Here is a 54,964-nt window from a genome sequence, read left to right as displayed (position 1 = left end):
AGCGGATGGGCGAAGGCGCCCTGCGCGTCTGGAATGATGACACGATCCAGCCCCATTCCGGCTTCCCGCCGCACGGCCATCACTCGATGGAAATCATCACCTATGTCCGCTCCGGTGCGATCACGCACAAGGATTCCATGGGCAATACCGGCCGCACCGAAGCCGGCGATGTGCAGGTGATGAGTGCCGGTGACGGCATCCAGCACTCCGAATGGAATGCCGAGGACGAAGAGACGACCCTGTTCCAGATCTGGATCCTGCCCCGTACCGCCGGCGGCAAGCCCGGCTGGGGCGCACGGAAATTCCCGAAAGGCGACCGGTCCGGCAAGTGGGCCGTTCTCGCCTCCGGCACTGGCGAGCAGGACAGCCTCGTCATCAATCAGGATGCCCAGGTTCTGGGGGCCACGCTGAAGCAGGGCGAGACGCTGACCTATGAAGTCGAAGCCGGCCGGCATGGCTATCTTGTTCTCGCCGCAGGCGCGGTTGAGCTGAACGGCATCCGGATGGAGGCCCGCGACGGCGCCGCGATCAGCGGCACCGAATCGCTCGAGCTGAAGGGTCTGGAAGACGCCGAGATCGTATTTGTCGACACGGTCTGACCCGGCTTCACGCGGCTGTGACTTCTTCGGGCCAGGGCGGCGTGTTATGCTTGTGCAACAACAGTTCAGGAGATGCTCCGATGAAACGTTTTGCCCCGCTCGCCGCCCTTGCCCTGATGACGGCTCCCGCTGCCATTGCGGGTGATATTCATGTCGGTCTCAGCCCGGAATTTACCGAGGAACTCGAAGATGAGTACGGCATGCGCGAGGCCGATTACCTGGTCGAGGAAGTGCAGGAAGACCTGACACGTGAACTGGCCAAGGCCGGTCTCGACATTGCCCGCATCGATGTAACCATCGTCGACGCAATGCCGAACAAGCCCACCTTCAAGCAATTGGGAGACACGCCCGGTCTCGACTATGGCGGCTCCAAGAGCATTGGCGGCATGAAGCTCTCCGCCACCGCCTATGATGCGGCCGGCAACACGCTGGGTGAGCTGACCTATGACTGGTACGAAACCGACATCCGAAATGCCGGGATCAGCACCTGGCAGGACGCCAAGCGCGCCTCTGACAAATTTGCCCGCAAATTCGTGAAACAGCTGTCCGCCGGTTCGCCCTCCGGCAGCTGACCCCTTCCTTCCCTGCCGCCTCCGGACATGCCGTTCGGGGGCGCCATGGGGGACGACCCCCATGAGCAAGCCTCACCTTCGGGACGACCCGCCAATAGCCGAAAGGTGCGCTTATGGCCTGGGTCTGTCTCCTGCTTGCAGGATTTCTTGAAATCGCGTGGGCCACCGGCCTGAAACTGTCGGACGGGTTCTCCCGTCCGGTGATCACGGCCCTGACGCTGGTCTGCATGGCCGCCTCGTTCGCGCTGCTTGCGATGGCCCTGCGCGCCCTGCCGATCGGCAGCGCCTATGCGGTGTGGACCGGAATCGGCACGATCGGCACGGCAATTGTCGGGATCGTCTGGTTTGCCGAAGCCGCCACGCTGGCGCGCCTGGCTTTCATCGGACTGATTGTCGTAGGCATTGCCGGGCTGAAACTGACCAGCTAGCGGCCGGTTAAAGCACCAGTTCGCAACGCTCGTTCAGGCTGGGCCGGGCAATTGCCACTTTCGACAGACCCGGCAGCTCCGCCGCCAGATCTGCCGCCACCCAGAGGCAGATACGCTCGAGGGTCGGCACTTCGAGACCTTCGATCTCGTTCAGCAGCTTGTGGTCAAGCTTGGCAGCAGTGGCCTGCAGACAGGCCGTCAGATGGGAGAAATCCTCCACCCATTGCTCACCCGGCTTCACGGTGCCTGCCACGGTCGCTTCCAGCAGGAAGGAATGCCCGTGCACATTGCGATAGGGATGCCCTTCCGGCTTGCCACCCATATAGTGGGCCGCCTCGAAATTCACCGATTTCGAGATCGCGAACACGCGGCCTTCCGGGCTCGTGGCCGCGTGTGACAGGCTGGTCTGGTCGGTCTGGGTCGTCATCGGTTCAAGTCAGGTCTGGTATGGGTCCGGCCATATTGGCTTCAAGGGGCCCCCAATACCGGAAAAAGGCCCGAAAAGTCCAGTTGTTATGGCGGTTGCTTGTGCAGCGCCGGGCGCGCCCTCAGCGGGCCGATTTCCATTGCTGCCAGCCTCGCGCCCGCAATTCGCAGGCCGGGCATGTGCCACACCCATACCCCCATTCGTGCCGGTGCTCCCTGTCGCCGAGATAGCAGGTATGCGTGTCCTCCGCGATCAGATCGATCAGAGCCTGTCCGCCAAGCTCATCGGCCAGCGCCCAGGTCCCCGCCTTGTCGACATACATGAGGGGAGTCTCGATCTGCATGGGAACATCCAGGCCCAGCCGCAGCGTCTCGGCCTGGGCCGCCATCGTGGTCGCCCGGCAGTCGGGATAGCCGGAATAGTCGGTTTCACACATTCCGCCCACAAGGACGGAAATGCCCCGGCGGCTTGCCAGGGCCCCGGCCAGGGTGAGGAACAGGAGATTGCGTCCCGGCACGAAGGTGGAAGGCAGTCCGGCCTCGGTCATCTCGATGCTGACCTCATGAGTCATCGCCGTCTCGCCAAGCGATTTCAGCACCGTTGCATCCAGCAGGTGATCCGGGCCAAGACGGGCCTTCCAGCCCGCGTCCATCCCGGCCAGTCCGGCGCGGACCGTGTCCCGGCACTCCAGTTCGATCCGGTGGCGCTGGCCGTAATCGAAGCCGACGGTTTCGACTCGCTCGAAACGCGAAAGCGCCCAGGCCAGGCAGGTGGTGGAATCCTGTCCCCCGGAAAAGAGAACAAGTGCAGCAGCGGGCTTTTGTGACATGTCTGCGCCTGTAACAGGCATGGGCGAGGCGGCCAAGCTGGGCCGTTACATTTTTGACACCCCGATTTTTAAACGCATCATTGCCGCTGCGTCATGTTGACAGACCCGTCACGAATGCATTCTGATGCTCAATGAAGCAGGCCCGCAAGAGGCCAGCTCGGCAAAAATTGCTCGAGGTCAGCAATCAAGCGGCCCGAGGGGAGGAAACAAAACATGCGAAATATCAGACACTCGAAGTGCGTCTGGCTGGCAGGTGCGTCCGCACTTGTCGTGGGACTCGCAGGGCCGGTGGCGACCGCCCAGGACGATTCCAACGACACCCAGCGCACACTGTCCACCGTGACGGTGACGACCCAGAAAACCGAGGAATCCATCCAGGACGTTCCGATCGCCGTTTCGGCCTTCGATGAAGATGCCCTGAACCGGCTGCAGTTGGCCGGCGGTCCCGACCTGGTCAAGTCGATCCCGAATGTCAGCTTCACCAAGGGCAATTTCACCAGCTTCAACTTCAAGATCCGCGGCATTGGTGCAGATGTTGTGGCGCAGTCCGGTGATGCCGGCGTGGGTATTCACCAGAACGACATTCCGCTCACGGCCAACCGCCTGTTCGAAGCCGAATTCTACGATGTGGAACGCGTCGAGGTTCTGCGCGGTCCGCAGGGTACGCTCTATGGCCGGAACGCCACGGGCGGCGTGTTCAACCTGATCACGGCAAAACCGGTTCTGGGGGAATTCCAGGCTGATGCCGAGCTGACCTATGGCAACTACAACACGTTCAAGGGCAAGGGCATGGTCAACCTGCCCATCGGCGATGCAGCTGCCCTGCGTCTTGCCGGCTCCTATCTCAGCCGCGACGGCTATGTGGACAATCTGGTCACCGGCAATGATGTCGATGATCGCGACCTGTACAGCTTCCGCGCCACCTTCGCCGTCGAGCCGACCGACTGGGCCCGCGGCTGGATTTCCGTCGAGCATTTCGAGGAAGACGATACCCGTCTGCGCTCCGGCAAGCAGCTTTGCGCCAAGGATCCGGGCTTTGACACGTTCATGGGCCTGCCGGTCTCGGCCGTCGACCAGCTCGCCACGTCGCTGGGGTGTGTGGACGCCCCGCTCGACCAGTCGAATGATCGCGTGAACTCGCAGGCCACACTGGCCGGCGGCCTCGGCATCTTTGCCGGCCTGCTCAATGGCGATGTCTATCTCGATCCGGCCATTTCCGATCTGCGCAAGATCGAATCGGCCTTCGATCCGATGTACGAGGCCGAACAGACACTCTATTCCTGGAAAGCCGAGGCCGATATCGGCGACAATCTGCTGCTGACCTATCTGGGCAGCTATTCGGAATCCTCGGTCGTCTCCATCGAGGACTACAACAAGGTCGCCCCGACAATCGAATTCAACGCGACGGCCGGCCCCTTCATAAACCCGGCCCTTGCACCGCTCTACGGCCTGCTCTTCCCGGGTGGTGTCGTGTCCGATCCGGAACTGGGCGATTCCAACGTCTTCCGTACGTTCGACCTGTCTGGTGCAGACAGCGAGCAGACCACGCACGAACTGCGCCTGCAGTCCGACTATGATGGTCCGTTCAACTTCAACCTCGGCGCCATCAAGGTGGATTTCGAATCTGTTGACGCCTTCAACCCGACCGACGGCTATTACGTGCTGTCGAACGCCCTGACCGCGCTGACCCAGATCAACAACGCGTCCGGCGGTGCCCTGTTCGGCGGCGTCGTTCCGCTCGACAGCGGGTCCACCTCCTCTTCCGGCGCGTCCCTGTTCACAGGCGGCCTTGCAGGTGATGGCGGCAACTATTTCCGGTCGCTGTCCCCCTACAAGCTGGAATCCTTCGCGGTCTTCGGGGAAGGCTATTTCGACGTCAATGACGACCTCCAGCTCACCCTGGGCCTTCGTTACACGGACGACCAGAAGGAACAGAAGATTGTTCCGACCTATCTGTTCACGCCTCAGGCGACTGGCGCAGATCCGCGTGAATCCCAGGGCCTGCTGAAAGCAGACTTCCAGGAGATCACCGGTCGTATCGGGTTCGACTACACAGCCGATCTCGGCTTCACTGACGACACGCTGATCTATGGCTTCTACTCCAAGGGCTACAAGGGCGGCGGCATCAACCCGCCGCAGCCGGCAGGTGCCAATCTGTTCCCGCAGACCTTCGATCCGGAATTCATCAACTCGTATGAAATCGGTACGAAGAACACGTTTGCGGGCGGCACCGCCCAGCTGAACCTGACCGGCTTCCTGTATGATTATGAAGGCTATCAGATCACGCAGATCATCAACCGCTCTTCGGTGAACATCAACGTGGACGCCGAACTTCAGGGGATCGAACTGGAAGGCCTGTGGACGCCGGCTGACAATTGGCTGCTGACGGCCAATCTCGGCCTGCTGAACGCAGAAGTTGCCGACACATACGGCATCGACGTGCTCGACCGCACCAATGGTCGTTCCGATCTGGTCGCGTTGAAGAATTCCAGCACCTATTCCAACTGTGTCGTCTCGGCCCAGGGCTATGCCACCGTGCTGGGTGCGATCCAGGGCGGACTGCTCGCCCCGGGCTCGACGCTCGGCCTCTGCACCGGCGCCTTTGCCGGACAGGAAGCCGCCTTCGGCCTCGACGGCGTGACCGTCACCTACACCGATGCCAACGGCAACACGCAGACGGCCACCGCCCTGCAGCCGATCGAAGGTGACGCCAAGAACCTGGATGGCAATTCAATGCCGGGTGCGCCGGAAATGACGCTGAACCTCGCAGCGGAATACACATTCCAATCCCTCGGCAACTCCGATTGGGACATGACGATCCGCGGCGACTACTACATGCAGTCCGACAGCTATAGCCGGATCTGGAACACCCCACGCGACGAACTGGACTCCTGGTCCAACGTCAACCTGTCGATCCTCTTCAACAATGAGGAAAGCGGCTGGGGCGTTGAAGTATTCGCCAAGAATTTGACTGATGAGGAAGTCATCACCGGTACATATCTCACCGACGACTCCTCCGGCCTGTTCACCAACGCCTTCCTGACCGAGCCGGCCCTGTACGGCGTGACGGTCAAGAAGTCCTGGTAGGACCGGACTGACAAACTACAGAAGGGCGGCCCTCTCAGGCCGCCCTTTTTGTTTGGCCATTCGGGCGCCGCGCCCTAGTATCCCGGCCAACTGCCCCCCATCGGAGGATCCCTCATGCGCCATATCACCCCCCTGCTCCCGCTGGCCCTGATTGCCGCTGCCTGCGGCGGCCCGGCGGAAACCACGCCGGCGGCCACCAGCACATTCGACGTGGCCCTCACGCCCATCGTGACCGAAGCCGAATGGCCCTGGGGCATGGCCTTCCTGCCGAATGGGGACCTGTTGTTCACCGAGAAGGAAGGCGGCCTGAAATTCGTGGCTGGCGGCGAAGGCACGCCGCGCCCGGTTGCCGGCCTTCCGGACGCCTATGTCGAGGGCCAGGCCGGATATCTCGGCATCACACTGGCGCCCGATTTCGACACCAGCCGCATGGTCTACATCGCCTATGCCAAGGGCGATGATGGTGCCAATGCCACCGCCGTGATCCGTGGCCGGCTCAGCGATGATGCCGCCACTCTTGAGGGCGTCGAGGAAATCTTCTGGGCCGATGCCCGCGATACCGCCTATCATTACGGCGCACGGCTGCAATTCGCGAATGACGGCACCCTGTTCGTGTCCCTGGGCGAAGGCTTCAAATACATGAAGGACTCGCAGGACCCGTCAAACACGCATGGCAAGATCGTCCGCATCAATGCAGATGGCTCCATTCCCGCAGACAACCCGTTTGCCGATGGCGAAGCCGGCAAGCCATCGGTCTGGTCCTACGGCCATCGCAACGTTCAGGGGCTCTATTATGATGCCGCCACCGGCACCCTGTATGAAACCGAGCATGGCCCGAAGGGCGGCGACGAGCTGAATCTCGTCACGCCGGGCACCAATTATGGTTGGCCTGAAATCACCTATGGCGTGAATTATGACGGCACGATCATCACGACCAAGACCGAAGCCGAAGGCATGGCCCAGCCCATGACCTATTGGGTGCCGTCGATCGCTCCCTCCGGCCTCGTCATGCTGACCAGCGATGTCTATCCGGGCTGGAAAGGCGATCTCTTCACCGGTGGCATGAATGGTCCGGCAGGCCTCGAATTGACCCGCATCGATCTGGAAGACGGCGAAGTTGCCGGCAAGGAATCGCTGTTCGATGGCGAATATGCGATCCGCGACGTCGTGCAGGGACCGGATGGTCATCTCTATGTTGCGACAAAGGATTTCGACGGCATTTTCCGCGTCGATATTGTTGAGGCGGAATAGCGCCCGGCCTAGATATCCCGGCGGGACCGCAATGCGGCGGCGAGCGTGCCATCATCGAGATGGTCGAGTTCGCCGCCCACCGGCACGCCATGTGCCAGCCGGGTGACGCTGACTCCCGTCCCTTCCAGCAATTCGGCCACGTAATGCGCCGTGGTCTGGCCATCGACCGTGGCATTCAGCGCCAGGATTACCTCGCGTACCCCACCGGCCTCGACCCGTGTCACCAGTGACGGGATGTTCAGGTCTTCCGGCGTGATGCCGTCAATCGCCGACAACACGCCGCCCAGCACGTGATAGCGGCCGCGGAACGCCCCGCCCCGCTCCAGGGCCCACAGGTCCGGCACATCTTCCACGACACAGACCAGCCCGTCATCCCGGCCGTCGGCCTGACAGACCGCGCAGGGCTGAACCGTGTCGAAATTCCCGCAGGTCCGGCATTTCTCGATTTTCTCACCCGCCTCGGCCAGGGCGTCCGCCAGCGGCTTCAACAAGGTGTCCCGCCGCTTCAGCAGGAACAGCGCCACGCGGCGCGCAGACCGGGGCCCGAGGCCCGGCAGGCGCGATATCAGTTCGATCAGGCGGAGAATTTCAGGACCGGCGGAATTCTGGGACATGACGCCAATGTCAGCTGTTTGCGGCCCGTGGCAAGCCGCTGGTCTGAAAAAGCTTCACTGCGGATGGCCCGCGCAAGCGAAAAACCCCGGCCGATGGGCCGGGGTTTCGGGAGCACTCTTGAAGCTCGGTGCGAGGGGTCAGGCCGCCTCTTCGATCTCGTTCGATTTCGAGCTCGGGCGTGGATCGCGCAGCACATAGCCGCGGCCCCAGACCGTCTCGATATAGTGATTGCCGCCAGTGGCATTCTGCAGCTTCTTGCGCAGCTTGCAGATGAAGACGTCGATGATCTTCAGTTCCGGCTCGTCCATGCCGCCATACAGGTGGTTGAGGAACATTTCCTTGGTCAGGGTCGTGCCCTTCCGCAGGGAAAGCAGCTCGAACATCTGGTATTCCTTGCCGGTCAGGTGAACGCGCTCATCGTCGACTTCCACCGTCTTGGCATCAAGGTTCACAACGATTTCACCGGTGCGGATCACGCTCTCGGCATGGCCTTTGGAGCGGCGCACAATGGCAGTGATGCGGGCGATCAGCTCGTCCTTGTTGAACGGCTTGGTCAGATAGTCGTCAGCGCCATAGCCGAGCGTCTTGACCTTGGCTTCGATGTCCGGATTGCCGGACAGGATCATGACCGGCGTGTTCACGCGGCCCATGCGCAGCTGTTTGAGCACTTCGTATCCGGAAATATCCGGCAGGGAGAGGTCGAGCACGATCATGTCGTATTCGTAGACCTTGCCGAGGTCCACGCCCTCTTCCCCAAGGTCGGTCGTGTAGATGTTGAAGCCTGCAGCCTTCAGCATCAGCTCGATGGAACGCGCCACCGCGCTATCGTCTTCAATCAGCAGGACGCGCATCTCTCGTCTCCCGAATCATCTCTACGACCAAGCTAGCCGCATTTCCTGTCAATGTGAATCCTACGGGCTGATCCTTTAACGAAGGTTAACAAGCCGTACGAATCGCTCTCGAAACTTCTACTTTCTTCACACAGATTAATAGCCAAGATCCGCACCCTGGCGGCCGCCGATCAGCATCTGGGAGATCGCGATCGCATCCTGGATGGGCTGGGCCTGCTGGTCGGTGGAGATCAGCGTTTTCTGGCAACGAATGGCGTCCCGCACCTTCGGGTCCCGCATCACGATGCCGGCCAGATGCGGCCGGAACCCGAGGAAGGTCTGGCATGCCCGGGCAATGGCTTCGTATGTCCGCTGTCCGGCAGCGCGCGACTCGGCCTGGTTGATACAGATCACCGGCTCGACATTCGGTGCATAGCCGCGCAGCACCTTGATGAAGGCATAGGCGTCCGTCATCGAGGTCGGCTCGTCGGTGATCACCATCAGGGCCTTGTCAGCCGCACGGGCCAGCCGCATGCAATTGGCTTCGATCCCGGCGCCGAGATCCACCACAACCTGGTCATATTGCAATGCCAGCGCCGACAGGCCGGCTGCCAGGCGGGCAACCTCTTCCGGCGGCAGTTCAGCCAGCGCGCCCGAGCCGGACCGGCCGGGCAGCACATCGAACCCGCCTTCTGCCGCGCCGCCATCTACCGGCGTGACGGCATCATCCAGCTCGACCCAGCCGGCAATCACGGCGGCGAGGTCGGTTTCCGGGGCGATGCCCAGCTGGACATCCACATTGGCGAGCCCGAGATCCCCATCAACCAGCAGCGTGCGCTTGCCGGCCTGTGCAAAGGCCGAAGCCAGCGTGATGGCCATGAAGGTCTTTCCAACACCGCCCTTGCCGCTTGCCACGGCAATGATGGAGGCTGGCGCGACGCGCGGAGCCGGGCGCTGGGCCGGGCGTTCCTGCGATTTTCGAAGCATGAAGCTCATAAGTCTACGCAGCTCCTTTCAGGGCGATGACGTCGCCGGGGGCATCTTCCATCAGCAGGGCAGCGAGCCGCGAGGGCGCTGCCGGTACCAGTCCGCCCCCGATAAAGGGCGTCACGGCAAGATGCGAGAAGGCGATCCCCGCAGACGACAGGGCCGAGATGACCCCTCCCCGCCGGCGGGCAATATCGAGTTTGGTCAGGATGGCGCGGCGGATGCCCGCGCGGGCAAAGATGCGGGCGGCGTCGGCCTGGTCTTCCGGATGGCCTTCTGCCGACATGACCAGGACCGGTTCGGCGCGCACAACCTGGATTAGGTCCTGCAGGCTCGCCATGTCGTCCTGGTCAAACGGGTTGATTGCCGGAAGGTCGATGACGCAGCGCTGACCGGCCTCGCGGGCAGCGCGCAACATGTCGAACAGGGCATCAGGCGTGGCCGCTGTGCGGATCTGGCTGCGCTCCTGCTCAAGATAGGCGGCCAGCTGCTCGCCACCGGCGGTGCCGTCCAGATCGGCCGCCACGGGCAGGATGGCGGTGCGGGCCACTGCGGCGCGACGCGTCAGCTTGGCGGCGGTCGCGGTGCGTCCATGTCCCGGCGGGCCAACCAGAATGATGTCCTTCTCCAGTCGGGCCGCAATCGGATCACAGGTGACAATCCGTTCCAGGCCGGCAGCAATCGAATCTTCCGGCGAAGCGCCGGGAACTGCAGCCTTGCCGGCGCCCTCATTGGCAACCCGGTCGGCAAAACGCTGCGGCGCGCCATGCCACAGAAGGGCGTCGCGGACACGGCTGTAAAGCGGGTTTTCGGATCCGCGGCCATGGCCTCCGCGGGCTTCGCGCAGGAACAGCGGCTCGCTTGGAACAACCCCTCCCCCCAGCTTGTCCGTGGCGGCCCGGACCTCGACTCCCCCGTCGATCTCCCGCTCTGACAGGATGACGGCGTCGGCGCCCATCTCGGCAAAAATCATCGCCTTGGCGGCCTCGAGGGTCTCCGCGGCGAACATCTTCATGCGCATGTCTGCATGTTTCCCTGTGTTAATCACCCCGCCGAGTGCCACCCCAGTCGTCCGGCAGGACATGCTTCGTTAGGATGAGTTAACACCGCGAAAGGTTAACAACTTCCTTTCTTCCGTTAGGAATTGGGCGGTGTTGCAGGGATTTAATGTAGTGCCTGAAGCTCAGGCTGCTGCACGTTCATCAACGATTTCCGACAGGGTCACGCCGAGCTGGCCATCGGCAATGACCAGCTTGCCGCGCGCCATGAGGCGGTCGGAAAGGTAAATGTCCACGGGCTCGTTCGTGTGGCGCTCGAGCGCAACAATGTCGCCCTCCGCCATGGCCATCAATTCCTCGATCGGCATGCGCACCTCGCCCAGAACCACGTCCACGCGCACCGGCACGTCCATCAGGCTTTTCTTCAGGGCGGGATTGGCAGGCTCAGTCATGGCGTTCCTTCAAGCGTTCCGGTCTTCAGGGAATGCTGGGCGGCGAACAGGTCGCCCTGCCCGTCCAGTATGGTGCGGGCTGTGGCCCTTACTAGCGCATGGGCCCGCTCGCTGAAACCCTCCTCATAGGCGCAGGCCTCCAGATGGCCGGTCAGCGCAACGAGATTGGCGAGCGCCTCGTTGAGCGCATTCGTGGCCGTCTGCAAGTGGGCGAGGTCGGCGCGGGCGGCCTCCGCCTTGGCCATCTCAGCCCCTTCGGCGCGCGCTTCGGCCAGCATTTGCAGCAGTTCCGGCGTGGTCAGGCTGACGGCCGGGTCCGGATCAGCCTGGACCGGCTGCGCAGGGGAAAAGTCGCTGCGGAAATCAAATGGCGTAACGGATTTGACGGCCCGGTGGATCATTCGACGAGTTCATCCTCGTCTTCCCGGCGTCCCGTACGGATGTCACCGCGTTCCATCAGCGTTCGTGCCAGATCAACCAGTTCCATCCGCGCCGATTCGATTTCACTGCGTCTCACACTGCCGAGCATCGTGATCTCTTCCTTCAGCAATTCACCGGCGCGCTGGGTCATGTTGCGGAAGAAGGCCGCACTTGTCGCATCCTGCGCACCCTTCAGGGCATAGGTCAGGCGCGAACGGTCCGCCGCCGCCAGCAGCGTCTGCAGGCCACCGGCATCCAGCCCGGCGAGATCGTCGAAGGTGAACATCAGGTCCCGCACGCGTTTGCCGGCACCCGGCTGTGCGGTTTCGAGCGCTGACAGGAGGCTTTTTTCCGACCGGCTGTCCAGACGGTCGAAGATTCGCGCCACGCCTTCATGTCCACCGGCATGCGCGGATGGGGCCGCATTGGCCAGCCAGGCCGAAACCGCCGTTTCCAGCGCCGATACGGCCGCAGGATGAACCGGCCCGAGATGCAGCAGGCGCTGCATGACATCCACTGCAACCGGACGGTCCAGCGCTTTCAGAAGCCGGGCGGCGGCCGCACCGTCCAGGCGCGACAGGATCAGGGCCAGGGCTTGCGGATGTTGGCCTCCGGCCAGGTTCAGCAGGTCCCGTGTCTCAAGCTCCGACACTTGCGCCCAGACCGGCGGAGCCTGAAACGCGTCGCGATCCTGTCGGGCATGATCCTGCCGGTAGCGGTCCAGCGTGGCGGTTTCTTCCCGTGGATTGTCCGCCAGCGCATCCATGGCCAGGGACAGGGCCCGCGCTTCCTGCGGGCTGAGTTCGTTCCAGACTGGTGCAGCATCCGGGCCGAGCGCGCGCATCAGGCGGGCGGACCGGGCAAGCCCCTGTGCGGGGCGGGGTCGGGCGAGGGCCAGCGCGCTCATGCGGCATCCCCTTCCCCGCGCATCCAGCTGCGCAGGATGGAGGCCGTGCGGGCGGGATCCTTGCGCACGAGTTGCGCTGTGTCGGGATCGGCGGCCTGGCGCGCAGGATGCGGCGCGGGCGCCGCGATCAGCTCCGCCGGTCCCGCGGGCAGCGGCGCGTGCGTCGGCGCAGTGTGGGTCATTTGTCCGGCGGGGGCCGTCTCATGAGGCGTGCGAATGGCAGTCCAGGCGAGCAGGCCGCACAGAAGCGCGTAGAGCCCCAGCTCCGTCCAGCCTGCGGCGTCCGGGCGGCCGGCCACGCCGCGAGCGAATTCGGCGTGTTCGATAATCAGCTGGTCCCCTGCTTCCGGCGACAGGAGCAGGGCCGAGCTTGCCAGTCTCTGAAGGGTCGGCGCCGTGTCGGCAATATCGGACGAGATCAGGATCAGCACGGACTGGCCCGGACCGTTGCCGTCGGTGACGGACAGGCGGATGTTCCCCTGGCCCGCAACCGGTTCGAGGATTCCCATCAGCGAGGCTTCGATGGGCGATCCGGGCACCCAGGCTTCGGCGGGATGGGTAAACAGGTCCGTTGCGCGCCAGCTTCCAAGGACCAGTGCGATCAGCAACGCAAACAGCGCGACTGCCCGTGTGGAGAGCATCGCGCTGCCTTGGAGTTTCGTCAGCTTGTGGTCCATCTGCAGCTCCCGGCGCCGGGGAGGAAACCCGGCAATAGAGAGCCTTGATAGGCGCTGGCGTGTAAATTTCGGTTTAACGAAGCAAGGCTTCGTTAAACATGTCCCTGCCCTAGCGGCGGTATTGCTGCAGGCGGGTCGTGCGCAGGCCCTTGGTGCCGTGGCGGCTGTAGAGCTTTTCCCAGGTCTCGAATTCTTCCTCGCTCAGGCTGTAGCGGTCGCAGGCCGCTTTGCGGGAAATCAGTCCGCCGGAAACCGCAGCCACGACTTCAGCCTTGCGACGGGTAACCCAGCGCGAAATGTTGGGAGACGGGAGATCCGCCAGGGTCAGCATCTGGCCATCCGGGCCGGGGACGCTGAGACTACGTGCATTCTGCTGTTCCATATCCACACCATGTTTATTCTTGTGAACGGAGTGCCCGGCTTCTCCGGGCGCCATGGACAGGAACATACAGGGTGGGGTTTAAGCTGACGCATAAGCGACCCCGACAGTTTCACCCCCCCGGTTAGAGGAATGTTTGGAAACCTGTACCGGGGCGGGACACTCGGCGGGAATTTCCCGAAATCATTACAGAACGTAAAGTTTTGGGGCGTCAGGCGGGCAACAGGCTCAGGGCGTCGGTCTCCCGCGCCTGGGCCGCATGCCGGCGCAGCATCGTCAGGAACATCTCGTCGCCACGCTCGGTCTGCTTCACCAGCATGGCCGCCCCGAAGGCCACCGACATGCCGTAGAAACTGAACCAGCGATAATGGTCGTACAGTGCCTCGAACGGATAGTCCCGGATGCCGGCCTCTTCCAGACGCGCATGATAGTAACGTAGCAAGGCCTGCTCATGCCCGGGCCGGTCCTCTCGGGTCAGCCCGGCGCCGATGAAATAGGCCACATCCCCGGCCGGCGCCCCTTTCCCGGCCGTCTGCCAGTCCACCACCGCCAGCGGCTTGGGCGCGGTGTCGGCCCCGAACAGCATGTTGTCCAGCCGGAAATCATTGTGCGTCAGGGCGTGCGGCCCGTCATACCCCTCGCTCCAGGCCGGCAGGACAGAGGCATAGGCATCGCCCACCAGAATGTCATCTGCTGCCAGTCGATCCCCATACCGGTCCTTGAACCCCTGCCACAGGCCCTGCACTGCTTCTGGCGCCAGAGCGGGCGGCGGGGCGAGGACACTCCCCTGCAGCCAGGCATAATTGTCCAGTTCAGGATCATTCCAGTGCGCCGCGTGCAGGATCGCTGCGGCGGACAGGGCCCGCTCGGCCTCTGCCACGCTGCAGCCTTTCAGCTGATCACCCTGCTGCGACGGCGCCATGTCTTCCATGATCAGGGCGAACCGGTTCGTTTCCGGATCATAATCGGTATAAAAGGCCTTCGGCGTGATAATGCCCGCAACTTTCGGGAATGTGCGATAGAAGTTCACCTCGCGCTCATAATGGCCGAGCATCTTTGCCGTCATCAGGCTTTCCGGACTGTCCGAGGGGAACTTGCCGACCAGCGAATCCGGCGCGCCCGCGCCCTTGTGGGCATAGTCGAACACGAACCGGACATTCTCGCCAATCTGGCCTGTGCCGATGGATTTAGCGGTCAGGCCTTTGACGTCGGCCTCAATGCCGATCTCGTTGAAAAGCGCATTGAACCAGTCCGCTCCGAGTGTGAGCGGGTTCGCGTCGAGGCCAGGTCGGCTCATTCATGTTTCCTCCGGTGTCGTTTCCTCATCGGCAGTGTTCCCCTGCCCTTGTCTTTCCCCAGCCGGTGAAGCGCTGCAGCTGCTCCATCCGGTCCTCGGCGTCGCGCAATCCCTTGTCGAGCGCCGCCATGGTCAGCGCGAAATCACCACTGGTCTCGCGGCGCCATGCGCGTTCCGCCTTGTCGATGACATAGCCGATGGCGACGGCCTTCAGCCCGGCCGGTGCGCCGGACCGGTTATCCAGCCCGGCCGACACCAGCGCCCAGTCGGCGCTGCGCTTGCGGGCCAGCGGCAAGGCCAGCAATTGGGCGGGGGTCCGGTCGCGATGCTTCATCAGCGAGATCAGGCCGGGCCGGAAGGCTTCCATCGCCTCGAAGCGCAACATGATGACATCAAACAGCCGTTCCCGCGGACTTTCATCGGAAGACACGCCCTCTTCCGACATGGCCCGGTCAAAATAGGGGTCGGCATGGGCCGCAAGCTCGTCCTTGCCGGCCAGTCCGTGAAACTCCGACAGATCCAGTTCCGCCTGGCGGGCAATGGCTGACAGGGTCAGGTCGGCCCAGGGCGTTTCGGCGGCGAGTTCCAGCGCGGCGACCAGGCCCTTGTCCAAAATGCCTGCCTGCCTCGTCATCTGTCTCGTCCCTTAATCCGGCTCTCTGGAAAGCTCCCGATCCCGCGTCACCGCAGCCCGCAGGGCCTTCCGCATCAGGATAGGCATCCCACCGTCATCCATGAGGATGTCAAGGGCCGCCTGGGTAATGCCGCCGGGTGAGGTGACCATTTTCCTGAGCTCGTTTGGCGTCAGGCCGGATTTTTCCATCAGCGCCGCAGCGCCGATAATCGTTTCCACGGCAAGGCGAGCCGCCGTCTCTTTCGGCACGCCCTCGGCCTCGCCGGCTTCCGCCATCACTTCGGCCAGGAGGAACACATAGGCCGGGCCGCAGCCGGAGATGCCCGTAGCAGCCACCATGATCTTTTCATCCATCGGACCCTCGACGACCCCCAGCGGGGTGAGCAGCTTGCGCGCCGCCTCCATGTCGGTTTCGGCGAGCGACGGCGCGGCCGCCAATAGCGTGACTCCCTTGCCGACCGATCCGGGCGTGTTCGGCATGGCACGGATCACACGCGACGTGCCGAGCCGGTCTTCCAGCTGCGACAGGCGGATCCCGCCCATCACCGAAACGACGAGCGTCTTTTCACCGATAAAGGCCTTCACGCTCTCGGCCGCGCGGGCGAATTGCTGAGGCTTGATCGCCAGAACGACAATCGTGGCAGGGGCCGGATCCGGATTGAGCTGAACCCGGCCCGCCTCGGCCCAGTCCTTCACTTGTGCCGTCGGACGCGGCGCCACAATTGACAGGTTCGGCTTTGACCGGCCGGACAGCCAGCCTGATGCAAGCGCGCCGCCCATGCGGCCGGCCCCGATCAGGACAATCGATTTTCCCCCCGCCATGCGCCGGGTCTCAGGCTTCGCCCTGGGTTTCGAACATCACCGCGTCGATGGCCTCGCGCGGGCTTTTGCCGGCCCAGATCAGGAAGTTGAACGCCGGCACGAACCGGTCGACGGCGCTGACCGCAGCCGCAATGGTGGAGCGAATTTCGCCCAGGCTCGCTTCATCGCGGTCCATCATGGAAAAGGTGTAGCGGAAAATCACGACGCCCTCGTCGGCCCAATAGTCGAAATGGCCGAGCCAGAGCCGCTCATTCGCCATGATGATCAATTCGGAGAGCTGGCTGCGCTTGGCTGCAACCGGCTTCACATCAAGGGTGACAGAAAAATGGATGGCGGCCGGTTCAGGGCGGAAGGCGAACAAGGCGCCCATATCGCCCCAGCGTGTCTCGGCCACGGCCTGGATCGTTCCTTCCTCGTCGCGCTCATGCTGCCATCCGGCAATCTCGAGCGCCTCTTCGACGCGGTCGAGCGGGTCGATGCCCGAAAATTCTTCTCGCGAAAGATCAAGGCTCATGAAAGTCTCCCCTTCTTTCTGAAGTCATGGACACAGGATTCGTGTCCGATGGCCATCCCTGTTGAAACGCGCCAGCGCATTGGCGTCCACCCCTGGTCAACAGGCAGGCAGTGATTGGCTGTGAGGTCTGCTAGTCGGATGTCGACGCCGCTTCCAGCTCGGCGACGCGGGCCTCGAGCGCCTCGACCCGCTCCAGCGCGGCGGTGGCAAGCGCCTTCAGCGCCTCCACCTCGTCCCGGCCAGCCAGATCCATATCGGCGATCAGGCCCTTCACGCGCGCCTGCGCAGCGGTCCGTGCCTCCTCGCCAGCGGCCCGTGCAGCGCCCATTGCGCCTGTCATCAGGCCGGCAATGTCATCTAGCAGTGGATTTGTTGTGGCCATGCGGCTACTCCTTCGCGGCATCGGGCGGACAAGTTCTCGGTCCCCTAACAGATAGGTCCTGATCCATACAGGGAAAAGACGCTGCATGCTGGATATGATGAGCTTCGCCGCACAACTCCTGCCCGCCGCGGCGCTGACCTTCCCGGATGTCAGCCCGGCCCTGGTCTCGATCGACCTCGGTTTTCTCGGTCTCGGCAAGTTCCATCTGCGCTGGTACGCGCTGGGATACATGGCCGGAATCGCCCTGGCCTGGTGGTACGCCTCGGCCATGATCCGTCGGCCGAACCTGTTCGGCGGCACCAGCCCGCTGACCAAAGACCAACTCGACGACATCATGTTCTGGATCATTGTCGGCATCATACTCGGCGGGCGGTTCGGCTATGTCCTCTTCTACATGGTGCCCTACCAGTTCGACCTGATCGCGCAGGATCCGCTGACCATCTTCAAGATCTGGGATGGTGGCATGGCGTTTCATGGCGGCATTCTCGGCGTCACCATCGCGCTGGTCCTGTTTGCGTATCGCCGCAAGGTGTCCCTGCTCTCGATCGGGGACATTGCCGGCGTGGTTGCCCCGATCGGGATCGCGCTGGTCCGGCTGGCCAATTTCGTCAATGCCGAACTCTATGGCCGCCACACCGATGCCTCCGTCGGCATGGTGTTTCCCGAAGGCTATGTGCGCGGCTCCACCCCGCCTGCCTACAATTGGGAGACCGGCGATTGGGTCTATACCGGCGCGGAAACGGCGCGTCATCCCAGCCAGCTTTATGAAAGCGTACTGGAGGGCTGGCTGCCGCTCATCCTCCTGTCGCTCCTGATCTGGCGGTTCGGCGCGCTCAAACGCCCGGGCCTCGTTGCGGGCCTGTTCCTGCTGATCTATGCGACCGGCCGCACCATAGTGGAGAATTTCCGTCTGCCCGACAGTTTCGTCGACGGCCTGCCGGACTGGATCACGATGGGCCAGCTGCTCTCGATCCCGATGTGGATCGGCGGGGCATGGCTCGTCTGGAATGCCCTGAAGCCAAAGCCTGCCCCCACCGCCTGACCTGACCATGACCCTCAAAGACCGCATTCTCCGCCTGATCGAAACCGGCGGCCCGATCCCGGTTTCGACCTATATGCAGCTGGCGCTGCATGATCCGGCCCAGGGCTATTACGCCACGCGGTCCGGCCTCGGCACCGATTTCATCACCGCTCCGGAAGTCAGCCAGGTGTTCGGCGAACTGATCGGCCTGTGGGTGGTGCATGAATGGCGGGCCATGGGGACCCCTGACGAATTCCAGCTTGTCGAGATCGGACCGGGCCGCGGCACGCTGATGGCGGATGCGCTGCGCCTCGCCTACGTCGCCGGCGGACGGGAGTTCGCCCGCGCCGCCCGCCTGACCCTGGTTGAGCCGAGCCCGGATTTGCGCACGGTGCAGGCCGACCGCCTGAAGGACTATGCGCCGGATTTTGCCGATACGCTTGCCGCCGTGCCGGCCGGGCCGATGATCCTGGTCGCGAACGAATATCTGGACTGCCTGCCGGTGCGCCAGTTCCGCAAGGCGGATGGTCAGTGGCGCGAATGCGTGGTCGGCCTGGACGCAGCCGGCGAGCTTGCCCTCGGCCTTGCTGCCGACGAGCAGCGCCCGCCCGAAGGCGCGGCGGAGTCGGTTGAGGCTGTGGAAGTCCAGACGGGGTTCGACCTTCTTGTGGCAGACCTTGTGACCCGGCCTGCGCCGATGCGGGCGCTGTTTGTGGATTATGGTCCGGCCGATGCGACGCCCGGCGACAGTTTGCGTGCCTTCAGCCAGGGCGAGCAGATCTCGCCCCTCTCCCGGCCGGGCGAGACCGATCTCACCGTAGACGTGGATTTCGGCCGCCTGAAACGCCTCGCCGGGAAGATCGGGCTGGAGGTGGCCGGCCCGACCCCGCAGGGCATGTTCCTGATGGGGCTCGGCGCACAGGCGCGGCTGAACCAGCTGGTCGAGGCCAATCCGGACCATGCCGAGGCGATCTTCAACAATGCCCAGCGCCTGATCGACCCGAAGGACATGGGCAGCCGCTTCAAGGCGATCTGCCTGTCCAGTCCCGGCCTGCCACTCCCGGTCGGATTCTAGCGCGGCTATTCGGCCTCCGGGCCGATATGCTGGTCCACGAACGATGCCATGGCCCGCAGCGTCTCGATCCGGGTTTCTCCATCCGACAGCCAGTGATCCTGGCCATCCAGCTTGAGGAAGGTCACATCCTTGCCGGCCTGTTCAAGGGCCCGGTCCATGATCTCGCTCTGCCTGATCGGCACGACGGTGTCGTCCTTGCCATGGATCAACAGGACTGGCGCCTTGAAGTTTTCCGGCACCCTGGCGGGTGAGATCGCGTTCAGCTTCTCGCGCTCTTCCTCCAGACCCCCCATGTTCTCCTGCCAGTAGTCCAGCGCCCAATGCTTGCGCCCGCGATCCCATTTGACGTCAACAAGGAACCGTCTCAGATCGGTGACCGGCGCTATGGCGACGACGCATTTGTACAGGTCCGGCGTGAAAGCGCCTCCGGCGAGGGCCGCATAGCCACCATAGCTGGCGCCGACGATGCAGACACGATCCGGATCGGCCAGCCCCTGGTCCACCAGCGTCTGCACCCCATCGGTGATGTCGTCCTGCATCTTGCCGCCCCACTCTCCATGGCCGAGGTTCTGGTGTTCGATGCCGAAGCCGGTCGATCCACGGAAATTCGGCTGCACAACGAGATAGCCACGATTGGCAAAATACTGCGCCATCCAGTCAAAGGTCACGGCATCATAGGAGGCCGGCCCGCCATGCGGCAGTACGATCAGGGGGAGATTGCCGGCGGTCTGGGGGTCCGCGCCTGCAGGCCAGGTCAGGATGGTCGGAATGTCGAGCCCGTCCCTTGCCTTATAGGTCACCGAAACCATCAGGCCGACCGCATCCGGCGGAATGTCGTCGCGCTCATCGGCGATGAGAATCAATTCGCCCGAGTCGCGATCCTGCAGGACATAGCTGCCCGGCGTGTCGCTGCCATAGATCTTGTAGAGCAGTTTGGACCAGTCATCCGTCCAGGATTCGAGATGGACGGCCGCCGTGGAGAACTGGTTCACCATGCTGGCGACAGCCGCGTCCACGTCCGGGTCGGCAAATTTGTAGGACGGGAGCGGTCCGGCATATTCCACGCCGAGCATGAACCGGTTCCCGTCCCGGATGACCCGTTCAATCATGCCTCCCTGCCCGCCAAGAGACACCGGCGTCAGGTTTCCGGAGAAATCCATTTCGTAGACATTCCCGGACTCCTCGTCGTCATCGCCGTCGGAGAACAGCAAGGCGGACCGGTCTGCCCTGATCCCCGTCACACCTGGGGGCGGCTGCGATGTCTTCAGTTCATAGATCAGCTCACGCTTTCCGTTCACATAGGTGAACACCTTGTAGGTGTCGGTGTTGTTGTCATAGTCTTCCCGCGCCAGCACGGTTCCGTCCGTGTCGACGAACCAGTCGATCGTGTCGCCTGTGCCGCTCTTGAAACGGCGCCCCTTGCCCGTCTTCATGTTTACGCGCAGCAGGCTGTAGTTCGGGTCCGAGTACCGGTCGCCCACCAAGGCCGGCATGAAGATGTATCCGGGGTCGGCATCGTCACCGACAATCCGCCCGAGACCACTCTGCGCCGGGTAGATATTGTCCGTGCCCCTCAGCAGGAATTTCAGCTTCTTCGTCTTGAGATTGTAGGAGAACGCGCCGGAATATTCGAACTCGCCGCGGAATCCGATCACGAATTTCGTTTCGGAAGCGAGGATGATGATATTGTCCTCGTCGGCATACCAGATGTTCCGCGTGGCCACTTCATCGATCTTGACGTGATACGTTTTCTTCCGCGTCGCGAAATCGAACGTGACGAGATAGTCCGATCCGTTCCGGCGTTCGGCAAAGGCCACGTTCGTGCCGTCCGGCGACAAGTCCATGTAGCGGATCGATGGCAGGTCGCCATAGGCTTCGAGGGGTGGATGGCTGACTTCGGCCCGTGCCAGGCCAGGGCAAAAGCCCAGTATTGCCGCCAGAACGGCCAGAACAAGAACTCGCATACATTACTCCCCGAAGTGAGCGGTCAGGCTATTTTGAATGGAAAGCCGGTGCAATGATCAATTGCCCGCCTGCGGCCAATTCACCCCTTCCACTGCGCCAGTCGGGCTTGGCATCCGGCGCGCGCTCCCCATGTCTTGGCGGAGCAAGACAAGGGGCCGGACCGTGGCGGAACTCTCAATCCTGGAACTCGGACGCGTGCGCGAAGGCTTCACCAGGGCCGACGCCCTGAATGATGCGCGGCGCGTCGCCCGGCATGCCGAGCAATTCGGCTACAAGCGCTTCTGGGTGGCAGAGCATCACAACATGAAGGCTGTCACCACGGCGGCGACCTCCCTCGTTATCTCGCACATTGCAGCCGGCACAACCTCGATCCGGGTCGGGGCCGGCGGCATCATGCTGCCCAATCACGCGCCCTACATCATTGCCGAACAGTTCGGCACGCTGGAGGCGCTCTATCCCGGCCGGATCGATCTCGGCCTTGGCCGGGCGCCCGGCACCGACCAGATGACCTTGCGCGCCCTGCGCAGGGATCCGGCAAGCGCCGACCGGTTCCCGCAGGATGTCCTGGAATTGCAGGCCTGGCTCGGTCCGGTCGAGGAAGGCCAGAGGATCGAGGCCGTGCCCGGCTCGAACTCCAATGTCCCGCTCTGGATTCTCGGCTCCAGCCTGTTCGGCGCGCAGGTCGCGGCCGCTTACGGCCTGCCTTACGGATTTGCCTCACATTTTGCGCCGCAAGCCCTCGACGACGCCCTGGCCACCTATCGCGCCAATTTCCAGCCCTCTGCCCAGCTGGACAAACCCCATGCATTGATCGGCGTGAACATCATCGCCGCCGAAACAACCGAGGAAGCGAAATATCTCGCCACATCCCAGCAGATGTCCTTTGCCAATCTCGTGCGCGGGGACCGGAAACTCACCCAGCCGCCCATCGAGGATATCGACACCTACTGGACCGAAGACGAGAAAATCCGCGCTGCGCAGATGCTGGCGGTCAGCATCATTGGCGACCGGAACAAGGTGAAAGAGGGCATCGACAGGCTGCTGGCCCGGACTCGCGCCGACGAATTGATGATCGTGTCGGACATGTATGATGTCGACAAGCGCATACGCTCCTTCGAGATCATATCAGAGGTCGTGAACGGGTGATGTCAGGGGCCGGACCGGCCGGGATCAGGCGGGGCGCTTGATCTCGTTGTGGTCGTCCAGCAGCACGACGGTTGGCGCATGCTGGCGGGCCTTGTCGGCCTCGACGCCCGCAAAGGCCGCAATAATGACCTTGTCACCGGCTGCGAAATGGCGGGCCGCTGCACCGTTCACACCGATCGTCTTCGATCCGCGCGGCGCTTCCAGCGCATAGGTCTGGATCCGCGCACCATTGGTGACGTTCCAGATGTCCACGCGCTCATTCGGCAGGATACCGGATGCGTCCAGCAGGTCCTGGTCGATCGAGACCGATCCCTCATAGTGCAGGTCGCACTGGGTGACGGTTGCGGAATGCAGCTTGGCTTTCAGCATATTGAGCAACAAGGATGTATCCTCCCGGATTTATTATCGGCGCGGCATTATGCTCACATTGAGCATATAAGAGGGGCTGCGCCGCTGCGCAAGGGCTTATTGCATCGCAACATAGGCGAGTAAAGGCGGTATCGGCGGCAGGATCGTCACGTTTTCGCGCGCAGGGCAAATGTCGTCGCTCCGATGCCCCATACCCGGGAAAACTGTCCCGCAATGGCTCGCCTTCGGGGAATCTGTCTGTTAACAATTGGTAAGTCTGGGGAGAGACGAAGGGGACAATCGGAATGAAACAGGCATCGGCAGCTGGACTGGTCGCAACACTGATGCTGGCGGGGTGCGCCACAAGTCCGGCGTCCGCGCCCTCCTCACCCCCCGGCGCGCAGCCCCCTGCTCCGACCGGGCCGGTGCGTGGCATCCCCAATCCCAGTGATGACGACTTTCTCGGCGCGCCCACGCCAACGGTGAACCGGCCGACCGGCCGGTCGGTCGGGGGCGCCGTGCCGGCCAAGGACTACCTGCCCTATATCGACGTCGCCATTGACGAGGCTGCCGTCTATTCCGAATTCGGCGACATGCTGCAGGATCGCTACACCCGGATCCAGATCGTCACGCTGAAACCCGACGCGTATGACATGGATGGCGTCATGTCCGGCGTGCGCAGCCAGGAAATCGAGGCGCGCAATTACGACAAGGAAAGCCGCAACTGGCTCTCGCGGATGATGTCCTCGCGCAGCATCACGCGTACGCTGATCGCCGAATTCGACGTTGCGAAGCCGGACATCACGGCCACCAATGCGTTGTTCTCCTCCACCTTCTCCTCGAACAATCAGGAGGGCGAAAGCTGGACCACGAATGAGAGCCTGTCGATCTACGCAACGCCCTATTTCAAGGTCGGCCCGAACACCACCATCGAGGCGCGATTCCGCCTTCAGCTGTCGGACGAAAAGGAATCCTCCGCCAGCGCAAACGTGATGGGGGCGCTGACCACGGCGGCAAATCTGATCGCGCCGACCTCCACCCTGGTCACCTATTTCAACGCGCCCCTGATGCAGGAAGCCTCGACCTTCCTGAACACGTCGACCAGCACGCTGTTCGGCCAGTCGATCACCGAGCAGTCCGTCAGCGCATTTTCCGTGAAGTCCTGGACCGACAAGCCGATCCTCGTCGTCTCGGCCCAGATGCCGGACGCCAATGACATCAAGGACACCCGCAAGAAGGGCGCCATCGGACAATGGGCGGTCTATCTGGACCAGCCGATCCCCTCGATCTTTACGGCCGGCGTGTCCGATGCCGGGTACCCGGACTATACCGGCGTCACCTCGGGCGACATTCTGGCCTTCGATGTCGGCGAGGACCTGACCGTCTATGACTATATCTTTTCACGCCTCGACCTGGCGGACCGGATTGCCTATCTCAACAGTTCGGCAGACGAGGATGTGGCGGGACTGATCTGCAACCGGATCGAACGTGGCCTGTCCGAAATCGGCTTCACCTCCTATGACGCCTCTGCCGCGGTGTGGGCGGCGTCCGTCTCGGACCAGTTCAATGGCGGCGCCAAGGCGGCCTTCCAGGGCGAGAATGTGTGCGAGGCCATGGTCCGCTGGAAAGCGCTGGGCGGTTAGGCACATATAATCGGAACGATTCTGCGACCGCAGCGTCAATGGAAGCGTAGCCAGTTCAGGAGCGCCCCATGCCGACATCCGTCAAAATTCTCCACACCGAACCCGTCACACATGATGTGCGGCGTTACCGGGTCGAAAAACCGGACGGATTTTCCTTCGAGCCCGGACAAGCCACGGATGTTGCGCTCGACCAGGCAGGCTGGCGCGAGGAAACGCGGCCCTTCACCTTCACGGCCCTCCCGGACGCCGATACGCTCGAATTCACCATCAAATCCTATCATGATCATGACGGCGTCACGCATCAGCTCTGGTCCACACAGCCGGGCGACGCGCTGCTGATCGACGAGTCCTGGGGCACGATCACCTATAAGGGCCCCGGCGTGTTCATTGCCGGGGGCGCAGGGGTCACCCCTTTCATCGCCATTCTGCGGAAGCTGGCCGCGGACGGACGCCTCGACGGGCACACGCTGATCGCCTCACACAGGACCGAAGAGGACATCATTCTGCGGGATGAATTCGAGGCGATGCCTGGCCTTACCTGTATCTGGACGGTGACGGGTGAGGAGTCCTCCCCGCTCAATCGCGGCAAGATCGACAAGGGATTTCTGCAGCATCATGTCAAATCCTTCGACCAGAATTTCTATGTCTGCGGACCAGACCAGATGATCGATGACATCAAGGCGACGCTGAAGGATCTCGGCGCGGACGCTGACGGCATCACGTTCGAGGAATAAGCCCGGCGCGTCAGCAACGCTTACAAGGCCCTGAACTTGATATTCCGGCCGATCGATGCCAGTCCGCCCGACATGCCTCATGTCCTCATCGTCAACGGCCACCAGCCCTTTCCCACATCACCGGGCGGCTTGAACGCCGCCTTTGTCCAGCGCGCCCGGGATTTCTTCACGGCCTCCGGCTGGACCGTGCGCCTGAGAAGCGTGGCAGATGGATGGGACACGGAAGAAGAAGTACACAACCAGGTCTGGGCCGATGTGATCCTGTTCCAGTTTCCGCTCAATTCAATGGGCCTGCCCTGGTCACTGAAACGGTATCTCGACGAGGTCTACACCGCGGGCATGGATGGCCGCCTGTCCAAGGGAGACGGACGCAGCCGCAAGGATGCGTCGCGCCAGTATGGCAGCGGCGGCCGAATGACCGGGACGCGATACATGCTGTCGCTCACCCTCAATGCCCCCCGTTCGGCCTTTGACGATCCGGCGCAGACCTTTTTTGAAGGTCGCTCCGTGGAAGACCTGCTGTGGCCGGTCCACCTGAACTTCCGCTTTTTCGGCATGCAGCCCATGCCCAGTTTTGCCGCCCATGATGTGTCGAAGGCTCCGGATATCGACCGGGACTTTCTGCGCTTTGACGCCCATCTGGCGCATGCCTTTGGGGCTGACGGTTCAGCCTGACGCGAGAAAATGCGCCACAATGCGACGTGTGTGCGGGGCGTCGCGATGTTCGAACAGGTAGAGTCCCTGCCAGGTACCCAATGCCAAGCGTCCGCCGGAAACCGGGATGGACAGGGAGGATTGGGTCAGCGCGGCCTTGATATGCGCCGGCATGTCGTCCGGCCCTTCGGTGCGATGCACCAGATACCCCATGGACGGATCATCGGCATGCGGCACGAGCCGGCGGAAAAAGGCCTGCAGGTCCTGTTGAACGTCCGGGTCCGCATTCTCCTGGACCAGCAAGGAACAGGAGGTGTGCTGGCAGAACAGGGTGAGGAGACCATCCCCCTGCCCGGACACAAAACCAGCCGCCTCGCCGGTAAATTCGTAGAGGCCGGAACCACGGCTCTGTATCGTGAGTTGGGTCTGCATGCATCTCGCTTACAGGCTCGCCCCGCACCGGGCAATCACAGCCTGCCATTGCGGGGTGACGGTGCGGGCGCCAGCCTGTATTTCAGACATGACTTGTATCAATCGGCATGACGGAGGTGGGACATGCGCTGGAAAGGTGGACGCAGGGGCGGAAACGTCGAAGACCGGCGCGGCATGAGCGGCGGCAAGCTGGCAGGCGGCGGCATCGGGTTTGTCCTGATCGCGCTGGTTGTATCCTATTTCCTGGGCATTGACCCCCAGCCTCTGCTCGAGGCCGGCAGCGGCATGTCCAGCCAGCAGCAATCAGGAGACGTCGGAACCCCGGAAGACGAGGCTGGCCAGTTCGTCGACGTGGTCGGCACGAATGTAAACGATGTCTGGGCGGGCCTGTATGATGGCTACCGGAAACCGAATGTCGTCATCTACACGCAAGGCACCGGAACGGGCTGCGGCTATGGCCAGGCCGCCATGGGCCCCTTCTACTGCCCGGCCGACCAGACCATCTATCTGGACCTGTCCTTCTGGCAGCAGATGGAGACCCAACTCGGCGCATCCGGCGCGGATTTCGCCCGCGCCTATGTCATCGCGCACGAATTTGGCCATCATGTTCAAACCCTTACCGGCGCGTCCCAGCAGGTGCGCCAGGCCCAGCAGCGGGCCAAAAGCCAGGCCGAGGCCAACAAATATTCCGTCGCGCTGGAACTGCAGGCGGACTGCTATGCCGGGGTCTGGGCCGCGCATGCCGCCACGGCATCGAACGGAAGGGTTGCGCTGGAACGCGGCGACATGGAAGAAGGGCTGAAAACGGCCAATGCCATTGGCGATGACATGCTGCAGAAACGCTCCCAGGGCCGCGTCACCCCGGAAGCGTTCACGCACGGCTCTGCCGAACAGCGCATGGAATGGCTAAGCCGCGGCTATCAGACCGGCGATCCACGCCAGTGTGACACGTTCAACTGAGCCCATCCGTTTCGGCGGCGGGCCGAGACAGGAAGGGAGACGCCGCGATGACCGACGGCAAGCCAATGGGGTTCGACACCCTGCAGATTCATGCCGGAGCAAACCCGGATCCGGCCACCGGCGCCCGCCAGGTGCCGATCTACCAGACGACTGCCTATGTGTTCCGCGACGCGGACCATGCGGCGGCCCTCTTCGGCCTCCAGGAAGTCGGCTATATCTATTCCCGCCTGACCAACCCGACCGTTGGCGCGTTGGGCGACCGGATCGCGGCCCTTGAGGGCGGGGCTGGCGCCGTCTGCTGCTCGTCGGGGCACGCAGCCCAGATCATGGCCCTCTTCCCGCTTATGGCTCCGGGCCGCAACATCGTCGCCTCCACGCGCCTCTATGGCGGCACGATCACGCAGTTCAGCCAGACCTTCAAACGCTTCGGCTGGTCCTGCACCTTTGTGGACTTTGATGATCTGGACGCCGTGAAGGCCGCGATCAATGATGATACGCGCGCCATCTTCTGCGAGACCATCGCCAATCCGGGCGGCTACATCACCGACCTCGACGCCATCGCTAAAATCGCCGACGGCGCGGGCATCCCGCTGATCGTCGACAATACGACAGCCACGCCCTATCTCTGCCGCCCGATCGAACATGGCGCGACGCTGGTCGTGCACTCGCTGACCAAATACATGACCGGCAATGGCACGGTCACCGGCGGCGTGGTGGTCGACTCCGGCAAGTTCGACTGGTCCGCCTCGGACAAGTTCCCGTCCCTCTCCCAGCCGGAACCGGCCTATCACGGCCTGAATTTCCATGAAACGTTCGGCCCGGCGGCCTTCACCTTTCACGGCATCGCCATCGGCCTGCGCGACCTCGGCATGACGCTGAACCCGCAGGCGGCGCATTACACACTGATGGGCATCGAGACGCTCTCCATGCGGATGGAAAAGCATGTCGCGAATGCGAAGAAGATTGCCGCCTGGCTGGAAAGCCATGACGCCGTGGCGGGCGTCACCTATGCCGGGCTGGACTCCTCGCCCTACAAGGACCGCGTTCCGAAGATCTGCCCGAAAGGCGCAGGGGCCCTGTTTACAGTCCAGTTGAAGGACGGCTATGAGGGCTGCACCAAATTTGTCGGCGCGCTGAACCTGTTCAGCCATGTGGCAAACCTTGGCGACGCGCGCAGCCTGGTCATCCACCCGGCCTCGACCACACACCGCCAGCTGACTCAGGCCCAGCAGATCGCCGCCGGCGCGGCCCCCGACACGGTCCGCCTGTCCATCGGCATCGAAGACGCCGACGATCTGATCGCGGACCTGGACCAGGCGCTGAAGGCCTGAATAATACGAGCTGCGAGCCCGGCTCGCAGCTCATTCATCCTGCCAGTCTTCGCGCCCTTGACGGATACGGAGCACAAGGACCGTATCGTCCTCAATCGTATAAATGATCACATGGGCGCCGTAAGTATGCGCGCGAATGGGCCTGCGCATATACGTTCTCTCGGGATTGGCTAGTGGAAACTCTGCTAGCAGCTCAAAAGCATGGGCAAGACCTTGCGCATAGGCTTGCGCCTGCTTCACGCCGAATAGGCGGATACCTTCCCTGTTGATGTGTGCGATGTCTGCTTCCGCTGCGTGCGAGAAGTCAATCTTCACGACTGCGCAGCCTTCCAGCTGTCCGCCATGACCTCCTTGATCGACTTGCCGGAGAAACCGCTGGCATAAGCCTCGTCCACGCGCTCTTCCATAGCGGTAATTTTCGCGCGCTTCTCCGCATCTCGCCGGATCAGGTCACGAACATAGTCGGATGAGTTTGCATACTTGCCGTCGGCCGTCTGGGATTCGACCCAATCCTTCATCTGCTGTGGCAGGGAAATGTTCATCGTCGCCATGGGCTTGCTCCTTCAAATGAAAAATTTGGGCACTTTGGCAAAGTTTGTCAACCGCCGCACTTGCGAGCCTGGCGCTCTGGTTGCGGGAGCCACGGACAAACAAAAAAAGGCGGCCTCAATAGCCGCCTCTTTTCATTCTGATTGCCTGAAGCCTTACGTATCCAGGAAGCTGCGCAGCTTCCTCGACCGGCTCGGATGCTTCAGCTTGCGAAGCGCTTTGGCCTCGATTTGGCGGATACGTTCGCGGGTCACGCTGAACTGCTGGCCGACTTCTTCCAGCGTGTGGTCCGTGTTCATGCCGATGCCGAAACGCATGCGCAGCACGCGTTCCTCGCGCGGGGTGAGCGAGGCGAGCACGCGCGTCGTCGTTTCGCGAAGGTTCGACTGGATCGCAGCGTCGACGGGCAGAAGCGCCATCTTGTCCTCGATGAAGTCACCGAGGTTTGAATCCTCGTCGTCGCCAATTGGCGTTTCCAGCGAGATCGGCTCTTTCGCGATCTTCAGGACCTTGCGGATCTTCTCCAGCGGCAGGCCCAGCTTCTCGGCCAGTTCCTCCGGGGTCGGCTCGCGGCCGATCTCGTGCAACATCTGGCGCTGAGTACGGATGATCTTGTTGATCGTCTCGATCATGTGCACCGGAATACGGATCGTGCGGGCCTGATCCGCGATGGACCGGGTGATCGCCTGACGAATCCACCAGGTGGCATAGGTCGAGAATTTGTAGCCGCGGCGATACTCGAATTTATCGACCGCCTTCATCAGGCCGATATTGCCCTCCTGGATGAGATCCAGAAATTGCAGGCCGCGATTGGTGTACTTCTTGGCAATGGAGATCACGAGGCGAAGGTTGGCCTCAACCATCTCCTTCTTCGCGATACGTGCCTCGCGCTCGCCTTTCTGCACCGTCTGGACGATGCGGCGGAAATCATCGATCGGAATGCCGATCTCCTGCGCGATCTCGGAGATATTGTCCCGGCTCTCGGTGATTTCGGCTTCCTTGCCTTCGGCAAAGCGTTTCCACTTGGCGGAAATGCCCTTCACCTGATCGATCCAGTCCGGCTCCAGTTCGCGTCCGAAATAGTTCTCGAGGAATTCCTTGCGCGGCACGCCATAGGCATCGCCCATGCGCATCAGCTTGCCTTCCATGCCCATCAGCTTCTTGTTGATGGCATAGAGCTGTTCGACCAGCGCCTCGATCCGGGCATTGTTGATGTGGATCGTCTTCAGATTCTCGACGATGGAATTGGACAGGGCGTCATAGTCCTCCTGCGCCTTCGGCGTCAGGTCCTTGCCCTCCAGACGGCGGGCCACAAGCTTGTCCTGCAGCTTGCGATACTTGGCAAAATCGTCCGCTATCTCGTCGAGCTTGGCCAGAACGCCGTCGCGCAATTCCGCTTCCATCGCGGACATGGACATCGCCGCGGCGTCATCCTCGTCCTCGTCATCATCATCGTCGGACGAGTCCTCACCTTCGGCTTTCGCCTCGTCGGCTTCGTCATCCTCATCCTTGGCCTTCGGCTCCGGCGGCGGGTTTTCCGCGCCATAGGTCGCCTCAAGGTCGATCAGGTCGCGCAGCAGGATCCGCTCGTTCACGAGCTCGTCGCGCCACACCATCATGGCTTCGAAAGTCAGCGGGCTTTCGCACAGGCCGCGGATCATCGCATCCCGGCCGGCCTCGATGCGCTTGGCAATCGCGATCTCGCCTTCGCGGGACAGCAATTCCACCGCGCCCATCTCGCGCAGATACATGCGCACCGGATCATCGGTCCGGTCGGACCCGCGGGCATTGCCCTTCTTGGCGACGACCTTCTTGTCCTCGATCTTGGTGAGGGCCTTGCCTTCGGCCTCGGCCTCTTCCTCGCTCTCGACCACGGCAATGCCCATTTCGGAGATCTGGGACATCACATCCTCGATCTGGTCCGAGGTCATTTCATCATTCGGAAGAAGGGCGTTGATTTCATCATGGGTGATGAAGCCGCGCTTCTGGGCGCGCTTCAGGACCTTCTTGACGTCCGTTGCCGTGAAATCGACCAGGCCGTTCTCATTGTCCTTGTCGTCTTCGCCGTCGCCATCGCCGGAAACGTTCTTCTTCTTGGTGGCTGTTGCCATTCAATTCTCTCCTGTGAGGGACCGGCTGCGCCTGCCGGGGACCCCTCCCGAATTATTGCCTGCCCTGTTAGCTTTCGCCGACTCTTCCTGCTGCCTCGTTCATGCGGCCCCGTCGGGCCGTCCGGTTCTCAACGGACTGATGACGCCTGTGCCATATGCATGGCAACAGGGTCGATCCCTCACTCGCAGCATCTTCCGTGCCAGAGTCAGGACCAGCCTCGTGCGAACGTCCGGCTGCCATGGATTGCTCGAAGGCCTTTGGCCGTTCCTTTGCCTCGGGTCCTCGGACCGCGTTCAGAGGCGTCGCAGGTGAGTGTTTGAGCAGTTTGGCAGCGCACATGTTCCCAAGATACTGTAAATGGGCACTGTTTGCGTAGCGGTCAATAGGGATTTCTGTGTTTGGGGCCCCTGTGACTAATTCCCGGACCCGTCTGACTTGAACCAGGGGTTCTTGGCTTCGAACTGTTTCCAGAAATCGCCGATATTGGCCTTGCCCATCGCCTTCTCCTGCTGGTCGACGAGGATGCGCTCCTCATGCGCCTTGCGGCGCTCGGCAACGAGACGGCGTTTCAGCTTGAGACGCCGCACTTCGTCATCCGCAGATGGGGCGGTTTCCACCGGAATGAAGACCTCCACCGCAGCCTTCCAGGACCGGTAGGCCGGCTCGTCGGTGCGAATCCGGGATATGCGGGACACATCGATATGGGACAGGTCCGCCTCATGCCCCTCCCGCCTCAGCTCGTCGACCACCGCCTCGAAGGTCAGGTCGCGGTCATCAATCAGGAAATCCACGATCACGTCCCGCAGCCGATTGGACGTCTCATTCCGGAAATCCGCCGCGATCAGCGTTTCCTCCATGCCCGACAGGATGTCCGGATTGGCGATGGCCTGCATCAGCAGGAGCATGCCGGGGTTCTGGCGGCCGCTGGCCTGTGTGGGCAGTCCGGCCTGTGCGCCCATCCCCGGCCCCCGTCCGCCGGGCTTGCCCTTGGTAAATCCGCCTTGCCGCTTGGCCTGCCGGATCTGCCAGAAATGGTCGCGCATGCGCGCGCGCAAATCGCGCTCATAGGCCGCCTTCACGCCGGGATGCCGGATCTGGGCGGCGGCCTGCATCAGCCGCGCCTCCAGCCCCGCCTGGCGCTCCGGCGTGTCCAGCGGTTCGGCATCGCGCTCCCGCAGCCACAAGAGTTCCGACAGGGCAATCCGCGCCTCGAGCGCCTCTCCCATGGCTGCCGGTCCGCGCTCGCGGATCAGATCGTCGGGATCCATGCCGTCCGGCAGCAGTACGAAGAACAGGGACCGGCCGGGCTCGACATGCGGCAGGGCCCGGTCCACCGCGCGATAGGCCGCGCCCAGTCCGGCACGGTCGCCATCGAAGCACAGGACCGGCTCCGGTCCGGCCCGCCACAACAGGCTGATTTGCTCTTCGGTCAGCGCCGTGCCGAGCGGCGCCACCGCCTGGCCGAAGCCCGCCTCTGTCAGCGCAATGGCGTCCATATAGCCTTCGCAGACGATCAAGCCGCCGTCTTCGCCATGGCCCAGCGCTTCACGCGCCGCCTTGTAGCGATACAGCACGCGGGATTTGTGGAAGAGCGGCGTGTCGCCGGAGTTCAGGTATTTGGGCTTGGCATCCGGGGTCAGGCCCCGGCCGCCGAAGGCAATGATACCGCCCCGGCTGTCGGGAATCGGGAACATCAGCCGCCCGCGGAACGCATCATAGGGCTCTCCGCCCCGGTCGCTTTCCTTTGCCAGGCCGGCCTCCAGGATTTCCGCCTGCGTGAAACCCTCGGATTTCAGGTGGTTGATCGTCTTGCGCCAGTCATCCGGCGCATAGCCGAGCCGATGACGTTTCCAGGCGAGCGGCTTGAGCCCCCTGCCCTCGAGATAGTCGCGCGCGGCGCTGCCTTCCGACGACTGCAGGCGCTCCTCGAAATAGGCCGCTGCCGCTTCGCAGACTTCCTGCAACCGCTTGCGATGATCATAGGCCTCTGCGGCGCGCGGATCGGCCTTGGGCAGTTCCATGCCCGCCTCTTCGGCCAGCTTCTCCACCGCTTCCATGAAGGACAGGCGCTCGGTCTCCATGATGAAGCTGATCACGTCCCCGCCCATGCCGGACGAAAAGCATTTGAAGATGCGCTTCTGGTCATTGACGTAGAAGCTCGGCGTCTTCTCATTCGTGAATGGCGACAGGCCGACCCATTCCTTGCCCTTCTTCGTCAGCTTCACCTTGCGGCCGATCACATCCGATGGCCGGATGCGGGCCTTCAGCTCATCGACAAAGCCATCAGGGATGCGGACAGAGGAACTCATGCCGGCGCAGTGTAGCCTCATTGGGGAAAAGGGGGAACGGGCCGCAGTCTGCTGGGCACGCTGAATCCCACAAAAAAGGCCCCGCACTGGCGGGGCCTTCTGTCAGGTTTGCTGCAGCAGATCAGTCGAGATCAGCCGTGAAGCTCATGGCGCTGGCATATTCCTGCTCGGTCAGGTCGATCACCATGCTGCCATCGCCATCGCCCTGGGAAATCAGGATCTTGGCCGGGTCGATCAGCATGCGCTCCTCGGTGACAGCGTCCACAATGCCATCGGACACGACCGCATACTTCACCTGCCCGTCGGACTTCATGATCAGGTCCGTGATCCGCACATCCTTGTCATTGAAGGCCAGGCTGACATTCGTTCCGGTCATCTCCGAAGCCAGGCGATAATCATTCAGGCCGTCCTGTTCGAACTCCTGCAGATCGTCGAGCATCTCCTCGGTCAGATCCATATAGGCTTCCGGCTCGTTTTCCTCATCAAACCGGATCGAAGCCTGGTCGAAGGACACGGTGTGGAGATCTCCGGCAAATCCGTCACGGATGACCAGCATCGGCTGCATGGTGCCGGATGCCAGCAGGACATCCTCAACTTCGCCAACTTCCTTGCCATTCGCATCGGTCACGTCCTCACCGATCAGTTCAGAGGTCAGGAATTCGCCAGACGCCAGCGTGTATTCGGCACGCTCAATGTCAGCTCGCTCGATCTCGCGGTCTTCCATGTCACGGTCGATGTCCATGTCGCCGGTCATACCGTTTTCGCTCGTATAGTCGCGATCATAGGTGGCGGTTTCGGTCATCGTGGCCGATTCGGTCTGTGCCGTTTGGGTTGGGGTGTCTGCACCGGAACAGGCTGCTGCGCCAAGCATCAGGGCTGCCGCACTCGTAGTCAGAAAAAGCCGTTTCATTTCAAAGTCCTTTCGTTGTGTTCAACACACAATCAACGGACCCCTCGGAGGCTTTGTTCCAACCTTTCGCAGAATTAACCAGCGCGGCAGGCGCCTATTTGGTGGCGGCTTTTCCGCTTGTCAGCGCCTTGCGCATGGCCTTGCCGGCCGTGCCGGATTCGATCTTGCCGGGATAGCGCTTTTTCAGCGCCGACATGCAGCGCCCGATATCCTTCAGCTTCGTGGCCCCCAGATCCTCGACCACTTCGTCCACGGCCGCCTGCAAATCCTTGGTGCACAGCGGCTCCGGCAGGAAAGCGCGGATGATCTCGATTTCCTCGCGCTCGCGGATGGCATCCTCGATCCGGCCGGCGTCATCATGCTCACGCGCTGCGGTTTCGCGCTGCGCAATCATCGTGTCGAGCACATTGCGGACATCGGCTTCCGGACAGCCTTCGCTGTCGCCGCGCCCGCGGGCACACACATCCCGGTCGCGAATGGCAGCATCAATCAGGCGCAGGGTCGACAGGCGCGTGGTGCAGCCTTCGTTCTTTTCCTGCTCTGTCTTGAGTGCCTGAGCCACGCGCGCTTTCAGCGACATGACTTCAGTTTTATCTTCCTGGCCCATTCAAAATACGCCTTTCACACCAGCAACGCTCGACGACGCTTGACGTTGCAGGGACTCAGTCCCATTACCCGGAAAAACTGTCGTCGGAGAGAGTTAACCGTCTGACAATGATCCCGGAAGGCAAGCGAAATATGTCCGATCAGAGCAAAAAGCAAGCCAGCTCAACCGCGACGGGAGCCATCGCCCTCGCCGATGGTACCGTTTTTCTCGGCACAGGCGCGGGTGCGGAAGGGGTTCATGTCGGCGAATTGTGTTTCAATACAGCGATTACGGGCTATCAGGAAATCCTCACGGACCCGTCCTACGCGTCGCAGATCGTGCTGTTCACATTTCCGCATATCGGCAATGTCGGCGCCAATCCGGACGATCATGAGGAATCCTCGGTGCCCGGTGCCGGCGGGGCCTGCGGCACGATTTTCCGCGAGCCGATCACGCCGGCCTCGAACTGGCGGTCCGGGCAGGAATTCGGGGACTGGCTGGCAGACCGCAACATTGTGGCCCTGTCCGGTGTGGATACGCGCGCCATTACGCGCGGCGTGCGTGAAAAGGGCATGCAGAACGCCGCGATCTGCCACAAGGCGGACGGCAATATCGATCTCGACGCCCTGATCGAGGCGGCCCGTGCTTGGCAGGGTCTGGAAGCGGCCGATCTGGCGGCGGGGGTCGACACCGACACGCCCTTCGAGAATGCCCAGCGCCTCTGGCAAGTGTCCGGCGGCTACAGCGACATGGAAGACGCCCTGCACCATGTCGTCGTGGTCGATTTCGGCGTGAAGAAGAACATTCTGCGGAATCTGGCCCAGGCCGGCATCCGCACCAGCATCGTCAACGGCGATGCCACGGCTGAAGAAATCTTCGCCCTCAATCCGGACGGCGTCGTCTTCTCCAACGGCCCCGGCGATCCGGCAGCCACAATTGCCCGGTCCGGCGACATGATCCGTGCGGTCATCGACAAGGGCCTGCCCATTCTCGGCATCTGTCTGGGTCACCAGCTTCTGGCACTCGCCCTCGGCGCGAAGACGATGAAAATGCCCCAGGGCCATCACGGCGCCAACCATCCGGTCAAGGATCTGGTGACCGGCAAGGTCGAGATCGTGTCGATGAATCATGGCTTCACTGTCGATCCGGCGACCCTGCCGGAGGGCGTGGAAGAGAGCCACCGCTCCCTGTTCGACGGCACCAATTCCGGCCTCGCCGTCAAGGACCGGCCAATCATATCGGTACAGCATCACCCCGAAGCCAGCCCCGGCCCGCAGGACAGTTTCTACCTGTTCCAGCGGTTCGCCGACCTGATGACGGCCCACAAGGGCTGACGCGCGGCAGACGCCCGCGACAATCCGGCCCCTGATGACCGCGCCCCTTCCCCTGCCGGGTGACAACCGTGTCGGCTGCGTGATCGATGATCTCGTTGGCAAGGGCTGGTCCTGGCAGCCCGGCCTGCTGCCCGACGCCTTGCTGGCGGCGCTGCGCGAGGAGATTCACCTGCTGGACGCAGAGGCCGCCCTCGCGCCTGCCGGGATTGGCCGGGATGACAGTTTCCAGGTCGACCGCTCCGTCCGCAAGACCCGGATCACCTGGCTGGATGGCGCCAGCGCAGCGCAGGCCGCCTTCATGACGTGGGCGGAGCAATGGCGGGAAACGCTGAACCGCGCCCTGATGCTGGGCCTGTTCGAATTCGAGGCCTGCTACGCGGTCTATCCGGAGGGTGGTTTCTATGACCGGCACCTCGACAGTTTCGAAGGCGCCCGCAACCGGATCCTGTCCATGGTGCTCTATCTCAACAAGGCCTGGCACGCCGATCTCGGCGGCGCGCTTGTGATCTGGCCGGAAGGCGCAGGCGACGCCGATCCGTCCGCGGCCCGGATTGTGCCCGAAGGCGGCGGCGTCGTGTTCATGCTGTCCGAAACCATCCCGCATGCGGTCGAGCCCACAGCGCAGCTCCGCTACGGAATTGCCGGCTGGTGGCGCGTCAACCAGGCGGCGGACGGATTGGCCATCCCGATCGCCTGACCTCGCCCGGGCGCCCGCCTCAGTCGAGCTTGCGCAGGAGTCGTTCGAACACGTCGAAAATGGACTCCATCGTGACGCCCGGCAGTTTTCGGGTAAGCGCGATGCCCGCGCCGTGCAGCGCGCCCTGGATGATCGCCGCCACGGGCGCCGCCCGCTCCGGTGCAATCAGTCCCCGTTCGACGAGATAGTCGACCGCCCCCAATATGTTCTGCCGACTGATATCCCGGTCGGAGGACATCCATTCGGACATGCCCAGCACGCCCCTTCCCTCGATCAGCACGATCCGCTGGAAGTCCGGGCGTGACACCCATTCCAGATACCGCCGGCAGCCCGCCAGGATGGCCTGGTAGGGGTCTTCCACGGACCGGTTCTGCATGGCCACCAATTGCGTGTCCCGGTCCATTTCGGTCTGCAGATTGCGCCACACTTCAAGGTAAAGCGCCTGCTTGTTTTCGAAATGATGGAACAGCGCACCCTTGGTAATCCCGGCATCCATGACGATGCTGGACAGGCTCGCTTCGAAGCCTTCATCAGCGAAACGCTGGCGGGCTGCCTCCAGAATGGCGGCGCGCGTTTCGCTGGCTCTTTTGGATCTCGGGCTGGCCATACTAGCTTTTCGGTTGTCGAGCTAACATACCAGTGGTATGTAAATTTACCAATGTGGAGTTTCGGAAACGCAATGTTTCCGACCCGGTACCGCCAACGAGACACCAGGCTGGGTGGCATTCCGATACCGCATTGCCAAAGTGGGACGCGGGACGGTTACGGAGACGGGCAGCATGTCTTGCTCCGTAACCGTCTTTCCATTTTCGGGCGCAGGCCGCTACAGCTAGCAATTCAAAGCCCCCCAAACCCATCGGATCCCAACCCATTACTGTACTAATTACTACAGTAATGGAATCCAGATGCAAGTCATTCGCAATCGTTTTCAATAAACCCCAAAGAAAAAGGGGCCCTCCGACTGGAAGGCCCCCTGATATGTTCAGACTGTGCGACGACTGTCTGGCGCGTGGTTCAGCCGCCAGGCTTGAAGCGCACAGTCGCGCTTTTGAAAGCCACTTCGGCATGAGCGCCCGGCTGTCCACCGCCAATGCTCACGATTGCCTCCCCGGCCTCCGGCGTCACGAACTGCCCGTCCGTGTCGTAATAACCGAGCCGCTCGGGCGAAAGGTCAAAGTGAAGCGTCTCGCTCGCGCCGGGTGCCAGATCGACCACCTCGAAGGCGGCCAGTTCGATTCGCGGCACAGACGCATGCGCCCGGTCCTTGTGCTGGATGTAGACCTGGACAACTTCCTTGCCCGGCATGTTGCCGGTATTCGTCACTGTCACGCTGACCGGCATTGCGGCAGAGGCATCATGCTCTGACGGCACCGAAAGGTCGCCATATCCGAACCCGGTATAGGACAGGCCGTGACCGAACGGATAGAGCGGCTCCCCCTCGAAATATTTGTAGGTCCGGTTGGCCATCGAATAATCGAGGAAGTCCGGCAGATCCTCCACGGATTTGTAGAAGGTCACCGGCAGCCGGCCCGACGGGCTGAACTCGCCCCAGAGCAGATCTGCGATGGCCTTGCCGGCCTGCTCGCCCGGATAGAAGGCCTGCACAATGGCCGGCAGGTTTTCGTCCTCCCAGTTCAGCGCCATGGCCGAGCCGGAGAAATTCACCATCACGACCGGCTTGCCGGTGGCATGCAGCTTCTTCAGCAGCTTTTCCTGGCTTTCCGGCAGCTTGATGTGCGTGCGGTCGCCGCCGAGGAAGCCGTCCAGTTCCACGCCCATCTCTTCGCCCTCGAGATTGGCATCGATGCCGCCGAAGAACAGGATGACGTCTGCGTCCTCGGTCGCGGCCATGGCTTCGGCTTCGAGATCGCGCGACACATCGGTCCAGTTGAGATAGGCATATTTGTCCAGCTGGTCGCGCGGCCAGCCGCTGTCGAATTTCAGCACCATGTGCACGGTATGCGCTTCGCCGGCCTTCATCTCGATACCGTCCATCTCACCGACGGTTTCGCCATTGATCTCGACTTCAGTCCAGCGCGAAGGCTGGAAGCGGTAAACCCCATCGGCCTCGGGAACAATCACGCCATCCCAGGTCGCGCTGAACTCGTCATTCAGCCCGCCCGTGCTGGGAGTGCGGTCCCAGTAGAAGTCGATATTCGCCTCGACCTGCTCCAGCGTTGGCGCGCCTTCAAGTTCCTTGTTGTCGTAATAGGCCGCCTTCACGCCCGGCACGAGATTGCCGTCGGCATCTTCATGGTAGAGGGCCGATGCGGGCACAGGCTTGTAATCCGAATAATTGTCGCCTGCGATGGTCGAGCCGACCGCATAGGTGACATTCTCCGCGCCGATCTTCGCCTTGATGCCTTCCAGGGCCGTCACCGGCTGGGTCGGGCGGCCGTAATAATTGGCCACCAGTGTCCACCAATTGTCTGCATTCGGACCGATCACGGCAACTTTGGTATCCGCTGCCAGAGGCAGGATGCCGTCATTCTTCAACAGCACCAGGGACTGCCGCGCCGCATCCGCCGACAGATCGATATGCGGCTGACTGGCCACGATATCGCGCGGCGTCTGTGCCCAGTGCACGTCTGCCGGATCATCATACATGCCCAGCCGGAACAGCGCGGTGTAGAGCCGCTCGACGGACTGATCGATGGTCGCCTCGTCGATCAGGCCCTGCGCCACAGCCTCCGGCAGGGCATCCATCTTGTTGCCTTCGCCATCGCCGCAATTCAGGTCCGTGCCCATTTTCACGGCCAGCGCGGCGGCCTCGGCACGGGTGTCGACATAATCATGCGCCGCATACGGGGCTTCGCCCGCCGCATGCTTTTCCTCATCATAGTAGAAGTCGCCAATCGCGCCGCAATCAGAGACGACATAGCCGTCAAACTTCAACTCGTCGCGCAACAGGTCGACCATCAGGCGTTCGCTGCCACAGGCCGGCGCGCCCCAGACGGCATTGTAGGCACACATGACCGAGCCGACATCGGTCTCGTCAAAGGCCATCTTGAAGGCCGGCAGATAGGTTTCCCAGAGGTCGGCATCAGACGCGTGATAGTCGTCCCGGTGGCGCGACGGCTCCGGCCCGGAATGGACGGCATAATGCTTCACCGTTGCGATGGCCTTCAGGTATTTTTCGTCATTGCCCTGAATGCCATTGATGAAGTTCACGGCCATGCGGCCGGTCAGGAACGGGTCCTCGCCATAGGTTTCCTGCCCCCTGCCCCAGCGCGGGTCGCGGAAGATATTGATGTTGGGCGACCAGAAAGTCAGGCCGCCATACATGGCGTAGACGCCTTCAGAGGCGTAATAATGGTGCTTGGCCCGGCCCTCATCGGAGATCACCGTCGCCACATCCAGCATCAGGTCTTCATCCCAGGTGGCCGCCATGCCGATGGCCTGCGGGAAAACCGTGGCGTGGCCCGCGCGCGCCACGCCATGCAGCGCCTCGTTCCACCAATTGTACTCATGAATGCCGAGGCGCGGGATCGCGGCGGCCTTGTCGTACATCTGGCTGGCTTTTTCCTCCAGCGTCATCCGGCTGACCAGGTCTTTTGCCCGTGCTTCAGGGCTGAGGGAGGCGTCCATATAGGGTGGAATCTGCGGCGCCACCTCGGCCTGCGCCTCCACGGCATCTGCCTCTGGCGCTCCGGCCGGCTCGGTGGCGCAACCCGCCAGCAGAGCCACCGAGGCCGCAGCCCCCAACAGATTGAATTTATTGAGTATTCCATGCCGACGCATAGCCATGTCGCTCTCCCTGTGACGTTTCTCAGGGGCGAACACGTCTCGAAACACCCCCTTATCGAGGCGTATTGTTGCACGCTAACATTTTTTGCGCCAGACGCTTTTCGAGCTTTTTTCGAGCGACCTCAAACGGGCTTCAGCGTCTTCGGGTCCAGCCCGCCCATGCGGCAGACTTCCTTCCATTCATTCGCCTTCACGGGCTGTACCGACAGGCGGAACGAAGTCACCAGGCTCATGTCTTCCAGTTTCGGATTGGCCTTCACATCCTTCAGCTTCACCGGCGTCGGCATGTCGGCCAGCGCCTTGACATGGACACAGTCCCAGCGCGGATCGTCGGTTGTGGAATCCGGCGCGCTCTCGGCACAGATCTCCACCACGCCAACCACTTCCAGCCCCTTGTTGGAGTGATAGAAGAATCCCCGGTCGCCGATCTTCATCTCGCGCATGAAATTGCGGGCCTGGTAATTGCGGATGCCATTCCATTCCTCGCCTTCATCGCCCTTGGCCTTTTGCTGGTCCCAGCTCCACGCGTCGGGTTCGGATTTGAACAGCCAGTATTTCATCGATCCTGCCTCATCATGTCTTGCCAGTTCAGGACCTAACGGGATTCCGGGCTGCGTCCAGTGCAGCCGCGATCAGGCGCTCATAGAGCTGCCAGCCCTTGTAGCGATACATGGCCGGATCGACCTGCTTCCAGGCCGCCTCGAAGGCGTCCACATGACCGGGTCCGGCCAGCGCGGTGCGCAGCGGATCCATCACCACGCGGATCGTGAACAGGACGGTGCCGGTCTCCGGCAGCTTGCAGATGGTCTGGCGCTCCACCCGCAAGTGCAGCTGGTCCAGCGCATCCGCCGCATCCATTCCGGCCGCAAGCGCCTTCAAGGGCGCCGAACTGGGCGTGAAGCGGTCGGCGCCAGGCTGGACCGACCAGTTGCAGCGCTCCAGCAGCATGCCAGGCCGCAACCCGTCAAAGATCCGGGAAATCCGTCTCGCCAGCCCCGGATCGCCGCCCGGCACGGGATTGTGCAGCCCGCCCAGCGGCTGGTTGAACTTCACCGCGAGCTGCCAATAGGTCGGTGCGCACAGGCTCGCGGCGCGCAGCCGCCACAGGCCGTCCTCGCCGCGGATCATTACGCAAAGATCATCCGACACCATCGATGATGCCGCTTCCAGCGGCGTGGGCCAGGTCCCGCTCGCCGGCCCGGTGACCGCCAGCACGGCGGCGGCGCATTCGGCCATCTCGGCGTCTGCCTCCAGCGCGGCGAAAACATCCTTGCGCTGCCGGGTCATCAGGGCCCGCTTCGCGTCCAGCCAAGCCCCGGCTTCGGAATCCGGCAGCAGCCAGTCATCCTGCGCGATCGGTTTCAGGCCCGGCGCGATGCCGGGCGGACCGTCCAGAAAGGGCAAGAAGGGAGGTCGGCGCATCGGTGGGGTCATACCGGAATGGCAGAACCCCAGCTGACAAAGCCGGCAATCCTGGGCGTCGAAGGCAGATACATGGTCTCGGCTTGGTCCAGGCGGAACCCGGCAGCGGCAAACATGGCCTCGGTGTCCCGGGTCAGATGGCAGCCGCCCGCCAGTGGCTTCCAGACCGGCTCGACCCGGCGCTGCCATTTCGCAACGCCTTCGTCCGGGGCCAGTCCATGCTCCGAGAACAGAATTCGCCCGCCGGGCTTCAGCACACGGCGCACTTCTTTCAGAGAGGCTTCCCAGTCCGGAATGGTACACAGCACAAATGTGATCACCACCGTATCTACGCTGTCATCTTCCAGCGGAATGGCTTCCGCCCCGGTCTGCAGGAATTCGATATGATGGCCGATGCCAAGCCGCCCGGCCTCGCGACGGGCCTTGCCCACCATTACTTCGGATGGCTCCAGTGCGTAGAGCTGGTCCACCTTGTTGCCGTCATAGAGCGCAAAATTGGTGCCGGACCCGCAGCCGATTTCCAGTACGCATCCGCTGGCCTGAGGCACCACTTTCTGGCGCTGCTTCATGATCGGCTTCGTGCTGCAGGCGCACGAGACCAGGTGCGGGACGACATAACGGTCCCACGGGTTCACTGATCCGGCTCCATCGAGTTGAAGCCCGGATAGTCCTGCTTCTGCAGGCGCGCCTTGGTCGCCTCGGTCGGGCGAGCAATCAGGGCATCCTGCGTGATGTTCACAACATATTCGAACCCGTCCCCCATCGGCTGGTAGGACGCGGAGCCGTATTGCGCATCAATGCCGAACCGTCCGCCCTGCTCCTGCGCCATGCGGTGCACGTCCAGCCCCGGATTGGCGGCCAGCGCAATGCCGTTCGTGGTCGCCTCGGTCACCGAATCCGGCGTGAAACGACGCGACAGGCGGCCCTCGATGAAATCCAGGCGATAGATCGAGTCATAGCCCAGCATGTTGGCCATCGGCTTGAACTTGATCACCTGTGCGCCGATCTCGAACTCGTTGCCGCGCAGCACGGGCTGGGCCCCGTTGGCCTGTACCAGCTTGCGTCCATCGGAGAAGGTCAGGTCCAGCGTGTAGGCATTGGTCTCCCCCTCTACGGCCGTGAATTTCACATTGGCGGCGTAGCGTTCCTTGGTCAGGCGCTTGTAGGTCTGAAGGTTCAGTCCGGCGAAGGCGACCACACCGGCCAGCGCCAGGAAACCCGCCCCGAAGGTCAGGCGAACGGCGCCCGATCCCGCTTTCAGTTTCGCCAGCTTGCCAAAGCCCGCAAACAGCAACATCAGGCCGATCACAGCCGCAATCGCTGGCAAAATCCACCAGATCAGTCCCATTACACCACCTCCTGTTGAGCAGGCGCCCTCCCCGGCGACCGCCCATGCCTGTCACCCAACCCGCGCACATTAACCTCTAATAAGCGCTTCACCTAGGGGTCAGTTCCAGCCGGGAATAAGCGCTACATAATGGCCCCGGTACCCAGGCAGTTGATGCGTTCGACCTTGTCCCGGTTGAACTCACCGCCATCCTCCATCGCAAAGGCAATGGGATAGACAATACCATGGCGCGCGCCAGGCGTATTGGTGCCGGGCACATCAGTCACTTTGAACTTTGCGGCCATCATTCCGTCCAGCGCCGCCTTGCAAAACACGGCGCTGGAACAGGACAGGTCGTCAATGCTCATTTCCTTGCCGTAATTATACAGGCTGAACCGCACCTCGCAGTAGCCTTCCGCGCGGAATGCCGCCGCAATCCCGGGATATTCAGGTGCCGGCGGCTGCACCACTTCAACATCGTTCGACGGCACATCGTCCGGGCCTTCATCGCCGACAGCGCGCCCGACCGCTCCCGTCAGGGCGATGACTGCAACAAGGCAAACAGCGTGGCGGACCATGCAGAACTCCTCCTGGTTGACAGGAAAGCCTAGCGGCGCGCCTGAAAATGGAAACCCTTATTTCCCCTGCCCAGCCCGGATAAATCCTGCTAACGCCCAGAATATGTCATTTCGCGATTTCGTCCTTCTCTTCGCCGTCTGCCTTGTCTGGGGCCTCAACATCGTCATCACGCGCTGGATCGTGGCTGATGTCGGCGTGCCGCCCATCTTCTTCGCAGCCACGCGCTTCGCCGGCGTCGCCCTGTTCCTGGTCGCCTTCCTGCGCCCGCGGCCGGAAGACCTGAAAATGCTGTTCATGATCGCCATGTTCATCGGCGCGCTGCATTTCGCCCTGCTCTTCATCGGCCTCCAGAATGCCGAAGCCTCGGCCGCCTCGATCACCGGCCAGCTTGGCGCGCCCTTCTCCACGCTGATGAGCATGGCCTTTCTCGGCGAGACGATCGGCTGGCGGCGCGGGCTCGGCATCATGCTGTCCTTTGCCGGTGTCATCCTGATCGCGTTCGATCCGGAAAGCTTCAACACGTCGATCGGGCTCCTGTTCATCGCCATTGCCGCCTTTGTCGGCTCGGTCGGCGGAATCCTGATGAAACGCATGGCCCCCATCAAGGCACTGCGCCTGCAGGCCTGGGTCGGCCTGTTCAGCTTCGCCCCCCTCTTCATCACATCCGGATTGCTGGAATCCGGCCAGCTGGACTCGGTGACACGGGGCGGCTGGCAGCTCGGCCTGGCCTGGCTCTTCGCCGTGGTCGGCGTGTCCATATTCGGCCATGGCGGCTTCTATACACTGATCAAGAAATACGACATTTCCCTGCTCTCGCCGCTCACCCTGATGACCCCCATCTGGGGCGTCGTGTTCGGCATCATCCTCCTGAACGAGCCGATCACCGCCCGGCTCGTACTCGGCTCGGTCATCTCCCTGACCGGTGTGTTCGTGATTGCCGTGCGCCAGAACAAGACCTTGCCGGATGCCGCCATCGTCAAGAAGATGGGCTCGGGAGGCAGCTGATGCAGGTCACGCGCATCGACAGTCCGAACTTCAATGAGCGCAAGCATCCGCTCGACATGCTGGTGCTGCATTATACCGGCATGGCCACAGGGGATGACGCGCTGGAGCGCATGTGCGATCCGGAGGCTGAAGTCTCCGCCCATTACATGGTCGGGGAAGACGGCCACATCACGCAACTGATCGACGAGGACAAGCGCGCCTGGCATGCGGGCGTCGCCAGCTGGCAGGGACAGCAGGATCTGAACTCCCGCTCCATAGGCATCGAGATCGTCAATGGCGGGCATGATTTCCGCGCGCCGGATGGCAGCCTGCCGCCCTATCCGCGGCCACAGATCCATGCCCTGCTGGATCTGGTCCACGACATTCTCGGCCGCCACGCCATCCCCGCCACACGCATCCTCGGCCATTCCGACATCGCCCCCCTGCGCAAGCAGGACCCCGGCGAACATTTCCCGTGGGAGCGCCTCGCCCGCGCCGGAATCAGCCTTTGGCCGGATTTCGACGGCACGACGAAAGAAATCATCGGCAAGGGGCTCGAACGCGGCACGTCCGGCTCCAGCGTGTGGCGGCTTCAGACCATGCTGTCAGAGATTGGCTATGGCTTTGACGTGACCGACATCTATGGCGAGGCCTGCGAGAAGATCGTCACCGCCTTCCAGCGCCGCTGGCTGCCAGAGCAAGTCACCGGTCAGGCGGATTTGACCACGCTGCGCCGCATCGGCGTCATTCACGCGCTGTTCGCCGCCTGATCCTCGACGGCGTCCATCTCGTCCTCGTCGGCTTCGGCAATCACCTCTTCCCGCTGCATGCGCGCCGCCCATTCGACCGCCAATGCCGCGCCGAACAACAGCGATGACACCGAAACCGACAGCCAGATGAAACCGAGGATCACCGAGGCGAGCGCACCATAGAATGTGTCGAGCGAACTGAATTTCAGATACAGGTGATAGCCCCAGGTCGCGACCAGCCAGGCCAGCGCCCCGGCAGCCGCCCCCATCGCCTTCGCCCTGTGTCCGCTGACCCGTCCGTGCAGCGACAGGGCAATGATCAGATAGAACACCGCGAAACAGGCAACCCCCTTCCCCAGCCACAGGGTGGAGGCAATGTCCGACACGGTCTGCGCCAGTTCGAACGCGATATAGCCGTCGCGCTCGGTGACCAGCGACAGGATCAGCTGCAGGGCGCCGAGGATCCAGACGGCCAGGATCAACAATGCCGTCATCAGGATCGACACGCCCTGAAACCGGATGATCCGCGTGCGGCGCTCGCTGCCGGCCACCATGCGAATGCCGGTGATGGCCGCCTTGGCCCCGGAACTCGCCGTATAGAACACAACGATCAGGGCCAGCACCGCCCGCAGGGTCACGGCCTGCGGCGTGGCGTCATGGATCACGTCCAGGTCTGCCTTGCTCAGCGGGGCAACGGCCGACACCAGAACCTGGTCCACCGTATCGCCCAGCTGGCGGCTGATATCCGCCGGCAACAGGGCGAACAACAGGGTCAGCGTCAGATAGACGATCGGAAAGATGGAAAACAGCGCATAGAAGCTGATGCCACCCGTCACGATGCGCACTTCCGGCTTGGACAGGCGCACAATCGCGCACCAGAGCGGCGCAAACATCCAGTGCCGCACAGGCTGGGGCACGGGCAGTTTCTTGATCCAGTTCAGCATGCGGCCTCCGATCATGAACCCCCTGTATGGCGTAATTCGCGCAACACTCCCAGCTTTTCGGCCACGCCCTTTTTGATCCGGTCTTGCCGCGCGATGCCCTTTCGCGGTATGCAGGCGCTTCCTCGTATTGCCGCGGCTGCTGACCCGCACAATCGAGGACAAGCAAATGACACACCCCGAAAACCGGGCCGCGCGACGCGTGGCCGCTCGCAAGCATGGCGACCGCAAGCGGGCGCCGACCCATCGTGGCTTTGAGCAAAAGAACTGGAAACTGCTTTATCTGCGCCATAACAAGCTGCATCGGGCGCGCCAGCTCGGAAAGATCTGGCCGCCAAAGGAATGGAAGAAACTGATGGCAGACATCGAACCGGTGAACGTGCTTTTCATCTGCTCGAAGAACCAGTGGCGCAGCCCGACGGGCGAGGCCGTCTTCGCCCGCATGGACGGTGTGGCCACCCGGTCTGCCGGCACAGCGAAATCTGCCCGTCGGCAGGTTTCCGTGGCGGATATCCGCTGGGCTGACGTGATACTCGTCATGGAAGACAAGCATGCCAACCGCCTGCGCGCAGACTTCCGCCAGGAAGTCGCCTACAAGCCGGTGCATGTGCTCGATATTCCGGACGATTATCAGTATATGGATGAAGACCTGGTCGACCTGATCCGCAAAAAGTCAGAGCCGCTGATCTTCCCGAATGGCTGAGGGTGCGCGCGCCGCCCTCACACCATTCCCGCATCCGTCGGCAAATCCAGCAGCAGCCGCCCGGTCAGCTCCCATGTCGCAGGCGCAGTTACAATATGCTGCGTCATGGCATGGGAGTCCCTAAACCGGCGCTGCAGGTCAGAGGCTTCGAACAGCGCCGCGCCGCCGCCGAGGTCATACAGCGCGCGGCAGATGTCCGCGCCGGTCCGTGTCATGTGCGTACATGCCATACGCAGCGCCGCCCGGCGCTCTACCGGAATGCCCTCTCCGGGCTTCACGGCCTGCGCCACAGTCCAGGTCTCGTCCAGCTCTGCCATCATGTAGGCGCGGGCGGCCCGCCATTTCGCCTCGGCCTCCGCATAGGCCGCCTGAATGGTCTGGCGCTCGGCCAGCGTCTTCTTGCTGCCCTGGCTTTTCTTTCCGGCGGCCAGGTCCTTGAATGCATCAAGGCTCGCCCGCGCATTGCCCATCGCCACCGCCGACACGCCCAGCGACAACAGGCCAAAGGCCGGGAATGTGTACAGCGGCCCGGTCTCGTGCGGCGTATCGGTGACCAGGGACACTGAGCGCGCCTTCGGCACGAATATCCCGTCTACGGACAGGTCGCCACTGCCCGTCCCCTTCAGGCCCATGACATGCCAGGTATCGTGCAGCGTCGCATCGCTCGCCGGGAAAACCATCATCCGCTGGTCCGGCGCACCGGAGGGCAGCCGCTTCATCTCGCCCTTCTCGAACACCATGCAGCCGCCGGCCAGCCAGCTGCAATTGGCTGAGCCTGAGCCCCACTGCCAGCGCCCGGTGACGCGATAGCCATCGCCATCCACCTCGGCCCGGCCCATCGGTGCGAACACGCCGCCCGTGATTGTCATCGGAGAGGCATAGATCTCTGCCGCCATGTCCGGCGCCATATAGGCCGCATTCATGGAGGTCGTGCAGGCGATCATGGAACACCATCCCGCGCTCGCATTGGCCCGCGCGATCCGCTCGACGCCCTCGACAAATTCCCGCGCCGACAGCTCCAGCCCGCCATAGGTCTTTGGCGTCATCATGCGGAACGCCCCGGCCTGCGCCATCTTGTCCGCAAGGTCAGCCGGCAGGCGGCGCACCTCTTCCATCTCGGCGGCCCGCTCGGCCAGTTCCGGTGCCAGCGCGTCCAGCGCCGCCATCATCGAGTCGTAACTTTCAATATCGAACATAGGCACAGCTATACCAGCCGTCTTTCTCCTGCACAGCCCTGACGTCGGGCGATGGGATCTAGAATTGCTCGAGGGCCACCTTCCGGCTCGCATCATTGGCGACTTTCACGGACTCCAGCAGCGCATCCAGCGCGTCGCGGTCCAGCCGGCGCCCATCCAGCACGACCATGTCGATCTCCTGCGTCGCGGCAATGTCCTCCAGCGGATTGCCACGCAGCAGAACGAGGTCCGCCTCTCGCCCGGCTTCGATACGCCCGGCATTCGACCCCATATAATCGGACGGCACCGATGTCGCCGACGCCAGGATTTGCGCCGGGCTCATCTCGGCCGCCTGCAATGCCACGAATTCCTCATGCAGCGAGAAGCCCGGCACACGCACCGGCACATTGGCGTCCGTCCCCGCCATGATCGGCACACCGGCCTTCAGGAAGGCATCAAACAGGATATGCTGCGCGTCGGCATAGGCCTGCCAATAGACCCGGCTGCGCACCTTGCGGTCATCGGTCAGCCCCTCCGGCCAGCGATAGATATTAACCTCCGGCAGCCACCCCATGCCCCGCGAGGTAATCACCGTGCCTTCGGCAATGCCCGGATTTTCGTAGGCCAGTTCGGCCGCATCCAGTTCGCTATGCAGGTCGGTCTTCTGCCGCTGAAAACTGTCGACCAGCGCCAGCGTCGAGGTCACGGAAATGCCCTGCTCGATCATGCGGGCCGAGACATCCCCGCTCCGCTCCCGGACATATTCGAGGAACGCGTCGGCCTCGTCTGGCCCGTATCCGCCAAACTCCCGGTCCAGAATTTTCACGAATTCCTCGACATGCGCCACTTCGCTCTGATTCGATGCCCAGAGGTCGTCCAGTCCGATGGCAATCGGCAGATGCCCGACCAGCTTGATGCCCTGCGCACGGGTCGCGTCGCTCATCGCCTCATAGCCGGCCTTGTCCAGAAAGCTGCTCGCCTTGACCGCATCATATCCCTCATCCGAGAACTCCTTCACGGCATCGTGCACCTGATCCCCGGTACGGACGATGGTCTTGCGCTGGGTCCAGCCGACAAAGGCGCCCTCCATCGGGCCAAAGGTCGCAAATTGCGGCGCAACGGCAAAGATGTCCGGCCCGATCCGGCCTTCTTCAATCTCTGCCCGCCAGCGCAGATTGACCGGCACCGTGTTCATGTCGCGCACCTGCGTCACACCATTGGCGACATAGACCAGAAGGTCATTCTCGCTTTGCCAGAGATGGACATGGGAATCCGTCAGGCCGGGGATCAGATAGCGCCCCTGCCCGTCGACGGTCTCGAGCCCCGCCGGCACGGAGTCTGCGGGCACGACAGACCGGACCAGGCCCGCGTCCACCACGACCGCCTGCCCCGGCACGAACACATCCCCCTCCGGCGCAAGCACGTTCACATCCACCAGCGCATACGCTCCCGGCCCCGGTGGCGGCAAGTCCGGCTCGGCCACTTCGACGAAGGCTCCATACATCCGGTTCAACTCGCGGTCGATAAAGACATAGGTCGACACCATGCCCAGAAGGGCAAGCACGCACAGGCCCAGCCCTATTCGAACGATCCATTTCAACATCCCAAATCCACTTATCTTGTCACTGTCTAGATTTTCCCCTAAACGAAACATCTAGACAGTGTCAAGTTATGAATTATGGTACGCACATGACCGCATCAAAAACCGCTTCGCGCCGTGCCTCAAAAGACCGCTACCATCATGGCGACCTGAAAACGGCGCTCTTGCGCGCGGCGGAAGCTGAACTGGCGGAGAATGGCATCGAATCCTTCTCGCTGCGCGCTGTGGCCAAACGGGCCGGCGTCAGCCATGGCGCCCCGGCCCATCATTTCAAGGATGCCAAGGGCCTGCTGACGGCCCTCGCCGCCTCCGGCTTTCGTCGCCTGGTCGAGGCGCAGGAGACCCGGCAGGCCAGGGCAGACAGCGATGTGCGCGCCCAGCAGATCGCGGCAGGCCTCGGCTATATCGACTTCGCGCTGGAAAACCCGGCCCTGTTCCGCCTGATGTTCAGTTCGGAAAAGCCCGACCGCAGTGTCGCCGAACTCGGAGAGGCGTCCATCGCCGCCTATGAAAAGCTGATGTCGGGCGTGCGCAGCGTGGTCGGAGAGAACCCGCCGGATGATCCCGGCGCGATGAAACTCATCATGGCCTCCTGGGCAATGGCACACGGGCTGGCGGATCTCGTCGTTTCCGGCCGGGCCGAACGTCCCCTGAATTTCAGCGCGCTCTCGCAGGAGGAACGCGACACGCTCCTGTCAGACCTGATGGGGCGGTCGCTGACCTCCTGATCGATGGTTGACTTCCCGCCGTCCGCGCCCTGATCCTGAAAGCAATAGAAAACACGCCGAAAATGGCGGTTGGCCGGACGGGAGGACATATGCCGGACACACCCACGACAGAACGCTTTGGCGACTTCATCACGCTGGAACGCTCCGGCCGCCTCGTCACGATCACCTATGATCGCGGCGACGGGCTGAACGCCCTGTCCATTAAGGGCATGACCGAGCTGCGGGATGTGGCGCGGGCGCTCGCGGATGATGATTCCAGCTCTGTCATCGTGCTCACCGGCACATCCGTTTTCTCTGCCGGGGCAGACCTGAAGGATCCCGACCGCAAGGGCCGGGACGAAATGACCCTGCTGCAGCAGCGCAGCGCTGTCCGGCTCGGCCCGGACATGTGCCAGGCCTGGGCCGATCTTGAACAGGTCACCATCGCCGCCATTGACGGCTTCTGCATCGGCGGCGGTCTGGCGCTGGTGGCCGCCTGTGACCACCGAATCTGTTCGGACACGGCAGAATTCCGCCTGCCGGAAGTGCCGCTCGGCATGAATATGAGCTGGCGCTCGGTCCCCCGGCTCGTCGCCCTGATGGGGCCGTCGCGCGCAAAGCAGCTGATCATGCTGGGCCGCAAGCTGACGGCGCAGACCGCGCTGGACTGGGGGCTTGTGGACGAGGTGGCCGCATCGGGCAAGGCGATCATGGCTGCCAATGCCCTTGCCCGTGCCTATGCGGTCCTCCCCCCGATCGCGCTGCGCATGACCAAACAGGCCATCGACACGGCGGCCCAGCCTCTCGCCTTCGCCACCAGCTTCATGGACCGCGACCAGTTCCTTCTGGCTAGCCAGTCCAATGACCAGGCCGAAGCCATCCGCGCCTTCCTAGAAAAACGCGCGCCGGATTTCTCCGGCGACTGAAAATTTTGCTCTAACAAGCGCCAAAATCTAACTCTAAAGGCTCTATCGAACGTCACAGTAATGATTACCGCATTGGCTGGACACGACCCTCTAACTCTGGTCAGCATTTACAGGCGCAACGATTCAACCCTACGATCATAATAATTCTCGCTCACTAGGAAAACAAATTGGGGGTTCTTCGAATGTTGGGTACAGCACTATATCATCCTACCATAGATATCAGAGACTCTGCGTGGCTAAAGTCCGCAGTGCTATTTTGGGACCATATCCAAACCATAGTGCCTTCTGAAATCGCTCAACCATATCGAAACACTGATGCTCATGTTTGTGCTACGGAAGGGTTTCTATCACCACTTCACTGCGATCAGCACCCGGAGTTTGCCGAAGAACTTGGAACAAAAATACTTAGACTTTCGAAACCCCGTGGCTCTATCCGATACGCAATGCAGCAAGTGGGTCGAGATTATCGGAATCCATCGATTGATGCAGTTTCAAGTTTGGCAAGAAAGCTACAATCCGCACTCACCACACGTGACCAATTCGGCGATTACAACACAGTCAGTCAACCTACAGACGTGATGGAACGGATCTCCACCACAAAATTGTCTCCGGATGTACACAACCTTCTGAATGAGTTGTCGTTGGCGCGAATGCACCCGCAGAAACTACCATCATTTCTTCGTAGTCAACCACGCACGTATAGTGATCAAGACGGCGAGTGGCTTCTGGTCGATAAGAGCTTCGCAAATTCGTACATGACGGCTTTAGCCGCGAAACTCGCTTCGAAACTCTCACTAACCCCACTAACAAGTAAGACGTTGTCGCATGGACTTAGTTCTCAGTTCCTCTTCGAAGATGATGTCGACACAACCCATAATCGTGCATCAGGAGCGCTTATAGATGTAGCGTTTCGCTCTCTGAAAGTTGATCCAACTACGCCAATTTCAAGACTACTTAAATTCCGCAGGAGAAGAGAAACGCAATTTCAGGAACTGTCCATAGAATTTCAGAACTTCAGAAACATTATTTCAGAGGTCGAGTCTGATGAACCAATCGAGAAACGAGCCCAACAAATATATCAAACTAACATTGACCCCAAAATGAAGGCACTCAAGAAAGAAGCCAGCCTGAATTCAATTGAGACCGTATGGGACGGCGCAATCCGTGCACTAACCGTTTCGGCACCAGCCGGCGGTGCCTTGGCTGTATTTTCGCAGCTTGGCACTCCGGTCGCACTTGGGGCAGGCGCCGCAATCGCAGCAATTGATCTCGGAGTAAAATCCTACCTATCGGGCAAAAAGCTAAAAGTCTCCAATCCTTATTCGTATCTTCATGATTTGGAGAACACGTATGGCTTGCCAAGACTGTACGACTAGCGACGGTCGGCCTCTGACGCTATTGCAGCAAAGATGATTGCATTGCTTCCACACCTTGCATATTTCAACATCAGCTTTATGTACCGCTCCTTGACCAGACGGCCGGGCAGCCGCTGGCAGGCTGGTAACGGCCTGTTGGAGGAAAGTCCGGGCTCCAGGGAAACAGGGCGACGGCTAATGGCCGCCCGGCGCGAGCCGAGGGAAAGTGCCACAGAAAGCAAACCGCCGCTTCTTCATGGAGCGGTAAGGGTGAAAGGGTGGGGTAAGAGCCCACCGCGGGACTGGCGACAGGACCGGCACGGTAAACCCCGCCCGGAGCAAGACCGAATAGGGGGCGCGCATGGGCCGTTTTCCGCCCGCGCCCCGGGTGTGTCGCGTGAGGTGCCTGGCAACAGGCATCCCAGAGGAATGGCTGCCAGATCCCGCAAGGGACGAACAGAACCCGGCTTACAGGCCGTCTGGTCTTTTTCCCCGGTCGCGCAAAGCGCGACAATTCGATCGAGGATCGAATTGAGGGGAAAAAGGCCTGCAGCGTAAGCAAGGGCTGCTCCCGGTGCCGCAAAGCGGCAGCATTTGATCTAGGATCAAATGCAGGGAAACAAGGCCCGAAGCGCAAGCGAGGGCTCCACTGCCCGCACCGCGCCCGCCATGAAACCGCATGACATGCCGTGACACGATCTGAAACGCCATGAGACTCGCTCTAGGCTTCCAGCATCGTCTCGAACCCGCCAAAGATCAGGCGGGAGCCATCGAACGGCATCTCCATGCCCTGCATCCGCGCATCGGCCTCCATCTGGGCCCACGCCGCATCCCGCACCTCTTTCGAGGGCCAGGTCACCCAGGAAAACACGATCCCTTCATCGGCCTCGCGCATCACCGCCAGATGCATGGAGGTCTTCTTGCCCTCCGGCACATCCACGCCCCAGCATTCGGTAATGCTGAGCGCGCCGTGCTCTTTCATCATGCCGGCCATCATCTTCGCCTGCGTCAGGTAGGCCGACTTGTTCGCCTCCGGCACGGCCGCCATGAAACAATCGACATAGGTCATCTTCTCTCCTCCCCAATGATCCGGCAGCTGCCTGCCCGGGCACGAGGGTACGCCAGATGAACGTCCTGTCCCACACTTTCCTGCGCTGCCTGTGCCGTGAACACTGATCCGGACAGAAACCTTGTCCACCCCCCTGGCGGCCTGGCGTATACTGGCGCGCATGGACCGGCTGTTTGCCCCGCTCGCTTTTGACCTGCCGCCGCATCTCGAACCCGTCCGGTTCTGGATCTGGCTGCAGGTCGTGGCACTGCGTTTTCACGTGCGCACGCGGCATGGCCGGCGCGTCCCGTTCCAGGTCTCGATTGACGTGCAGGGCCAGGTCCGTCTGGTCCGTATCGGCCGGCGCGCGGAAGACCTGACGCCCGATCCCTTCAGCTTCACCCCTTCAAATGCCTGGCGCCGGGCCCTCACAGGCGGCTGCCCGATGCATCCCGGTGAACAGCGCGACAGCGCGCCGCTCGTCATTGCCCGCAAGCCACGCCGCCCGCGCCGGATCGCGGAGCGCGCGCTGCCTCTGCCGGACACCTGACCCGCGCAGCCCTGATGAAAATACAGACTGTCCCCGAAGCGCCCTCACAGGCGTCGCATGTGCAGCAAAACCAGTCGCGTCAGACGCTGCCGGCCTGCATTTCCGCGATGAAGGCATCGGCCTCTGCGATGGACCGTTCCATTTCCGCAATCAGCGAGGCCACATCGGTCTCGATGTCGCGCGTTTCATCGCCAAGCGCCGCAATTGCCCGCGCATTCAGATTGTGCTTCAGGAACAG

General features: G+C 62.3%; 59 protein-coding genes and 1 other RNA gene (2 of these 60 only partly in view). 23 read left to right on the top strand and 37 right to left on the bottom strand.

What is annotated here, in order from left to right; all coding sequences use genetic code 11:
• The 3 genes from HF955_RS09855 to HF955_RS09845 form a co-directional block, all read left to right on the top strand.
• On the top strand, positions 1-599 hold the 3' portion of the coding sequence (locus tag HF955_RS09855) for a pirin family protein (RefSeq protein ID WP_291074954.1). Its footprint begins 97 nt before the window's first position; only the last 599 of its 696 coding nucleotides appear in the window; its start codon lies beyond the left edge, outside the window; the stop codon is at positions 597-599.
• Positions 600-679: 80 nt separating this feature from the next.
• A complete protein-coding gene (locus HF955_RS09850) occupies positions 680-1,171 on the top strand; it encodes a DUF3313 family protein (protein ID WP_291074952.1) in 492 nt (163 codons plus the stop codon).
• 113 nt (positions 1,172-1,284) lie between these two features.
• Positions 1,285-1,599 carry a multidrug efflux SMR transporter gene (locus HF955_RS09845; RefSeq protein WP_291074951.1) on the top strand — a complete coding sequence of 105 codons (315 nt, stop codon included), beginning with the start codon at positions 1,285-1,287 and terminating at the stop codon, positions 1,597-1,599.
• Between the two features lie 7 nt (positions 1,600-1,606).
• On the opposite strand, the gene HF955_RS09840 is transcribed toward HF955_RS09845, so the two are convergent.
• Both HF955_RS09840 and queC read right to left on the bottom strand, forming a co-directional pair.
• Positions 1,607-2,026 (bottom strand): 6-carboxytetrahydropterin synthase, encoded by a 420-nt coding sequence (locus tag HF955_RS09840; RefSeq protein WP_291074949.1) that lies wholly within the window; start codon positions 2,024-2,026, stop codon positions 1,607-1,609.
• Positions 2,027-2,147: 121 nt separating this feature from the next.
• A complete protein-coding gene (gene queC, locus HF955_RS09835; RefSeq protein ID WP_291074947.1) occupies positions 2,148-2,855 on the bottom strand; it encodes a 7-cyano-7-deazaguanine synthase QueC in 708 nt (235 codons plus the stop codon).
• A 213-nt stretch (positions 2,856-3,068) separates the two neighbouring features.
• Here queC and HF955_RS09830 point away from each other — a divergent pair, with 213 nt between their 5' ends.
• Both HF955_RS09830 and HF955_RS09825 read left to right on the top strand, forming a co-directional pair.
• On the top strand, positions 3,069-5,942 hold the full coding sequence (locus tag HF955_RS09830) for a TonB-dependent receptor (protein ID WP_291074945.1): 2,874 nt from the start codon (positions 3,069-3,071) through the stop codon (positions 5,940-5,942).
• Between the two features lie 114 nt (positions 5,943-6,056).
• Entirely contained in the window at positions 6,057-7,193 is a 1,137-nt protein-coding gene (locus HF955_RS09825; protein WP_291074943.1) for a PQQ-dependent sugar dehydrogenase, read from the top strand.
• An 8-nt stretch (positions 7,194-7,201) separates the two neighbouring features.
• Here the strand turns inward: HF955_RS09825 and recR are convergent, their stop codons facing one another.
• The 14 genes from recR to HF955_RS09755 form a co-directional block, all read right to left on the bottom strand.
• Positions 7,202-7,807, bottom strand: coding sequence for a recombination mediator RecR (gene recR, locus HF955_RS09820; protein WP_291074941.1), 606 nt, complete (start codon positions 7,805-7,807; stop codon positions 7,202-7,204).
• 138 nt (positions 7,808-7,945) lie between these two features.
• On the bottom strand, positions 7,946-8,659 hold the full coding sequence (ctrA, locus tag HF955_RS09815; protein WP_027837093.1) for a response regulator transcription factor CtrA: 714 nt from the start codon (positions 8,657-8,659) through the stop codon (positions 7,946-7,948).
• A 135-nt stretch (positions 8,660-8,794) separates the two neighbouring features.
• Entirely contained in the window at positions 8,795-9,625 is an 831-nt protein-coding gene (locus tag HF955_RS09810; RefSeq protein ID WP_291074938.1) for an AAA family ATPase, read from the bottom strand.
• 13 nt (positions 9,626-9,638) lie between these two features.
• Entirely contained in the window at positions 9,639-10,646 is a 1,008-nt protein-coding gene (locus tag HF955_RS09805) for a flagellar biosynthesis protein FlhF (protein ID WP_027837091.1), read from the bottom strand.
• 162 nt (positions 10,647-10,808) lie between these two features.
• Complete coding sequence (fliN, locus tag HF955_RS09800; protein ID WP_036260591.1) at positions 10,809-11,075, bottom strand: flagellar motor switch protein FliN; 267 nt, start codon at positions 11,073-11,075, stop codon at positions 10,809-10,811.
• Positions 11,072-11,476, bottom strand: coding sequence for a hypothetical protein (locus tag HF955_RS09795; RefSeq protein ID WP_291074935.1), 405 nt, complete (start codon positions 11,474-11,476; stop codon positions 11,072-11,074). Before HF955_RS09795 ends, fliN begins: the two co-directional genes overlap by 4 nt.
• Positions 11,473-12,402 (bottom strand): FliG C-terminal domain-containing protein, encoded by a 930-nt coding sequence (locus tag HF955_RS09790; RefSeq protein ID WP_291074933.1) that lies wholly within the window; start codon positions 12,400-12,402, stop codon positions 11,473-11,475. Before HF955_RS09790 ends, HF955_RS09795 begins: the two co-directional genes overlap by 4 nt.
• Entirely contained in the window at positions 12,399-13,079 is a 681-nt protein-coding gene (locus HF955_RS09785) for a hypothetical protein (RefSeq protein ID WP_291074932.1), read from the bottom strand. Before HF955_RS09785 ends, HF955_RS09790 begins: the two co-directional genes overlap by 4 nt.
• Before the next feature lie 109 nt (positions 13,080-13,188).
• Positions 13,189-13,461: a DUF1153 domain-containing protein gene (locus tag HF955_RS09780; RefSeq protein WP_027837087.1), complete on the bottom strand. Its 273-nt coding sequence runs from the start codon at positions 13,459-13,461 to the stop codon at positions 13,189-13,191.
• A gap of 208 nt (positions 13,462-13,669) precedes the next feature.
• Positions 13,670-14,755, bottom strand: coding sequence for a phosphotransferase (locus tag HF955_RS09775; protein ID WP_291074929.1), 1,086 nt, complete (start codon positions 14,753-14,755; stop codon positions 13,670-13,672).
• A 25-nt stretch (positions 14,756-14,780) separates the two neighbouring features.
• Complete coding sequence (locus tag HF955_RS09770) at positions 14,781-15,389, bottom strand: hypothetical protein (protein ID WP_291074927.1); 609 nt, start codon at positions 15,387-15,389, stop codon at positions 14,781-14,783.
• Positions 15,390-15,401: 12 nt separating this feature from the next.
• Positions 15,402-16,211: a pyrroline-5-carboxylate reductase gene (gene proC / locus HF955_RS09765; protein WP_291074926.1), complete on the bottom strand. Its 810-nt coding sequence runs from the start codon at positions 16,209-16,211 to the stop codon at positions 15,402-15,404.
• A 10-nt stretch (positions 16,212-16,221) separates the two neighbouring features.
• Positions 16,222-16,725: a YbjN domain-containing protein gene (locus HF955_RS09760; protein ID WP_027837084.1), complete on the bottom strand. Its 504-nt coding sequence runs from the start codon at positions 16,723-16,725 to the stop codon at positions 16,222-16,224.
• Positions 16,726-16,855: 130 nt separating this feature from the next.
• Complete coding sequence (locus tag HF955_RS09755; RefSeq protein ID WP_291074924.1) at positions 16,856-17,107, bottom strand: accessory factor UbiK family protein; 252 nt, start codon at positions 17,105-17,107, stop codon at positions 16,856-16,858.
• A gap of 85 nt (positions 17,108-17,192) precedes the next feature.
• On the opposite strand from HF955_RS09755, the gene lgt reads away from it, so the two are divergent.
• Positions 17,193-18,149: a prolipoprotein diacylglyceryl transferase gene (gene lgt / locus HF955_RS09750; RefSeq protein ID WP_291074922.1), complete on the top strand. Its 957-nt coding sequence runs from the start codon at positions 17,193-17,195 to the stop codon at positions 18,147-18,149.
• Between the two features lie 7 nt (positions 18,150-18,156).
• Positions 18,157-19,203, top strand: coding sequence for an SAM-dependent methyltransferase (locus HF955_RS09745; RefSeq protein ID WP_291074920.1), 1,047 nt, complete (start codon positions 18,157-18,159; stop codon positions 19,201-19,203).
• A gap of 5 nt (positions 19,204-19,208) precedes the next feature.
• Here HF955_RS09745 and HF955_RS09740 read toward each other — a convergent pair whose 3' ends face one another.
• Positions 19,209-21,167, bottom strand: coding sequence for an alpha/beta fold hydrolase (locus HF955_RS09740; protein WP_291074919.1), 1,959 nt, complete (start codon positions 21,165-21,167; stop codon positions 19,209-19,211).
• A gap of 163 nt (positions 21,168-21,330) precedes the next feature.
• On the opposite strand from HF955_RS09740, the gene HF955_RS09735 reads away from it, so the two are divergent.
• Positions 21,331-22,314, top strand: coding sequence for an LLM class flavin-dependent oxidoreductase (locus tag HF955_RS09735; RefSeq protein ID WP_291074917.1), 984 nt, complete (start codon positions 21,331-21,333; stop codon positions 22,312-22,314).
• Positions 22,315-22,338: 24 nt separating this feature from the next.
• On the opposite strand, the gene panD is transcribed toward HF955_RS09735, so the two are convergent.
• A complete protein-coding gene (gene panD / locus HF955_RS09730; protein ID WP_291074915.1) occupies positions 22,339-22,695 on the bottom strand; it encodes an aspartate 1-decarboxylase in 357 nt (118 codons plus the stop codon).
• A 272-nt stretch (positions 22,696-22,967) separates the two neighbouring features.
• Between panD and HF955_RS09725 the strand changes: the two genes are divergently transcribed.
• From HF955_RS09725 to HF955_RS09715, 3 genes are all read left to right on the top strand, one after another.
• Positions 22,968-24,305 (top strand): hypothetical protein, encoded by a 1,338-nt coding sequence (locus HF955_RS09725; RefSeq protein WP_291074913.1) that lies wholly within the window; start codon positions 22,968-22,970, stop codon positions 24,303-24,305.
• Positions 24,306-24,373: 68 nt separating this feature from the next.
• A complete protein-coding gene (locus tag HF955_RS09720) occupies positions 24,374-25,039 on the top strand; it encodes an FAD-binding oxidoreductase (protein ID WP_291074911.1) in 666 nt (221 codons plus the stop codon).
• Between the two features lie 72 nt (positions 25,040-25,111).
• Complete coding sequence (locus tag HF955_RS09715) at positions 25,112-25,714, top strand: NAD(P)H-dependent oxidoreductase (RefSeq protein ID WP_291074909.1); 603 nt, start codon at positions 25,112-25,114, stop codon at positions 25,712-25,714.
• Here HF955_RS09715 and HF955_RS09710 read toward each other — a convergent pair.
• Positions 25,706-26,125: a secondary thiamine-phosphate synthase enzyme YjbQ gene (locus HF955_RS09710; RefSeq protein ID WP_291074907.1), complete on the bottom strand. Its 420-nt coding sequence runs from the start codon at positions 26,123-26,125 to the stop codon at positions 25,706-25,708. The genes HF955_RS09715 and HF955_RS09710 overlap by 9 nt on opposite strands.
• A gap of 123 nt (positions 26,126-26,248) precedes the next feature.
• On the opposite strand from HF955_RS09710, the gene HF955_RS09705 reads away from it, so the two are divergent.
• Both HF955_RS09705 and HF955_RS09700 read left to right on the top strand, forming a co-directional pair.
• On the top strand, positions 26,249-27,085 hold the full coding sequence (locus HF955_RS09705; RefSeq protein WP_027837073.1) for a neutral zinc metallopeptidase: 837 nt from the start codon (positions 26,249-26,251) through the stop codon (positions 27,083-27,085).
• Between the two features lie 47 nt (positions 27,086-27,132).
• Positions 27,133-28,416 (top strand): O-acetylhomoserine aminocarboxypropyltransferase/cysteine synthase family protein, encoded by a 1,284-nt coding sequence (locus HF955_RS09700; RefSeq protein ID WP_291074904.1) that lies wholly within the window; start codon positions 27,133-27,135, stop codon positions 28,414-28,416.
• A 30-nt stretch (positions 28,417-28,446) separates the two neighbouring features.
• On the opposite strand, the gene HF955_RS09695 is transcribed toward HF955_RS09700, so the two are convergent.
• From HF955_RS09695 to HF955_RS09670, 6 genes are all read right to left on the bottom strand, one after another.
• Complete coding sequence (locus HF955_RS09695; protein ID WP_291074902.1) at positions 28,447-28,731, bottom strand: type II toxin-antitoxin system RelE/ParE family toxin; 285 nt, start codon at positions 28,729-28,731, stop codon at positions 28,447-28,449.
• Positions 28,728-28,967: a type II toxin-antitoxin system ParD family antitoxin gene (locus HF955_RS09690; protein WP_291074900.1), complete on the bottom strand. Its 240-nt coding sequence runs from the start codon at positions 28,965-28,967 to the stop codon at positions 28,728-28,730. The genes HF955_RS09695 and HF955_RS09690 overlap by 4 nt, the downstream gene beginning before the upstream one ends.
• A 153-nt stretch (positions 28,968-29,120) precedes the next feature.
• Entirely contained in the window at positions 29,121-31,076 is a 1,956-nt protein-coding gene (gene rpoD / locus HF955_RS09685) for an RNA polymerase sigma factor RpoD (RefSeq protein ID WP_027837070.1), read from the bottom strand.
• Positions 31,077-31,490: 414 nt separating this feature from the next.
• A complete protein-coding gene (gene dnaG, locus HF955_RS09680) occupies positions 31,491-33,386 on the bottom strand; it encodes a DNA primase (RefSeq protein WP_291074896.1) in 1,896 nt (631 codons plus the stop codon).
• Positions 33,387-33,507: 121 nt separating this feature from the next.
• Positions 33,508-34,296, bottom strand: a complete 789-nt coding sequence (locus tag HF955_RS09675) for a PRC-barrel domain-containing protein (protein WP_291074894.1) — start codon at positions 34,294-34,296, stop codon at positions 33,508-33,510.
• A gap of 94 nt (positions 34,297-34,390) precedes the next feature.
• On the bottom strand, positions 34,391-34,876 hold the full coding sequence (locus HF955_RS09670; protein ID WP_291074892.1) for a GatB/YqeY domain-containing protein: 486 nt from the start codon (positions 34,874-34,876) through the stop codon (positions 34,391-34,393).
• Between the two features lie 158 nt (positions 34,877-35,034).
• On the opposite strand from HF955_RS09670, the gene carA reads away from it, so the two are divergent.
• Positions 35,035-36,216 (top strand): glutamine-hydrolyzing carbamoyl-phosphate synthase small subunit, encoded by a 1,182-nt coding sequence (gene carA / locus HF955_RS09665; RefSeq protein ID WP_291074890.1) that lies wholly within the window; start codon positions 35,035-35,037, stop codon positions 36,214-36,216.
• 34 nt (positions 36,217-36,250) lie between these two features.
• A complete protein-coding gene (locus tag HF955_RS09660; protein ID WP_291074888.1) occupies positions 36,251-36,913 on the top strand; it encodes a 2OG-Fe(II) oxygenase in 663 nt (220 codons plus the stop codon).
• A gap of 19 nt (positions 36,914-36,932) precedes the next feature.
• Here HF955_RS09660 and HF955_RS09655 read toward each other — a convergent pair whose 3' ends face one another.
• From HF955_RS09655 to HF955_RS09625, 7 genes are all read right to left on the bottom strand, one after another.
• Positions 36,933-37,520, bottom strand: a complete 588-nt coding sequence (locus HF955_RS09655) for a TetR/AcrR family transcriptional regulator (protein ID WP_291074886.1) — start codon at positions 37,518-37,520, stop codon at positions 36,933-36,935.
• A 407-nt stretch (positions 37,521-37,927) separates the two neighbouring features.
• Positions 37,928-40,660 (bottom strand): glycoside hydrolase family 3 C-terminal domain-containing protein, encoded by a 2,733-nt coding sequence (locus HF955_RS09650; protein WP_291074884.1) that lies wholly within the window; start codon positions 40,658-40,660, stop codon positions 37,928-37,930.
• 122 nt (positions 40,661-40,782) lie between these two features.
• On the bottom strand, positions 40,783-41,220 hold the full coding sequence (locus tag HF955_RS09645) for an EVE domain-containing protein (protein ID WP_027837063.1): 438 nt from the start codon (positions 41,218-41,220) through the stop codon (positions 40,783-40,785).
• Between the two features lie 28 nt (positions 41,221-41,248).
• Entirely contained in the window at positions 41,249-42,082 is an 834-nt protein-coding gene (locus HF955_RS09640) for a DUF3445 domain-containing protein (RefSeq protein ID WP_291074882.1), read from the bottom strand.
• Positions 42,083-42,090: 8 nt separating this feature from the next.
• Positions 42,091-42,651: a class I SAM-dependent methyltransferase gene (locus HF955_RS09635; RefSeq protein WP_291074880.1), complete on the bottom strand. Its 561-nt coding sequence runs from the start codon at positions 42,649-42,651 to the stop codon at positions 42,091-42,093.
• A 62-nt stretch (positions 42,652-42,713) separates the two neighbouring features.
• Positions 42,714-43,430 carry a hypothetical protein gene (locus HF955_RS09630; RefSeq protein WP_291074878.1) on the bottom strand — a complete coding sequence of 239 codons (717 nt, stop codon included), beginning with the start codon at positions 43,428-43,430 and terminating at the stop codon, positions 42,714-42,716.
• A 122-nt stretch (positions 43,431-43,552) separates the two neighbouring features.
• Complete coding sequence (locus HF955_RS09625) at positions 43,553-43,987, bottom strand: hypothetical protein (protein WP_291074876.1); 435 nt, start codon at positions 43,985-43,987, stop codon at positions 43,553-43,555.
• A 103-nt stretch (positions 43,988-44,090) separates the two neighbouring features.
• Between HF955_RS09625 and HF955_RS09620 the strand changes: the two genes are divergently transcribed.
• Together HF955_RS09620 and HF955_RS09615 are read left to right on the top strand one after the other, a co-directional pair.
• On the top strand, positions 44,091-44,993 hold the full coding sequence (locus HF955_RS09620; RefSeq protein WP_027837059.1) for a DMT family transporter: 903 nt from the start codon (positions 44,091-44,093) through the stop codon (positions 44,991-44,993).
• Positions 44,993-45,742, top strand: coding sequence for an N-acetylmuramoyl-L-alanine amidase (locus HF955_RS09615; protein ID WP_291074874.1), 750 nt, complete (start codon positions 44,993-44,995; stop codon positions 45,740-45,742). The genes HF955_RS09620 and HF955_RS09615 overlap by 1 nt, the downstream gene beginning before the upstream one ends.
• Here the strand turns inward: HF955_RS09615 and HF955_RS09610 are convergent.
• Positions 45,721-46,680, bottom strand: coding sequence for a YhjD/YihY/BrkB family envelope integrity protein (locus tag HF955_RS09610; RefSeq protein ID WP_291074873.1), 960 nt, complete (start codon positions 46,678-46,680; stop codon positions 45,721-45,723). The genes HF955_RS09615 and HF955_RS09610 overlap by 22 nt on opposite strands.
• Positions 46,681-46,831: 151 nt before the next feature.
• Between HF955_RS09610 and HF955_RS09605 the strand changes: the two genes are divergently transcribed.
• Positions 46,832-47,365: a hypothetical protein gene (locus HF955_RS09605; protein WP_291074871.1), complete on the top strand. Its 534-nt coding sequence runs from the start codon at positions 46,832-46,834 to the stop codon at positions 47,363-47,365.
• 17 nt (positions 47,366-47,382) lie between these two features.
• Here HF955_RS09605 and HF955_RS09600 read toward each other — a convergent pair whose 3' ends face one another.
• Positions 47,383-48,561 (bottom strand): acyl-CoA dehydrogenase family protein, encoded by a 1,179-nt coding sequence (locus tag HF955_RS09600; RefSeq protein ID WP_291074869.1) that lies wholly within the window; start codon positions 48,559-48,561, stop codon positions 47,383-47,385.
• Between the two features lie 58 nt (positions 48,562-48,619).
• The gene (locus HF955_RS09595) at positions 48,620-50,143 is read right to left on the bottom strand and encodes an amidohydrolase family protein (RefSeq protein WP_291074867.1); all 1,524 of its coding nucleotides are present in this window, start codon (positions 50,141-50,143) and stop codon (positions 48,620-48,622) included.
• A gap of 86 nt (positions 50,144-50,229) precedes the next feature.
• Between HF955_RS09595 and HF955_RS09590 the strand changes: the two genes are divergently transcribed.
• The 4 genes from HF955_RS09590 to rnpB all read left to right on the top strand — a co-directional run bounded on the left by HF955_RS09590 (position 50,230) and on the right by rnpB (position 53,615).
• A complete protein-coding gene (locus HF955_RS09590; protein WP_291074866.1) occupies positions 50,230-50,868 on the top strand; it encodes a TetR/AcrR family transcriptional regulator in 639 nt (212 codons plus the stop codon).
• 89 nt (positions 50,869-50,957) lie between these two features.
• On the top strand, positions 50,958-51,773 hold the full coding sequence (locus HF955_RS09585) for an enoyl-CoA hydratase/isomerase family protein (RefSeq protein ID WP_291074865.1): 816 nt from the start codon (positions 50,958-50,960) through the stop codon (positions 51,771-51,773).
• Positions 51,774-51,955: 182 nt separating this feature from the next.
• The gene (locus HF955_RS09580; protein WP_291074864.1) at positions 51,956-53,149 is read left to right on the top strand and encodes a DUF6236 family protein; all 1,194 of its coding nucleotides are present in this window, start codon (positions 51,956-51,958) and stop codon (positions 53,147-53,149) included.
• Between the two features lie 94 nt (positions 53,150-53,243).
• An RNA gene (gene rnpB, locus HF955_RS09575) (RNase P RNA component class A) lies at positions 53,244-53,615 on the top strand.
• Positions 53,616-53,849: 234 nt separating this feature from the next.
• Here rnpB and HF955_RS09570 read toward each other — a convergent pair.
• Complete coding sequence (locus tag HF955_RS09570) at positions 53,850-54,197, bottom strand: DUF1428 domain-containing protein (RefSeq protein ID WP_291074862.1); 348 nt, start codon at positions 54,195-54,197, stop codon at positions 53,850-53,852.
• A 121-nt stretch (positions 54,198-54,318) separates the two neighbouring features.
• Between HF955_RS09570 and HF955_RS09565 the strand changes: the two genes are divergently transcribed.
• Entirely contained in the window at positions 54,319-54,726 is a 408-nt protein-coding gene (locus HF955_RS09565; protein ID WP_291074860.1) for a hypothetical protein, read from the top strand.
• Positions 54,727-54,805: 79 nt separating this feature from the next.
• On the opposite strand, the gene HF955_RS09560 is transcribed toward HF955_RS09565, so the two are convergent.
• Positions 54,806-54,964, bottom strand: partial view of a DUF2959 domain-containing protein gene (locus tag HF955_RS09560; RefSeq protein WP_291074858.1) — the 3' end only. It continues 504 nt past the right edge of the window; only the last 159 of its 663 coding nucleotides appear in the window; its start codon lies off the right edge, out of view; its stop codon occupies positions 54,806-54,808.

The sequence above is a fragment of the Hyphomonas sp. genome (genome assembly GCF_017792385.1).
GTDB lineage: Bacteria > Pseudomonadota > Alphaproteobacteria > Caulobacterales > Hyphomonadaceae > Hyphomonas.
This window is presented reverse-complemented; position numbering and strand designations above follow the sequence as displayed.

What these genes read in the sequence shown, in the direction of transcription:
- HF955_RS09770 (WP_291074927.1), bottom strand. Translation starts at nt 15,389, where the DNA reads ATGACGAGGCAGGCAGGCATTTTGGACAAGGGCCTGGTCGCCGCGCTG.
- HF955_RS09780 (WP_027837087.1), bottom strand. Translation starts at nt 13,461, where the DNA reads ATGGAACAGCAGAATGCACGTAGTCTCAGCGTCCCCGGCCCGGATGGC.
- HF955_RS09785 (WP_291074932.1), bottom strand. Translation starts at nt 13,079, where the DNA reads ATGGACCACAAGCTGACGAAACTCCAAGGCAGCGCGATGCTCTCCACA.
- HF955_RS09630 (WP_291074878.1), bottom strand. Translation starts at nt 43,430, where the DNA reads ATGGGACTGATCTGGTGGATTTTGCCAGCGATTGCGGCTGTGATCGGC.
- ctrA (WP_027837093.1), bottom strand. Translation starts at nt 8,659, where the DNA reads ATGCGCGTCCTGCTGATTGAAGACGATAGCGCGGTGGCGCGTTCCATC.
- HF955_RS09775 (WP_291074929.1), bottom strand. Translation starts at nt 14,755, where the DNA reads ATGAGCCGACCTGGCCTCGACGCGAACCCGCTCACACTCGGAGCGGAC.
- HF955_RS09585 (WP_291074865.1), top strand. Translation starts at nt 50,958, where the DNA reads ATGCCGGACACACCCACGACAGAACGCTTTGGCGACTTCATCACGCTG.
- HF955_RS09795 (WP_291074935.1), bottom strand. Translation starts at nt 11,476, where the DNA reads ATGATCCACCGGGCCGTCAAATCCGTTACGCCATTTGATTTCCGCAGC.
- HF955_RS09650 (WP_291074884.1), bottom strand. Translation starts at nt 40,660, where the DNA reads ATGGCTATGCGTCGGCATGGAATACTCAATAAATTCAATCTGTTGGGG.
- HF955_RS09720 (WP_291074911.1), top strand. Translation starts at nt 24,374, where the DNA reads ATGCCGACATCCGTCAAAATTCTCCACACCGAACCCGTCACACATGAT.
- HF955_RS09580 (WP_291074864.1), top strand. Translation starts at nt 51,956, where the DNA reads ATGTTGGGTACAGCACTATATCATCCTACCATAGATATCAGAGACTCT.
- HF955_RS09740 (WP_291074919.1), bottom strand. Translation starts at nt 21,167, where the DNA reads ATGCGAGTTCTTGTTCTGGCCGTTCTGGCGGCAATACTGGGCTTTTGC.
- HF955_RS09605 (WP_291074871.1), top strand. Translation starts at nt 46,832, where the DNA reads ATGACACACCCCGAAAACCGGGCCGCGCGACGCGTGGCCGCTCGCAAG.
- HF955_RS09640 (WP_291074882.1), bottom strand. Translation starts at nt 42,082, where the DNA reads ATGCGCCGACCTCCCTTCTTGCCCTTTCTGGACGGTCCGCCCGGCATC.
- HF955_RS09635 (WP_291074880.1), bottom strand. Translation starts at nt 42,651, where the DNA reads ATGAAGCAGCGCCAGAAAGTGGTGCCTCAGGCCAGCGGATGCGTACTG.
- HF955_RS09610 (WP_291074873.1), bottom strand. Translation starts at nt 46,680, where the DNA reads ATGATCGGAGGCCGCATGCTGAACTGGATCAAGAAACTGCCCGTGCCC.
- HF955_RS09745 (WP_291074920.1), top strand. Translation starts at nt 18,157, where the DNA reads ATGACCCTCAAAGACCGCATTCTCCGCCTGATCGAAACCGGCGGCCCG.
- HF955_RS09810 (WP_291074938.1), bottom strand. Translation starts at nt 9,625, where the DNA reads ATGCTTCGAAAATCGCAGGAACGCCCGGCCCAGCGCCCGGCTCCGCGC.
- HF955_RS09805 (WP_027837091.1), bottom strand. Translation starts at nt 10,646, where the DNA reads ATGCGCATGAAGATGTTCGCCGCGGAGACCCTCGAGGCCGCCAAGGCG.
- HF955_RS09845 (WP_291074951.1), top strand. Translation starts at nt 1,285, where the DNA reads ATGGCCTGGGTCTGTCTCCTGCTTGCAGGATTTCTTGAAATCGCGTGG.
- fliN (WP_036260591.1), bottom strand. Translation starts at nt 11,075, where the DNA reads ATGACTGAGCCTGCCAATCCCGCCCTGAAGAAAAGCCTGATGGACGTG.
- HF955_RS09760 (WP_027837084.1), bottom strand. Translation starts at nt 16,725, where the DNA reads ATGAGCCTTGATCTTTCGCGAGAAGAATTTTCGGGCATCGACCCGCTC.
- HF955_RS09690 (WP_291074900.1), bottom strand. Translation starts at nt 28,967, where the DNA reads ATGGCGACGATGAACATTTCCCTGCCACAGCAGATGAAGGATTGGGTC.
- HF955_RS09655 (WP_291074886.1), bottom strand. Translation starts at nt 37,520, where the DNA reads ATGGCCAGCCCGAGATCCAAAAGAGCCAGCGAAACGCGCGCCGCCATT.
- HF955_RS09840 (WP_291074949.1), bottom strand. Translation starts at nt 2,026, where the DNA reads ATGACGACCCAGACCGACCAGACCAGCCTGTCACACGCGGCCACGAGC.
- HF955_RS09710 (WP_291074907.1), bottom strand. Translation starts at nt 26,125, where the DNA reads ATGCAGACCCAACTCACGATACAGAGCCGTGGTTCCGGCCTCTACGAA.
- dnaG (WP_291074896.1), bottom strand. Translation starts at nt 33,386, where the DNA reads ATGAGTTCCTCTGTCCGCATCCCTGATGGCTTTGTCGATGAGCTGAAG.
- HF955_RS09645 (WP_027837063.1), bottom strand. Translation starts at nt 41,220, where the DNA reads ATGAAATACTGGCTGTTCAAATCCGAACCCGACGCGTGGAGCTGGGAC.
- HF955_RS09570 (WP_291074862.1), bottom strand. Translation starts at nt 54,197, where the DNA reads ATGACCTATGTCGATTGTTTCATGGCGGCCGTGCCGGAGGCGAACAAG.
- HF955_RS09725 (WP_291074913.1), top strand. Translation starts at nt 22,968, where the DNA reads ATGAAACAGGCATCGGCAGCTGGACTGGTCGCAACACTGATGCTGGCG.
- HF955_RS09670 (WP_291074892.1), bottom strand. Translation starts at nt 34,876, where the DNA reads ATGTCGCTGAAAGCGCGCGTGGCTCAGGCACTCAAGACAGAGCAGGAA.
- HF955_RS09595 (WP_291074867.1), bottom strand. Translation starts at nt 50,143, where the DNA reads ATGTTGAAATGGATCGTTCGAATAGGGCTGGGCCTGTGCGTGCTTGCC.
- HF955_RS09615 (WP_291074874.1), top strand. Translation starts at nt 44,993, where the DNA reads ATGCAGGTCACGCGCATCGACAGTCCGAACTTCAATGAGCGCAAGCAT.
- HF955_RS09660 (WP_291074888.1), top strand. Translation starts at nt 36,251, where the DNA reads ATGACCGCGCCCCTTCCCCTGCCGGGTGACAACCGTGTCGGCTGCGTG.
- queC (WP_291074947.1), bottom strand. Translation starts at nt 2,855, where the DNA reads ATGTCACAAAAGCCCGCTGCTGCACTTGTTCTCTTTTCCGGGGGACAG.
- HF955_RS09675 (WP_291074894.1), bottom strand. Translation starts at nt 34,296, where the DNA reads ATGAAACGGCTTTTTCTGACTACGAGTGCGGCAGCCCTGATGCTTGGC.
- proC (WP_291074926.1), bottom strand. Translation starts at nt 16,211, where the DNA reads ATGGCGGGGGGAAAATCGATTGTCCTGATCGGGGCCGGCCGCATGGGC.
- carA (WP_291074890.1), top strand. Translation starts at nt 35,035, where the DNA reads ATGTCCGATCAGAGCAAAAAGCAAGCCAGCTCAACCGCGACGGGAGCC.
- HF955_RS09715 (WP_291074909.1), top strand. Translation starts at nt 25,112, where the DNA reads ATGCCTCATGTCCTCATCGTCAACGGCCACCAGCCCTTTCCCACATCA.
- rpoD (WP_027837070.1), bottom strand. Translation starts at nt 31,076, where the DNA reads ATGGCAACAGCCACCAAGAAGAAGAACGTTTCCGGCGATGGCGACGGC.
- HF955_RS09600 (WP_291074869.1), bottom strand. Translation starts at nt 48,561, where the DNA reads ATGTTCGATATTGAAAGTTACGACTCGATGATGGCGGCGCTGGACGCG.
- HF955_RS09590 (WP_291074866.1), top strand. Translation starts at nt 50,230, where the DNA reads ATGACCGCATCAAAAACCGCTTCGCGCCGTGCCTCAAAAGACCGCTAC.
- HF955_RS09825 (WP_291074943.1), top strand. Translation starts at nt 6,057, where the DNA reads ATGCGCCATATCACCCCCCTGCTCCCGCTGGCCCTGATTGCCGCTGCC.
- HF955_RS09705 (WP_027837073.1), top strand. Translation starts at nt 26,249, where the DNA reads ATGCGCTGGAAAGGTGGACGCAGGGGCGGAAACGTCGAAGACCGGCGC.
- lgt (WP_291074922.1), top strand. Translation starts at nt 17,193, where the DNA reads ATGCTGGATATGATGAGCTTCGCCGCACAACTCCTGCCCGCCGCGGCG.
- recR (WP_291074941.1), bottom strand. Translation starts at nt 7,807, where the DNA reads ATGTCCCAGAATTCCGCCGGTCCTGAAATTCTCCGCCTGATCGAACTG.
- HF955_RS09755 (WP_291074924.1), bottom strand. Translation starts at nt 17,107, where the DNA reads ATGGCCACAACAAATCCACTGCTAGATGACATTGCCGGCCTGATGACA.
- HF955_RS09790 (WP_291074933.1), bottom strand. Translation starts at nt 12,402, where the DNA reads ATGAGCGCGCTGGCCCTCGCCCGACCCCGCCCCGCACAGGGGCTTGCC.
- HF955_RS09830 (WP_291074945.1), top strand. Translation starts at nt 3,069, where the DNA reads ATGCGAAATATCAGACACTCGAAGTGCGTCTGGCTGGCAGGTGCGTCC.
- HF955_RS09625 (WP_291074876.1), bottom strand. Translation starts at nt 43,987, where the DNA reads ATGGTCCGCCACGCTGTTTGCCTTGTTGCAGTCATCGCCCTGACGGGA.
- HF955_RS09620 (WP_027837059.1), top strand. Translation starts at nt 44,091, where the DNA reads ATGTCATTTCGCGATTTCGTCCTTCTCTTCGCCGTCTGCCTTGTCTGG.
- HF955_RS09700 (WP_291074904.1), top strand. Translation starts at nt 27,133, where the DNA reads ATGACCGACGGCAAGCCAATGGGGTTCGACACCCTGCAGATTCATGCC.
- HF955_RS09850 (WP_291074952.1), top strand. Translation starts at nt 680, where the DNA reads ATGAAACGTTTTGCCCCGCTCGCCGCCCTTGCCCTGATGACGGCTCCC.